The following is a 57,671-nucleotide window of genomic DNA, read 5'->3' as shown; positions in this document are numbered from 1 at the left end:
TCTGCTGCCTTATAGGCTGAGATAGACCCTGTGACAGCAAGTGTAATGTGTTTCATCATTTTGCATCCTCAATGTTTTTTAAAAAAGTAAGAATCATGTCAGCAATACCCTGCTTTGTTTCGGCCTGTATTTCTTTAGAAGTAGTTACAAGGTAAGCCTTGTGAGTATCTCCTGAGATTTCCGTCAGATCGTTAGCAACGATGGCATCCGCCTTATTTTTAAGAAGGCTTGCACGCGCCACCTCAAATAGCTCTTGCTTAGCAACGTCAACCAGTAGTTTGAAACCGATTAAGTGAATAGCTGGATTCCATTCTTTAATAGCGCTGATGACTTTCGGTGTCTTTTTCAGAAAAAGAACTTGGTAATCTGCTGAAGAAGAAATTTTGGTCTCCGCATTATGAGCAGATAGGAATTGCTTTAGATCTTTAGTTTCAGAGACTGTCTCAAAGTCAGTCATGTAAACCGGCGTGTAGTCAGAGACTGCCATGGCATGAACAATGGCATCATGGGTTTTGACCAATGGTTCAAGAGTCTCCGTTAAGGAAACGACGTTAGAAATCAGACGAACTGTTAACCGATCATGAGGTTGCGGTTTAAAAGCATGTTTGGTGGTCACAAAGGTGACGTCATGTCCCGCCTCTAAAAAGCGTTCAGCCATGACCTGCCCTAGACGGCCAGTCGCTTTATTAGTGATGTCACGAACGGAATCAATGGCTTCAGAAGTTCCACCAGATGTGATTATGATTTTCATAGCAGTATTTTATCCTATTTAGAGCCTTAAGTCCACTTTCTGAGAGGACTAGGTTATTTCTTTTTGGCTTTGAAGGCCCAGTACCAAGACAGACCTATGATGTGGGCCAAGTAAATCCCGCCAAGCATCCATTTGACCCAGATAGGAGGTGCTATCAACATACTAAGGCCAAAAACGATGGTCAAAGAAAGAAAGATATGTGATTTTTTACGATTAGAAACTTGACCATGGATGAAGGGTTTGACGATGTATTCGTCATAGTGTTTCGAACGGGTCAATTTGTTGTAAAATCTGTCGGATGATCTGGCAAAACAATAGGCTGCTATCATGTAAAAGACAGTTGTCGGTAATACTGGTAAGTAGAGACCTAAAGTACCTAGTGCAAATGTTAGCAGTCCTATAATGAGCAAGAATATTTTTTTCATAATTTGTCCTATTGATTATTTTTTTGTGAATAAATCAATAGTAGTAGTTTACCATATCTGTTAGAAAAACGAAACCGTTTGCTAACTTTAGTCATTTTGGAAAGTCCATTGTTAAAATCTGTAAGATAAATATTACACAATTGTCATAGAATGTCCTCTATTCGTCAAATCCCTTTGATATACTTTGAGATAGTGAGAATTATAGGATTTAAAAAGAATTGGAGATAAGAATGACTAAAGGAACGCAAAAATGGATGATGGCTGGGTTGGCTTTAACCGGTATGATTGCTGGTTTATTTGGCAATCCTTTTAGCGAGTCAAAAAACAATACCGTAGAAGCAGAGGGTCTAACAGGTGATGCCACTGTTAACTTTATTAATCTAGTGGGTGAGCGAGCTCGACAAATTGCGCAGGAACGTGATCTTTATGCGTCTGTTATGATAGCACAAGCTATTTTAGAATCCCATAGTGGTCAATCAGGTTTGGCTCTCGGCCCAAGCTACAATCTCTATGGCATCAAAGGTTCTTATTATGGCAATTCAGTGACCATGAAAACTTGGGAAGACGATGGTTTTGGGAATCCTTACTACATAGATGCACCATTTAGGGCCTACAATAGTTGGGCTGAATCCATGTATGATTATGCTAATTTATTAAGCAGTGACTTTTATGCGGGAGCCCGTAAATCCTATGCCCCTAACTATTGGGATGCGACAGCAGCCTTGACAGGTACTTATGCGACAGATACGTCTTATAATCTTAAATTAAACAGCATCATCGAAGCCTATGGTTTAACGGTTTATGATCAACCTGCTTATGGGTATCTTCCTGGAGCTGGCGAATCTGTTTGGAACAACTACCGGGGCCAGTACACTTCAGCTCAAACATTAGCTGAAGATCAAGCCTGGGCAACCTACATTAACTCTGGTTATGGCTATTGATAAAACTACAAAGCATTCGTTTGGATGCTTTTTGTCTTGTATTTTTAAGAAATTTTCTGAATACTCTTGACAGTATTGGCTTTGCGTGCTAAACTTATACACGTTAACAAACGATGAAAGGAGTTTTTACTATGAACACATTACTAAAAATAACTACAACAGTATTGGCATTAACTCCTTTAAAGATAAGCGATCAAGCCCTGTAAGTAAATGAAAACTATCTGTGTTTCTTTTGCCTAAAAAAGCCGAATCCTATCCTTTCTGGTGTCTTTTGCCATGAAAGGATAGGATTTTTTGTGTAAAAATCCTCGTGAGCTGGGTAAGGATTAGGAAAAGAGGAAAGCACATGGCTTATTTATTAGAAAAAGTAACCGATGGAGAATTATATGCCCGCGTGGTTTCTGAAACCAAGGGTGGCTATCAAGTAGGATTAATCGATGGCAGTCTACTAACAATTGACAAAAAACGACTAAAGGAATCCTATTATGTGGGAGATATTGTTAACATAGAAACGATATCTAAGGAGCAGACCATTTCAAATCTTGTAGAACGACATCGTATCGTTAAAAAAGCTAGAAATAAAACGGCTAAGGACGATCATTTTGCTAGTAAAGAGCAGATACTGGCTACAAATGTTGACCAGCTCATGATTCTTATAGCAGTTGATCAAAATCTATCGTTAGCAAAGTTGGAGCGCTACCTCATGGTATTTGGCCAGGAAGAATTAGCTATTCATGTTTTGCTGACCAAGTGTGACCTAAGCGACAGCTACAATGACTTTATCGCCCAAGTTAATGCCTTATACCCAGAGGTTCACATCCATCCGGTTAGTCTCTATCAGCCAGAGCAGCTTGAGGAGGTGCAGAACCTTCTTCCAAAAGAAGGGGTAACACTCTTGATTGGTAGTTCTGGGGCTGGTAAGACCAGTCTAATCAATAGCTTTCTAGGTGAAGAAGTATTTCAAACACAGGCTGTTCGCAAGGACAGCAAGGGAAAACACACCACGACAGCTAGTCTGATGATCCCTCTGCCACAAACCAAGGGATATCTGATTGATACACCTGGGTTTAAGGGAATTGACAGTAGAGACAGACTCTATCCAGAGCGTTTATTTGGTCATATTTATGAGATTGCAGAGGGTTGTAAATTTAGCAATTGCAAGCACGATACGGAGCCTGGCTGTGCTATCAAAGTAGCTTTAACTGGTGGAGAATTAGCGAACGAAATATGGCAGCGGTATTGCTATCATAGCCAGTCGCTAAGCATTTAAAAGGAGTATGTATGAAGGAAACTAAGTCGAGCCAGAGCATGTTAGCAGCGATCTGGACTTTCGTGAAAACTAACTGGATGACCTATAGTGTGGTAGCTGTTGGATTGACCATTTCTTATGGGCTTTTTGTCGTTCCGACCAAGATGACCCAGACTGTGATTAATCACATTAGCCAGGGAACATTGACTCGGGAGAATCTAATCACGGCTATCGCAACAGTTTTGACAGCTGGTATTGTAACCTATGTGGCTGACCATATCTGGGTTCGACTTCTGTTTGGCAAAGCAAGCACCTATCGCTTTGACTTGCGTCGTCGCCTGTTTGGTAAGCTGATTCAGATGCGGACGCCCTTTTATGAAAAATTCCGCTCAGGGGATATGCTGACACGCTTTACCAATGACACCAATGACTATTCCGAATTACTCGGTTTTGGGGTTATGAGTATTTTTTCGGCTCTGGGAACGATTTTCTTTGTCCTGCCAGCTATGGTTCTCATTTCCTGGCAGATTACCCTATTGGCCACGCTGCCTATTATCATCTTGGGCGTGTTGGTTTATCTGATCAGTGCCAAGCAAGAGATTGCTTCTGAGGAATCTCGGGAAGCCGTGGCACAACTGAGCAACGAAGTGTTAGAAGTGGTCGAGGGTATCCGAGTGACACGCGCCTACGGTAAAAAAGAGTTGGGGGCGAGACGCTTTCAAGAAAAAACAGCCAACTTGGTCAAGAAAAATGACAGGATTATGTTTTACCAGTCCGCCTATGGCCGGTTATCGCTCACCTTTTTAGGCATCAGTACAGCTTTTGTCGTCGGCTTTGGTGGACACTACATGACCCAGGGACAACTCCAGCTTGGAGACGTCGTGGCTCTGCAACTCTATTCCATCATGCTCATGGACCCTATGTGGGTGCTGTCGGATATGGTTCTGATTTATCAGATTGGGAAGGTTGCCTATGACAAGCTGACCGAATTGATGGAGACGACCGATGATATGGAAGAGGACGGTCAGCTCGCATTTAGTGAGTTGGACCGCATCCATTTTGAAGATTACAGTTTTACCTATTCAGGCAGCCAGCAGCCAGCGCTTGACCATATCACAGTGACCTTGGAAAAAGGTCAGACACTGGGGATTGTCGGCAAAACTGGTAGTGGGAAGACGACCTTGGTCAGACAATTATTACGTCAATATCCTGTGGGAACAGGCCAATACCTGGTCAATGATCGCCCGATTACCAACTACCGTCGAAGAGGTTTCGAAGATAAGCTGGGCTACGTGCCCCAAGAGCATATTTTGTTTTCCCGCAGTGTGGAAGACAATATCCGTTTTGGTCAGCCTGATTCCAAGACTGTCCAGATAATCGATGCTGTTGATGCTGCTGCCTTTTCTGATGATTTAGAACGTATGAGTGAAGGCCTTTCTACCATGGTTGGGGAAAAAGGAGTCTCCATCTCAGGTGGTCAAAAACAGAGGATTTCAATTGCCAGAGCCTTAATCAAAGAGCCAGAACTCTTGATTTTGGACGACTCGCTCTCAGCGGTTGATGCCAAAACAGAACGCCAAATCATCGAAAATATCCAGAAACTTCGTGCGGGCAAGACCAATGTGATTGTGACCCATCGCTTATCTGCGGTGCAACACGCGGACTGGGTAATTGTTTTAGACGAGGGGCGCGTGATAGAGGAAGGACGACCAGAAGAATTGGTCCGTCAAAACGGTTGGTATGCTGAGCAGTACCAACGCCAACAAAGTGAAGAAGGAGGTGCTTAAATTGAACATTGCCATTCGATTAGCATCGGAAATTAAGCATTTCTGGAAATTATTTGCCGTGGGCATGGTCCTCATGCTTGTTTCGGGGTTTATGATTCAGGGTGCACCGCTCATTGTCCAGGGCGTGATTGACAACCTGTTAACCCCAGTCTCCAAGGGAGCAAATCTGGATACAGGACGTCTCTTGAGCCAACTTGGTCTTTTTGTCGGTTTGACTGTTGTGGGCAATGCTATCAGTTATGCATCTGTAAGACTGCTCATGCATGTGGCTAACAAGGTCGGTGAAACCCTGCGAAATAGAGCTTACAACACCATGCAGGCTCTACCGATTTCTTATTTTGACGATAAACCCGCTGGTAAAATTTCAGCCCGCATCGTGAACGACACCGAGACGCTACGTAGTCAATTCTACGGGACGATGCTCTCTAACGTCATCATTAACCTGCTATGGGTCGTCATTATCTATGTGGTCTTGCTGTCTTTAAACCTTTGGCTTGGTCTTGTGCTGTTGCTTTTAATTCCCATATTTATCTATTGGCAAAAAGCATACAGCAAACAGACCGAGTCTGCCATGACTGATTTTTACGAGGCACAGAGTGAACTTAACAGCCAGGTCAATGAAGCTATGAATGGTGCTAGCATTATCCAGCTCTTCGGCCAAGAAGAGTCTATGACTGATCAGTTTGATGAAACCGCTCAGCGCATGCTAACGTCAGACTTAAAAATGACCAAGGTTGAGGCTACCATGTCCTGGACCTTAGTCGAGTTGTTTAAACGCCTCGTCTTAGCTTTAATTCTGGCGACCGTTGGCTACTATGTTATTGGTGGCCGTCTAGGGATTACAGCAGGCTTGATTTTCTCCTATGTCAATTATGTGGAACGTCTCTTTAACGCCCTGGGCATGTTGGTCAGACTATTGCCTAATATGCAGCGTTCTTTAGCGACTGGCAAACGGGTTTATGAGCTTTTAGACCAAGCGCTTGAAGCAGACAGTGAAGAAATATTAACAGTATCAGCTGGAAATGTTGTGTTTGAGAATGTTTCTTTTGCCTATAAGGATGCCAACTGGGTCTTAAAAAACATTAGCATTGAAGCTAAAAAAGGTGAGACCGTAGCCCTTGTTGGTCACACAGGATCAGGGAAAAGTTCCATCATGAACCTGCTTTTTCGCTTTTACGATCCTCAACACGGTCGCATCCTAATTGATGGTCAGGACATTGCCAGCTTTAACCGGGAGAGTGTCAGGGCCGATATGGGGATAGTCCTTCAGGACCCTTATCTCTTCACAGGGACTATTGCCAGCAATGTTGCTATGGATGATGCTGATATGCCAGAAGTGGTCATCAGAGAATCGCTCGAGAAGGTCGGAGCTAGCCCTATGCTAGAGCGTTTGGAACACGGAATTTACGAGCCTGTTGTTGAAAAAGGCAATGCCTTTTCGAGTGGTGAGCGGCAGTTGATTGCCTTTGCCAGAACCTTGGCTTCTGACCCTAAAATCCTCATCCTTGATGAAGCGACCTCGCACATTGATACCGAAACCGAAGAAGTGATTCAAAAAGCCATGGATGTGGTCAAGGAAGGGCGGACGACCTTTATCATCGCCCATCGGCTCTCTACCATTCAAACAGCTGATCAAATCCTCGTCCTACACGAAGGGGAGATTGTCGAACGTGGCAACCACCACGAACTCCTGGCTCTTGGCGGACGCTATGCTGATATGCACCGCCTGCAGCAACACGTTTCTGTTTAAAAATAGATGGTCACAACTTTTTATACTGAAATGATATGTCATGATAAAAGGTTTACCAAGCGATGACTTAGACTGACCAGCAAACTATAGTATATGTTAAATTAAGAGCAAATAGGGCCCTGAAAAGGGAAATCTAGTTGCTCTTTTTTAATCCATACGTTAAAACTGTAATTAGAGTGTTTGTTCGGATTATATTGTTTGTAAAAGGCTTTTTCTAATAAGTTCTAAATGAATTGAAAAATAAAATGGTATAATAGGGTCAAATGATTTTCAAAGGAGTTATCATGAAAACAGATATTGAAATTGCACAAAGCGTGACCTTAAAACCCATTACTGAAATTGCTAAAAAAGCCGAAATCAAGGAAGATGATTTGGAGCTTTATGGGAAGTACAAGGCGAAACTGTCTTTTGATGCGATTCAGGAAGCAGGAAAAGAAAACAAGGGCAAGTTAATCTTGGTGACAGCCATCAACCCAACACCAGCAGGTGAAGGTAAGTCTACAGTGACAATTGGCTTGGCCGATGCTTTGTCTCATGTCGGCAAAAAAACCATGATAGCCCTTCGTGAGCCTTCTCTTGGCCCTGTTATGGGGGTAAAGGGTGGTGCAGCAGGAGGTGGATTTGCTCAAGTCCTTCCTATGGAAGACATCAATCTTCATTTTACGGGAGATATGCACGCCATCACAACTGCCAATAACGCCTTATCTGCTCTTATTGATAATCATTTGCACCAAGGTAATGAACTCAATATCGACCCTCGTCGCATTCTATGGAAACGGGTTGTAGACCTCAATGACCGGGCTCTTCGTCAGGTGACAATTGGTCTTGGAAGTCCCCTTAATGGTATTCCACGTGAAGATGGTTTTGACATTACCGTTGCTAGTGAAATCATGGCTATTCTCTGCCTGGCGACCAGCCTTGAAAACCTCAAAGAACGTCTGGCAAGTATTGTGATTGGTTATCGTTATGACCGTACACCTGTCTATGTGCGCGACCTCAAGGTAGAAGGTGCGCTAGCACTTATCCTAAAAGATGCCTTGAAACCGAATTTGGTTCAAACCATTTATGGCACACCTGCTCTTGTTCACGGTGGTCCATTTGCTAATATTGCCCATGGTTGCAACTCGGTTCTTGCGACCACGACTGCTCTAGGATTAGCGGATTATGTGGTTACTGAAGCCGGTTTTGGGGCTGATCTAGGCGCAGAAAAATTCCTAGACATCAAAGTACCACAACTTCCAAAAACTCCTGATGCGGTTGTTATTGTCGCCACCATTCGTGCCCTTAAAATGCATGGTGGTATAGCTAAGACAGACTTAACGGATGAAAATGTAGAGGCATTAGAAGTTGGATTTGCAAACTTAGCCCGTCACGTTGCCAATATTCGCCAGTATGGCGTGCCAGTAGTAGTCGCCATCAATGAATTTGTTTCGGATACTGAAGCTGAAATCGAGACGCTTAAAGCACTTTGCGCGTCAATTGATGTTCCAGTTGCTTTGACGTCGGTATGGGCTAAAGGAGCAGAAGGTGGCGTCGCTTTAGCTGAAGCCTTGATTGAAACACTGGATACCAAGCCAAGCAACTATACCCGTCTTTACCAAGATGACGAGAGCATTGAAGCGAAAATAGAAGCCATCGTGACCAACATTTATGGTGGTAATAAGGTTATTTTTGAAAAGAAAGCTCAAACACAAATTGCTCAAATTGTTAAAAACGGTTGGGATAATTTGCCAATCTGTATGGCCAAAACCCAATATAGTTTTTCTGACGATCCAACCTTGCTTGGGGCTCCGGAAAACTTTGCCATTACTATTCGCGAGTTAGTGCCAAAACTAGGTGCAGGCTTTATTGTGGCTCTTACTGGGGATGTCATGACCATGCCTGGTCTGCCAAAAGCGCCAGCCGCCCTTAATATGGACGTAACCTCTGATGGCACAGCAGTAGGACTCTTCTAAAGCAAACCAAAAGACCTCTAACAATCTGTCAAAGGACTGTTGGAGGTCTCTTTTTAGGGTTTAAACAGTTCTTCATACTCTGCATAGCCTTCGGCTGTTAAGTCATCTTTAGCGATAAAACGCAAGGCCGCTGAGTTGATGCAGTAGCGCAAACCGCCTTGATCCACAGGACCATCGGAAAAAACATGCCCTAGATGGGAATCAGCCTCTTGGCTACGCACTTCGATACGGTGCATGCCGTAGCTATAGTCTGCCAGATTTTTAACCTTGGTAATCGGCTTTGTAAAGGCCGGCCAACCGCACCCAGCATCATACTTGTCCAGAGAGGAGAAGAGGGGCTCACCGCTCACGATATCGACATAGATCCCTTCCTCATAAAAATCATCGTACTCCCCGGTGAAGGGTGCTTCAGTTGCATTGTTCTGCGTGACCTCGTACTGGATATTTGTCAAACGCTCTTTTAAATTATCTTTAGATTCAGTCATAGAAAACCTCCTTTTCACCTATTATAGCGCAGAATATAAAATTGGTCAGAAATAAAATATGAAAGAGCTAAAAACATATGTGTCCCTAAGAAACAAAATCGTTGCAGAATTGGTGTTAATTTGCTACTATATAGTCATGCGATGAGCCGAATTTGGCAATAGCCATATTTGCGCATGGGAGGTCATTAACGCAGGAGCGGACCTTGATAGACTGTGTGAACCTTTCTATCTCACTATCTGAGTGCCCATAACCCCACTTTATTGTGGGGTCTTTTTTGTTATAAAAATGATATAATAGCAGTAACAAGAAAGGAGATTATCATGGATTTTTTAACCCAACCTTTTGAAGCAATCCGTGTCCTCACCCCTTTAGAAATGGTTATTCGGATAGTCTTAGCTGTTCTTTTAGGAGGAATAGTAGGAATGGAGCGGGGAATCAAGAATAAGGCAGCTGGCTTACGAACCTTTATTCTAGTGTCACTAGGTTCAGCAATTATCATGATGACCAATCAGTACATCCATCAAATCTATGGAGAAGGGGATCCCGTTCGAATGGGTGCTCAAGTCGTTAGTGGGATAGGTTTTCTAGGTGCCGGTACCATTATGGTTACCACGAAAAACCAAATTAAGGGCTTGACAACAGCTGCGAGCCTCTGGGGAGTAGCAGCCAATGGTATGGCAGTGGGTATCGGTGCCTATGAATTAGCAATTCTTGGAGGCGTTATGCTTTATCTCACTATGGAAGTGGTTATTCGACTGGACCTTTACATTCGAAATAAAAGTAAAATTATCGATATCTATGTTGAGATTGATAAAAAAACTCCTTTAGATACAATTCGTCAAAAACTATCTGAAAAAAATATCTCTATCCATAAAATGGAGTATATCACTGATAAAAATCCTCACGACAGTGTCTCTCCATTGATTGTAGGGATTCCCGTCACTGAAAAATACAGTTTTGAGGATCTGTGTGCACTTATTGAGAGTATCGAAGGCGTTATTTATACCGAAAGAGTTTGATATAATTAAATTTATGCAAAATATTAAATATAGTTAACACGTATTTTTGCATAATTTAAGTTATGTAAAATAAATTATTCTCATTTTAACTTATTTTAAGGTCTTTTAACTTAAGTGGCTTTATCTATAGGGAAAATTTCAACAAATGCGCTATATTTTTGATATAATAGGACTTATGGAAATTGAAAAAACAAATCGCATGAATGCGTTATTTGAGTTTTATGCTGCTTTGTTAACGGACAAACAAATGAACTATATTGAACTTTATTACGCAGACGACTACAGTTTAGTAGAAATTGCGGAAGAATTTAATGTTAGCCGACAAGCAGTATATGATAATATCAAACGTACGGAAAAGATTTTAGAAGACTACGAGAAGAAATTGCACATGTACTCTGACTACATTGTTAGAAGCCATATATTTGATGAATTTTTGGAGAAGTATCCGGAGGACACCTTTATCCAAGAGAAAATTTCCCTACTAGCTAGTATCGATAATAGAGATTAAGGAGAACTGGTAATACCATGGCATTTGAAAGTTTAACTGAACGTTTACAAAATGTATTTAAGGGCCTTCGCGGAAAGAAAAAGATTTCTGAAGCGGACGTCCAAGAGGTCACCAAAGAAATCCGATTAGCGCTTTTGGAGGCTGATGTTGCTCTTCCTGTCGTTAAAGAATTTGTGCGCAATATTCGTACGCGGGCACTTGGTCAAGAAGTTATTGACACCTTGAACCCTGCTCAACAGGTTGTTAAAATTGTCAATGAAGAGTTGACCGAAATTTTGGGGTCAGATACTGCAGAACTTATCAAATCTCCTAAGATTCCAACCATTATCATGATGGTCGGTCTTCAAGGGGCTGGTAAAACAACCTTTGCAGGGAAGCTAGCTAATAAACTGAAGAAAGACGAGAAAGCTCGTCCGATGATGATTGCAGCGGATATTTATCGTCCCGCCGCAATTGATCAGTTGAAAACACTTGGTCATCAAATCGATGTCCCAGTCTTTGAACTTGGTAATCAAGTGCCAGCCGTTGAGATTGTACGTCAAGGGTTAGAAGAAGCCCGCAAACATCATAACGATTATGTCCTTATCGATACAGCTGGTCGCCTTCAGATTGATGAAGTCTTGATGACTGAGCTTCGTGACGTTAAATCTTTAGCACAACCTAACGAAATCCTACTCGTTGTGGATGCCATGATTGGTCAAGAAGCTGCTAACGTTGCTCGCGAGTTCAATGAACAACTGGATATTACAGGTGTTGTCCTAACTAAGATCGATGGGGATACCCGTGGTGGTGCTGCGCTTTCAGTGCGTCAAATTACTGGGCAACCGATCAAGTATACGGGTACCGGTGAGAAAATCACAGATATTGAAACCTTCCACCCAGATCGTATGGCTAGCCGTATTTTGGGAATGGGTGACTTGTTAACCCTCATTGAGAAGGCGTCAGCAGATTATGATGAGAAGAAATCACTAGAGCTCGCTGAAAAAATGCGTGAAAACACTTTTGATTTCAATGACTTTATTTCGCAGTTAGACCAAGTTCAGAACATGGGACCTATGGAAGAATTACTGAAGATGATTCCTGGTATGGCTGGGAATCCGGCCCTCTCAAATCTCAAGGTAGATGAGAAGGAAATTGCTCGTAAGAAAGCCATTGTCCAATCGATGACTCCTGAAGAACGTGAAAATCCAGAGCTATTGACACCAAGCCGTCGCCGTCGTATCGCAACTGGTTCAGGAAATAGTTTCGTAGACGTCAACAAATTCATCAAAGATTTTAACCAAGCTAAAACCATGATGCAGGGTGTGATGAGTGGGGACATGTCTAAGATGATGCGTGACATGGGAATCAACCCGAACAATATGCCGAAAAACATGCCAAATATGCCTGATATGTCCGGCATGGATATGTCAGCTCTTGGTGGGATGCCAGGTATGCCAGATATGGGCAATATGGACATGAGTCAAATGTTTGGTGGAGGCCTTAAAGGTAAAATTGGTGCCTTTGCTGCAGAACAAAGCATGAAACGCATGGCTAATAAAATGAAAAAAGCGAAGAAGAAGCGCAAATAACAATTAAGCGGCTGGACACTATCTGCCAGTCGCTTTCGCTATTATTTACAAGGGGAGGATGTATTAAATGAGTAATAGTTTCTTTTTAATTCTTTTCACCTGCCTGCTTTATGCAATTATCCGGTATTTTTCATATATTACGAAAGATAGAGAGTCTCATGAGGATGGTGGACGACTTAATAATCTTTTTGTTGGACGTTTAATTTTTTGGCTAGGTGGTATTATCTTAACCTTCTTTATCTATGATATTTTTCGTATACAGCTATCTGTAGACCGCTTTTTCTTAATTAAGGGCCTGGCTTTTATCATCCTGACTATTCTTCTCCTTATTTTGGGGGAAGTTTTGGTCAAAAAACTCCACAAAAAACGGAAGAAATGACCAGATATTGGTATTCCAAAATAAGTGCTAACTAAAAGAAAACAGTCAATCTATTTATGATTGCTGTTTTCTTTTTACTAAGAATCACATTAATGGGATCTCTTATATATCAGCTACCTGTTATCCAAATTCTCAGTAAAGCAAACATTTTCTACTAATTAGCTATAATAGATATCTTATGTAACGTCTTTTCAATAATATCTAAATAAAATTAATATTTAAAAAACATTGAATTGTCTGACAAATTATGTTTTAATAATTAAGTAATCTTTTGTTACATACTTAGGAGGTATATTATATATGGAGAAGAAACAAATCTTTTCAATTCGGAAATACAAAGTCGGTACCTTATCTGTTCTCTTAGGTGCTTTCTTTTTACTGTCTGGTCATCAGCTTGTCAGCGCTGATGATTTATCAGAGGCTCAAGACTTAACAGTCATTTCTTATGACACGATAAGCAATTTACCGCCAGATAGTGAGACGACTATTGTGGGGTATCAGCAACAAGTCACTGATGAGGCTGGAACTAGTGAAACTATCGTCTCAGAAACGAGTGTAACTGAAGAGACAGACTCTCAGGTGGTAGTGGATCCACAAATTGACGTTGTACATTCTGATCTTACTGAGCCTCAGCCTTCGGAAGTTGAAGTGGATCACATTCGAAAAGAAGATAAGGTAGCCGCTTCTGAGGAGGAAGACACAGAAGTACCTACACCTTTAAATGATACTCCTCAAAATATCGATAGCAACACGATAATTTCTGTTCCATCTACATGGGAAAGTGGCTATAAAGGCGAGGGGATGGTTGTTGCCATCATCGATTCTGGATTAGATGTTGATCATGATGTGTTGCAAATTAGTGATGTCACCAAAGCCAAATACAAGTCTGAAGATGAGATGAAAGCTGCTATGGCTGAGAATGGCATTACTTATGGGAAATGGTACAATGATAAAGTTATCTTTGGCTATAACTATGTAGATGTCAACACTGAGTTAAAAGAGGCAGATAAGACTTCTCACGGAATGCATGTGACCGGTATTGCAGCTGGAAATCCTTCTCAGCCGGTTCGAGATGAACTGATCTATGGAGTTGCCCCAGAAGCACAGGTTATGTTTATGCGCGTCTTCTCTGATGTTCATAACCGTACAGGAGCAGCCCTTTACGTTCAAGCCATTAAAGATGCTGTTAAGCTTGGTGCAGACAGCATCAACCTTAGTCTAGGAAGCGCTACAGGGTCTCTAACTAATGTGGGAGACCAGGTAATTGCAGCTATTGAGATGGCTAGAAGGGCAGGCGTTTCTGTAGTGATTGCGGCTGGAAATGATGGAACGTTTGGTTCTGGTCATACCTTGCCTCTTGCCACTAACCCTGATTATGGCCTTGTAGGTAGTCCCTCTACCGCTCGTGATGCCATCTCAGTTGCTTCCTTCAACAATTCAACTGTTATAGGAGAAGTTGTTCAAATTATCGGTCTGGAGGACAATGAGGATCTCAATAATGGGAAAAGTTCCTTTACAAATCCAAATGTCAGCAAAGAAAAATTTGAACAAAATAAAGCCTATGAGTTAGTTTATGCTGGACTTGGTAAACCCGAAGATTTTGAAGGAAAAGACTTTTCTGGTAAGTTAGCACTCATCAAACGTGGTGAGTTTGACTTCACTGTTAAAGTGGCAAACGCAGCAGCAAGTGGAGCAGTAGGAGCTGTTATCTTTAATCATACAGCCGGAGAGAGCAATGTCAATATGTCTATTGCAGAAGCTGGACGTGCCATTCCTGCCATCTTTATTCCAGCTGAGTTTGGAGAAGCTCTGGTTGCTAATCCTGATTTAAAACTGATGTTCAAAGGGGAGTTAGATAAATCAGCCAACCCTAGAGCAGGTGAATTCTCAGATTTTTCCAGTTGGGGACTGACAGCTGATGGCGAATTAAAACCTGATATTTCAGCTCCAGGTGGTGGAATATACGCATCGATAAACGATAACGAATACGACATGATGAGCGGAACTAGTATGGCAGCTCCGCATGTCGCAGGTGCGGTAGTCCTTGTCAAACAATACCTCAAGGAAGCCTATCCAGAAAAAACCAATGCTGAGTTGGAAGCTTTGGTGAAGCATCTTATCATGAGCACAGCAACTCCTCATATTAATTCGCTCACAAGAGCTTACACGTCTCCTCGTCAACAAGGAGCAGGACTCTTGGACACAAAAGCAGCTATTTCAACAGGTCTTTATGCCACAGGTAAGGACGATTACAGTAGTATCACACTTGGGAATGTTGATGAGACCTTTAGCTTTGACGTCATCGTTCACAACATTACAAATGAAGCCAAAACTCTAAACTATCAAACTCATGTCAATACCGATTATGTTGAAAAAGGCTTAATCACTCTTTATCCATTGGAGCTTGGTACTATTTCTGGCGAAAAAACGATCACAGTTGCCCCGAATAGCAGTACAACAGTCCAAATCACAGTTGATACAAAAATGTATACTGAAGCCTTAACGCAAATGATGCCAAACGGTTACTATCTTGAAGGTTTTGTCCGCTTTGTTGATCCAGTTGACGGTGCTGATGTTATTAGTATTCCTTATGTCGGGTTCAAAGGAGAGTTCCAAAATCTAGATATCTTAGAAGAACCTGTTTATGATTTGATTTCGGATGGAAAAGGCGGGGTTTATTTTGCCCCCAAAACTGATCTAATTGTTCCAGGATATGAAAACTATACTGGACTAGTAACTAATAGTTCTGAAGTTGTTTATTCAAATGGTGATGCCAGAAACAGTTTAGGTATTAAACTGCTTGGTTCCTTTACCAATGAAAATGATCAATTCGTATTAGAAGTCGATGAGTCAGGAACACCTTATTTAGCTATTTCGCCAAATGGCGATGGTAATCAAGATGTTTTGGCATTTAAAGGCGTCTTCTTACGTAATTATAATAACCTAGTTGCAAGTGTTTTCCATGCAGAGGATATTAACCTTGAAACTCCTCTATGGACAAGTAGACCAACAGGCGGGATCAAGAATTACTTTAGCGGAGTTCCGCAAAATCCAAAATCTACCATCGTTGTTCCGACCGAATGGGCAGGTGAGGATCAGGATGGCAAGCCATTGGAAGATGGTTTCTATAAATATGTTCTGACCTATTATCCAGATGTTATCGGCGCTGAACAGCAAACCATGATTTTCGACGTTATTGTTGATCGCCAGTCACCAGAAATCACAACAGCAACCTATGATGACACCAGCTTTGTATTTACGCCACGTAACCCAATCGTTTATGGTCCTTCGCCAATCGTGCGAGACCAGGTATTCTACTTGGCAAAAGATGAAAATGGCAACACAAGCATTACTGAACAGGATCCTATAACCGGTCAGGTTGTTATTCGCGATAATAGAGTTTATATTGCTAAAAATGCTGACGGCTCCTTTACTTTACCGTTAGACTTAGCAGATTTATCTGAATTTTATTATACGGTTGAGGATTTTGCGGGAAATCTTGTGTCCGCTAAAGTCGAAAACTTAGTTGCTATCGGTAACGATTTGGGGCTCGTTGAGGTCAACGTTATTAATGAAGAAACAGGCCGTCCAACTGGTATTACCTATTCTTTCTCTGTCAAAGATGCCGATGGCAATCTTGTGACTGACTTGCCTCGCAACGGCGATGCTAAAAATGTTCTAAAACTACCATTTGGAACCTATAGCTTTGAAATTTTCTTGTACGACACAGAAAGATCAGTTATGACCGGTCAGGAAGTTGTTGTTGTTACCTTAACAGAAGAAGCCAGCCTTCAGCGAGCCAATTTCTATGTCAAACTCTTACCAAAAGAAGCAATGACCGTAGTCTTTGACCAAGTTGCCCCAGATGGAACAACAGTTACTTTGACTAATGAAAAGGGATTAACCATGACCTTACCGGCTGCTAGATACAACAGGCAAGCCTTTGGTAAGGATATACCGATCGGTACATATACTTTAGATATTACATTACCAGAGGGTTATGAAATTCTTGAAGACCTCAATACCATTGTTGTTGATGTTTTAGAAGATCAGCAAAATGTTACCAAGTTGACCTTGATTGATAAGAGGGCTCTGATTGCTGCTAAACTTGATAATCTAGCACTAAACCCACTTTACTACAATGCTCGTCCTGAGCTAAAACAGGCTTATGACGAGGCCTTAAAGCAAGCTGAACAGGTTATGATGGCAAAACATGACCAAGCAACTGTCAATCAGGCAGCTGAAGCTTTATCAGCAGCTAAAGAGGCACTTGACGGTAAGGTGACAGACAAAACGGCCTTAGCAGAACTCGTTAATGTTTCAGTTCAACTTGTTGATTCCGCTGATGTACTATACAAAAATGCTACTGAGTCAATTAAGGTAGACTTTGAGCAAAACTTAGAACTGGCTAAAGAAACCTTGACCAAAGAACATGCCACACAAGCTGAAGTCGATGCCATTTTGGAACGCTTGGAAGGATCCAAAAATCAATTAGATGGGAAAGCTGAGGAAAAACCTCAAAACATTTTGATGACCATCTTTGGATTTTTCAAGAAAATTATTAAAGGTTTTTTCCCAATCTGGGGAAGACCTTAACAAAAATTGGTAAGACAATCTAAAAAACTGGGACCTTAATTAGTCCCGGTTTTTTAGTTTTCCTTGTAATTACGTTCAAGACATGGAGAAGAAATCAATTACAATAAATCCAGTTTTGACTTGAATAAAGTCCATTTTTATAGAATATTAGTTGAAATTTTTTTTAGTAAAACTAAAAATTTATGAACAATTGAGACAACGTGGTCTAAACCCTTGATAATACTGAGATAGAAGAATAAAGTACATTCTCTAAAAAATGTACTTTATTTTTGTTTTGTATATTATTTTAAACTCTAATAAAGTACAGTATTGGATGAGGAGATTGTGGTTTGGTTGGAGATTCAATTGTACAAAATAATATCGAAAATGGCGGTGAGGTAATAGGCTCAATTGTACATTTTGTATTATTGACAAGGTAGAGAATATAGCAGTGTTAGTGGTATAATAAAAGTAAAATGATTTTCAGGAGGAATAGATGAGATCGCATACAGTTATTCTAGGAGCAGGTGCTACTATTGCAGCAATTCCAAATGGTGATAAAAACGGAAAAAGTTCTTCAGTAATGAATGGATTGATAAAAAAGCTAAATTTAGAAGAACTCCTTGCAGATGTAGAATTACAGACAGAGAGTGAGAATTTGGAAGATATTTATTCAGAACTATATGAAAGAGAAGAGTGTACTGAGGTGGTTAAAGAGTTAGAAGAAAGACTCTATGCTTACTTTGCCTCACTAGAGTTACCTGATGAGCCAACTATATATGATTTTTTGATACTAAGTTTAACCAATAAGGATTGTATAGCAACATTTAATTGGGATCCCTTACTAATTCAAGCCTATGTCCGCTGTTCAAAAATCACTCAGAACTTGCCTCAAATTCTTTGTTTACACGGTAATGGTGGCGTTGGTTTTTGTGAAGAACACATTGAATTTGGAATAATAGATTGGCGTTGCCCCAATTGTCTTAATAGATTTGAACCAACTAAATTATTATATCCTGTAAAAAATAAAAACTACTCTTCAGATAAATACATTGATTGGTGTTGGAGAGCATTAGATTTCTTTATTGATAACTCATATATGTTGACTGTTTTTGGGTACAGTGCACCTAAAAGTGACCTGGAAGCAGTAAATTTAATGAAAAAAGCATGGAGAACTATTGAAGAAAGACAACTTGAAGAAGTTTCAGTAATAGATGTTATTGATGAAGAATCTATGCTAAATACCTGGAAAGATTTCATTCATACTCATCATTATAGATATTCCAACTCATTTTTTGATTCTTACTTAGCCAAATTTCCAAGAAGAACTTGTGAAACTGTATTTGCCACATTTTCTTTAAACGTTCCTTCTGATGGAAGTAAAGGGTTTAAAGAGAACTTTAATTGGGAGAATATCAAAGAGTACATAGCGGATATGCTTGTTGAAGAAATGGAACATGATGGGAAATCATCTCTAAAATCTAAATATTTAATTTGGGGAAAATAATGAAGTATAAAAATCCAATTGATAGTAAAATACTAGAAATATCAGTTAAGTTTGATTTAGCGTATGAGAGTAGAGATATTGAGGAAATTAAAAGACTTATTGATTTTGGGAAGAAAGTTGAAAATGGAATTGATGAACTTTCAAAAATTCAATTGTTTTATTCTATAGGTACAGCTTTTGGAAATATATTTGAATTAAGTGAAGGTTCAATTTTCAATTATGATTCCGAATATATTATTCAGCAAATTTATTATTTTAGAAAAGCCATTTCAATTTCAAATAAGATAGAAATAGCTCCTGAAAATATGGCTTTTATACATCCTATACTTTGTTCATTATATACAAATTATGGTAATTTACTTGATGCATGTGGTAGAAAACAATTAGCCATCGAAATGTATAGAAAAGCGATGAAGATTAACCCTGAATTTACAATGGCTAGTGGCAATTTAGCTATCTCTCTGGACAATTATCGTTACTTTGTAAATGAGACTGAACAATTTCACTTTGTTAAGGAGATAAAGAGTCTATTAGAGAATGTCTTATTCATTGTCGATCCAAATAGATTTAGTATGGCTGAGGAAAGATTTTTAAAGCTTTATGAAAGTTATTCTGCTTTTGATGTTTCTAGAGAATGCACATGTAAAGATTATGAATACAACTCCATATCTCAAGATTATCGTCATTGGTGCCACAAGAATCTTCTTTATCTAAATCCTCTTAATGATTTACAGTCAAATGAAGTACATAGATACGATGACAACCTATTACTTCCTAATTTATTAGGGAATTCTAAAGAGGACCCAACAAGACACTTCTCCATGTTTAATCAGATAAAGCAAGAATATATTTATGCTCGTTATCTTTGTTTCAATAGTTTAGAAGTAGATGAAGTCCATTTCGCAGATGAAAATGTAAGCCTAATTGACTGCCTTGATTACACACAATATTCTGTTAGAATTGAGGGATTAAAAACAGCTTTTAAAACTCTATATTCATTATTGGATAAAGTAGCGTTGTTACTAAATGAATATTTCTCAATTGGAATTTCAATAAGGAACGTTAATTTTCACAGTATTTGGAATAGGTCTAATGTTTTGAAAGATCTTTTAAACAAGAATATTGGTTTACTATCAATTTATTGGATTACTAAAGACTTTGATTATGAAAGTGATTCTATGACTGCAAATCCAGACTCAAAAAAATTAAAAAAGATTAGAAATTATTTGGAGCATAGATTCACTAATGTAACTTTAGATTTTTATTATGAAGAAAAAAACAGTACGGAAAGTAGACTATTCTTGACAGAAAAAGAGTTGAGAAGATCTACAATAGATTTACTTCATCTTACTCGGGAAGTTATTTTCTCTCTAAAAAATGTTATTCAAATCCACGAATATCAAAAGAAAGAGCTACTTGGAGATAATGCTATTACATTGCCAATATCTTTAAGAGAATTTGATTTAGAGGATAAATTATAGATAATAATACTAATAGAGAGGGGGAATAATGGATAACAGAACCACCTTGGAGCTCATGATTTTTTAGATATAAAATGTGGAATAACAATGAAATAGAGAATCTTGGATCCCGAACATCTATATAAATTGGCAATAAAGAAGAGGATGTTGTTCGAGAAAAGAGGAAGAGTGCCATGTTCAATCTGTAAAGGATTAAGGCGGAAAAGAGAGCACTATGCTCAATATAAAAAATAAAGTAAGCTAGGAATTCAGCTTACTTTTTGCTTGCAAGAATTTTGTAGGGGGCAACAAGTGAAAATCACTATAAAATTCAAATGTACATTTTTCCAAAATCGACTTTAAAAAATTTTTTAGTTTTCCTTTTTAAAGCATAAAAGGTAAAATTATTTTTTAGTTATTCTTGTAGTGTGTATATATTTACCTCTGACATCTTTCCGAAAAACTATAATTTTCTTGAAAAATAGATAAGGGTGTGGTATACTACTGTTATAGAAAAACATGGAGAAAAACGAATGAAACGTGAATTGTTACTGGAAAAAATTGATCAACTTAAGGAAGGGATGCCTTGGTTTGTCCTGGATTATTACCAATCCAAGCTAGCTGTGCCTTATTCTTTTACAACCTTATACGAATACCTTAAGGAATACGATCGTTTTTTTATCTGGTTGATGGACTCTGGTATTGTTGATGTTGCTGACATGTCGAAAATTGAGCTTTCTACACTAGAAAACCTGACCAAAAAAGATATGGAATCTTTTATCCTTTATCTGCGTGAACGGCCATTACTCAATGCTAACACGACCAAACAAGGTGTCTCTCAGACAACGATAAATCGCACCTTGTCTGCCTTGTCCAGTCTCTACAAGTACTTGACCGAGGAGGTTGAAAATGAGCATGGTGAGCCTTATTTTTACCGTAATGTCATGAAAAAGGTCTCTACCAAGAAGAAAAAAGAAACCCTTGCTGCTAGAGCTGAGAACATCAAGCAAAAACTTTTTTTAGGCGATGAAACCCAAGGATTCTTGGATTACATTGAAACTGAGTACCCAGATCAGCTTTCTCCTCGGGCTCTATCGTCTTTTAATAAGAATAAGGAGCGAGATTTAGCCATTATTGCACTACTTTTGGCTTCTGGTGTCCGTCTATCTGAAGCTGTCAATCTCGATCTTAAAGATTTAAACCTTAAGATGATGCTGATTGAGGTGACCCGTAAGGGAGGAAAACGCGATTCAGTTAACGTCGCTGGCTTTGCAAAACCTTACTTAGAAAACTATTTGGCTATCCGCAACAAACGCTATAAGACCGAGAAAACAGATATTGCTCTATTTCTAACGGAATACCGCGGCTTGCCTAATCGAATTGATGCGTCTTCGATTGAAAAAATGGTCGCCAAATACTCCGAAAACTTTAAAATTCGGGTGACCCCTCATAAGTTGAGACATACCTTAGCTACAAGACTTTATGATGCCACTAAATCTCAAGTCTTAGTCAGTCATCAACTGGGCCATGCTAACACTCAAGTCACTGACCTCTATACTCATATTGTTAATGATGAACAAAAAAATGCTCTGGATCAATTATAATCCAGAGCGTTTTTACATAATTTAAAATATGTAAAAAAATTATTCGGTCATTTCTTGAATCTCATTAGTTTGCCCACTAGATCCGAGACCATTGTCAACAGGAACTTCTGGAATTATGGTAGAACTAGCCCAAACACCATTACTAATACCCACATACACATGATAATTCATGGCAATTGGAACTTCGTAATCACTTTGTTCTACTACTGTTCCACGGGGTTCAGCAGAGTTAACCCAATACGTCTCATAGGTCACTTCTGCTCCTCTAGACTGGTATTCGTCGAAGAAGTATTTAGCTAACTCACTAGACTTCTTGCCACGAATGTCTTTTAAATAGGGAGTTCCTTGAGAGTAGATGACTAAAATGTTTTTGCTTTCCTTTTCTGCTAATTGTTTGCCAGCTTCAATACTTTGTGAAATGAGGCTTCCATACCTTAGGTTCGGATTAAACTGATATTGCACGGTGACCGTTAACCCATTGGCATTGGCTGCTGCCTCAGGCGTTAAGGTAGCAAAGTCCGGTACTGTTATGCCTTTGCCAACAGAAAGGAAGATCTCAATGGTATCTTTTTTAGCAACCTTTTCTTGTGGCGCAGTTGATTGTGAAATCACTTGTCCAGCGGCTATGCTATCACTTGCTTGATCTGTATAGGTTAACTTAATCTCATTTTTTTTAGCCCAGCTTTCCACTTCTGATTTTTCCTTGCCGGTGAAATCGGGGACTTCAATGTTTTTTTCGAGGTTCTCTTTTCCTCTTGAATAGATTAGAGTAGCTTTATCCCCACGTTTATAATCTTGTTCAGTGACATCCGATGAGTTAATATCAAAACGAATCAGACGATTGGCTTCAATCGTGTCACTGTATTCTTTTTTTAAGATGATGTTTTCAGCCCTATGTTCAGTAATCCATGCTTCTGCTTCTTTGGCTGATAAAGTGTCAAAATTAGGAAGCTTAAGAACTTCTTCTGGATCTGCTCCCTTGGAAACAACCAAGCCTATTGTACTTCCTTTACGGATTTGTTTTTTAGCTTTAGCACTCTGAGAGATGATGTAATTGACCTCTTGTTCGAGGTTAAATTCTTGTGTCATATCAAAAGTGACATTGTTCTTAATACCCCATTCACGGGCTTCTGAGATAGATTTTCCTTCAAAATTGGGAATAGCTACATGCGTCAGTTTGAAGCCAAGAAAAGCCAATAATAAGGTAGCCATTATGGCACTGAGAATTAGCAGGCGTTTTTTCTTAACTTGTTTGCTATTGTAGCTGGGATCAACTTCATACAAATCATCCGTTTCATACCGTTGCCCTCTTGAGAGATGCTTTTGACTCCGAGGGCTAGGCTCCATTTCTGCTGTTTCTTCTTCTTCGTGATCTTCAAACAGTTTGGCCTCGTATGGAGGTCGGCTACTACGTCCAGAAGGTAGCTGTGTTTTGAAAGAATCTGGTTTAGTTGTAATGGAATCTGAAACAGAAGGAGTTGAAGAAACGGGCTCTGTTAAGGGTACTTTGGTGGAGACTTGGGAATCCTTACTTTCAGTTCGGTCTTTTTCCAGTAGGTCATCGTAATTCTTACCAGAAAATTTGGATAAAAAATCATTGCTCATACGGGGCTAAACGTCCTTTATGTAAGTATAAAATCTGATCGCTCTCTTTCGCAATCTCATTAGCGTGGGTCACGACGATGACACATTTCCCATGCTCATGTGCCAGTTTTTTAAAGATGGCTACAATTTCTGCTTCCATTTCTTCATCCAAGTTTCCTGTTGGCTCATCCGCAAGAATAATATCGACATTCGTTGCCAAAGCGCGTGCGATAGCAACACGCTGTTGCTCACCACCAGATAGTTGATTGATTAAGCGATCTGCCTTAAGCTTATCAAGTCCGATATAATCTAGGAGATTATAAGCCACTTCTTTCTGATCCTTAGGCAACTCATTATGTGTAATGGCCATTGGCACTAGGACATTCTCAACAGCAGTCATATAAGGGATGAGATTATACTGTTGGAAAATTATCCCAACATTATCACGCCTAAACTGGTGATAACCTAGTTCTTTGATATCTCTTCCTCGATAGAGAACTTGGCCTCCTTTGGGCTCTTCTAGCGCACTAATCAGGGAAAGGAAGGTCGTCTTCCCAGAGCCTGATTGCCCTAAAATGGTATAGAAAACACCTTTTTCAAATTGAGCAGTGGTTTCTTTTAAAATCGTTCGACGTTGTTCTCCGTCTTGATAGAAATAATTGACGTTTTTGGTTTCTAAAATAGCCATAGGTGCCTCCTTTACATCATGATTTTTTTAGGATTGAGTCGCAAAATATAAGCCAGTGGCGCTAAAGTAGCTAAAAGAGTTGTCCCTAAGCCGACACCATACATCAAGAGAATATAAAGTGGACTCAGAGTCACCTTATAGGCTGCTACGACATCGTCCGTGGTAAAGTTATGGGTGCCTAAGGTCATTGGGTTATAGTAATAGCCACTATCCATACTCATTTGGTTTTCCAGTTGGTTTTGGATCAGGCTACCAGATAACCCGTTCGCAATCAGATTACCGGTAAGGACAGCTAAAGTAATAGCCACAAAAGCAATCAGGAGAACTTCCACTAAGATTTGGGCAAAGACCTTGGTTTTATCTTCTCCAAAGGAGAGATAGATACCAAGTTCGTGCTTGCGGTCGCGTAAGAAGAGCAAAACTACAAGGGTAATAATTAAGATAGCAGCTAAAATCGCAACAATAAGGACATAACCAGCTAATTTAGACATGGATTGGACTGGACCTGCAATAGTGTCGTATTGGTCTGAGGAAGCCATAATGGTGTAATACTTTGGAAGCAAGCCCTGATTCTCTTCTTTAAATTTGTCAACATCTTCAGGTTTATTGAGAACGTAGACTGGAGTATAGTACTCTGAATCATTAATACCGACTTCTTCACCGTAAAGATTAGCATAAAATTCCCGAGAAGATTGGTTAACCTCACTAGCAACTTTATTGGGTGTATAAATAGTATTATTGGCCATTTGCTCCATAAAGGCCTTATTCATCTTGTCCATATCCCCTTGTGATTGATTTTGAGAGTCATCACCGGTGGCATTAGAATCTGTTTTAGGAACTTCAAAGATTCCGACAATGTCGAACTCAAAATCCCCAAGATTGGATGCCTGAATGTTAGGAGTTCCTTCTTCAGTCATTCCTCCATTAAAATCAACCCCATAACTGGTTAGCGTTAGGCGATCTCCTACCTTGAGGTTGTTGGGCTCAGCAATAGCTTTAGAAATCAAGACAACTTTTGCACCAGAGTCTACTTCATCTTGCGTTAAAACACGGCCATCGACTAAGTTAATTTTCTTTTCTTCAATATCAAGTATCTTAGGGTACTGGACACCTTTAAGGCTAAAGGCATGATACTCTTCACCTCCTCCAGTCATATACATACCTTGGTCAGATTGTTCTTTCAGATAGTCTGGAATAAAATATTCTAAGCTCTCTGATCCCAAGGAAGCTCCAGTATTATAATCATAATACTTAACGAAAGAAGACTGACCGACCTGTTCAATGATTTCTGGCGTTAATTCATTTTCGACCATAAAATTTTCATCTTTAGCATATTCCTTTTCAAGCGCCTTGTAATCAAGATCAATAGATGCAGTTGCCCCCATATTGTACTTGATTTTTTCTTCTACACTATTGCTGGCTTGCTGAATCGAAATAGCACCTGCAATAACATTGGAAATAATAAAAATAATCGCAAAGAGCAAAAGAGATTTTCCTTTACGTCTGGTCACGCTAAGCCAAGCACGTTTTAAAAAGTTCATAATACATCCTCCTGATTGATAAAGTGTAGAAAGCGTTTTCTTCTACTTATATTATAGCCGAATCATGATTATGATTCAAGTTAATAATGAGAATTTTCATACTATTCAAATGATTTTTGAGAAAAACATTTTTGAAACCAGTAATGATCAAATGGATTTTTCTTGGCTTAATCATTTGCTTGCCCAGGGGGTATCCAAGCAATTTGATGAATTTCAGATTGTTGAAGTTTAATTTGTTCTTTACTCACTTGAGGGATTTTGGCCATATAATAATGCATGATAGACTTGATATCTGGCCTGACCTCATATCCTAAGTGGTTAAATGCTAAGCCCTTTAATCCTAGTTCTTCTGCTACTTCCCTAGCAATCCCTTTTTCAGGCGTTTCTCCTGTCAGGATCGAGCCACCAGTAAAGAGGACCCAAACACCTGGATTGGTTTCCTTTTTCCAGGAACGTTGCTGCACAAGGAAGTTGCCCTCAATGTCTCTTAAAAAAGCATTCACACAGACATGATACTGGCCTTCTTTCAGAAGCAAGACATCTTCTCTGGCGATTTTTTCACCAGTCAAGTGATGCTGGTCGTCGTAAATGTCCCAGATTTCCATCAGGTTCTCCATTCTTGATAGGTAATGCCTGCTAATGCTTGCTGAACAGCTATTTTACGATCGTCAATCATCTGTTCAGGTAATTGGTCTAGGCTAAACCAACCGAGGCCTGCATTTTTATAGTTTTCCATAACACGAGGCTGACCGGTAAACCGAGCAACTGTAAAATAGAGATAGAGGTAAGGAAACTGATCCTGTTGACCTGTTCGATGGACAGTGTGAATCAACTGCAGGTCTTCTGGACTGACCTGAATACCAAGTTCTTCTTGGCACTCACGGATAAGAGCTTCTGTCGCGGTTTCGTTGGGGTCAAGGTGTCCAGTACCAGCTAGATCCCAATAACCATCCATATAACCGGTATTTTGGCGTTGATGAAGTAAGAGTTGTCCCTGTTCATTTTGGATGATAGGAAAGACAGCGGCATAGAGTTTAAAGTGTGTTGAGGTCATTTGGATTCCTTTTGGGTGTAATGGTAACGGTCGTGCCTTGGTCTATTTCACTTTCAATAGCTACTGCTAGCTCCAGTTCCGTCAGAATAAGCTTAGTCATATAAAGACCAAGACCAGTGGATTTATGGTGTTGATGGCCATTAAAGCCTGTAAAACCCTCCTCAAAGAGTCTAGGGAGATCCTCGGGCAAAATCCCCAGTCCCTGATCGCTTATTTTCAGGTTTCCAGCATCAATTGTAATGGCTATCTTACCCCCCGGTCGACTATACTTAATCGCATTGTCAACGATTTGACTAATAGCAAAGGTCAGCCATTTACGATCTGAGTTAAGCGACCATTCGCCTGAGATATCGACAGATAAGTCCTTACTCAAACATTGTATCCTGTAGTCTTTGATAATAGATGAGACCAGTGCTTTGACAGATAAGCTTTCAAAGCGGTAATCATCTGTTTTTTCCTGAAATTTGAGATAGTTCAAGAGCATGGTCAGGTAGTGATCAATCGACTGTACTTGATTAGCGACGTCCTGAGGTGCAAGACGCTCCGTCTGCACCATGAGATCAAGGCTAGCCAGAGGCACCTTGATTTGATGAGACCACATCTTGATTAAACTGGTTAGTTGCGTCCTTTCTTGACGTAAGCTGTCTTGTTGATTTTTTGAATGACTGACGCTCTCTTCTAAGGCATCAAGATGAGCTTGAACTAAGGGGGAGCTGGTTTGAGAAGCTTTGACAGACTTGTGGTCAGAGAGAAGGCTCATCTTTTGCACAAACTGCCAATACAGAACAGCTATTGCTATCACATAAATAGTAAGCGTGAAGACAAGGGCGTTGCTAAAAGTAGCAACTGGTAGTCTGTAAAGCCAAAAGGTTATGCCTAGGATTAACACTAATATCGGATAAAGTAATAACCAGAGGCGGTATTCTTTGAGAAATTTTCCAATCATTGCACTAAGAATCCTACCCCTCTAATGGTATGAATACGGTCAAAATCCAGCTGGCGAAGCTTTTTCCTCAGCCTGGTCATATTGACATTGAGCGTGTTTTGGTCGATGAAGTCTTCATTCTCCCACAGTTTTTCCAGCAACTTTTCTTTGGTGACCAGCTGGCCTTGTTTAGATAAAAGGCTATGAAGAATTTTATTCTCCGTGGGGGTTAGGCTAATTTTATCAAGGCCTCTCCTTAGTTCACCATCGGCAGATAGGCAGTAATCCTCAAAGACAAGGTCTGTCGAGGCAAAATCTTGCGTTCGTCTAAGGAGAGCTGAAATTTTAGCCTCCAAAATAGACAAGGAAAAGGGCTTGGCGATAAAATCATCTGCCCCCATATTGAGTGCCATAATCGCATTCATCTCTTCATTAGCACTGGAAATGAAAATAAGGGGAATATTAGACTTCTTACGGAGTTCGGTCGTCCAGTAATAACCATTGAAGTAAGGAAGAGTGATGTCCATGAGGACCACATCAGCTCCTGCTTCTGTGATTTCCTGCTGAACAGCTCTGAAATTTGTCACGCCAATCACCTGATAACGGTCTTTAAAGTAAGTTTTGAGCGATTGAACGATGGACAGATCATCCTCCACCACAAAAATCGTTTTCATATCTTTCATAAGTCTATTTTACAAAAATAAAGGTTCTGACGCCAGCGCTGACCTAGCGTTCAATAATCTTATAGTAAGTTCTGCTGGTCACCCGGTAAACAAGGTAATAGAGCAAAATGAACACTAGGATAAAGAGGCTCGCAGTTGGCCACACAATGCTGTCTGCGAAGACGCCCGTGTCGTTTAATAAACGAATTAACAAGGGCATAGCAAAGCCAATATGAATGACAGCTAAACCGAGAGGGGCAAAGAAAATGAGAAGAATTTGGTTGCTAATCGTTTTTCTGACCATTTTCTTGCTCATGCCGATTTCCTGCAAGACCTTGTAGGCTTTTCGGTCTTCATGGCCTTCTGAAATTTGCTTGTAATACATAATCAAACAAGCACCCATGAGGAAGCTAAAGCCGATAATCACTCCAATAAAGAGGAAGGGGCCGGTGAAATCAAGTTTGTTTTGGTACTCCTCCTGCTTATAGCTCGCCCAGAAAAACGGTGATTGTGCTTGATAATCACGGTTGTCACTTTTATCTGCTATCTTTTGGTACTGTTCATCTGTTACCCGACCAAGCAAACTATAAAAGAAGAAGCCATAATAATCAGGATTACTGGCATAAACTTCTGAAACAAACTCCTCTGTCTGGTGCGCAATCATTTGCTCCATGAGCGCTTGGTCATCAGGCAGAATGATAATGGCCTGATGGCCTGGATAGCTCAAATTTCGTAATGGAAGATCTGGCTGTTCGGCTAGTGGAATAACATCATAAACACTGCCATCAAATAAGGTCATCTGTGACGTTTTGAGGTTGGTGTGATAAGTCGTATGGTAATAGCCAATTTGCCCATCAGCTAATGATAAGGCAGGGTTACCTGACTTATCATAATCTACTAGACTGATAAAATAGATAGAGGTAGCATTAACATAATAATCACTATTGGAAAAGATATCAATCAACGAAAAATTTTCCGTATTTTCGAGGTTTTGGTACGTTTGGTAATAAAGAAGACCATCAAAGTCGGCTAATTCTGCTCCAATCTCGGTCACTAAATCAGTTGCAACCTCTTCTGCCTTGGTTCTATCCCTCAAAGACCAAATATCTAAGTAAATATTTTTCCCGTTAGGATAAGCTCTTTCGAGGCTATCGTTGATGCTTAGAAAAATAGAAGCCGTCGCGATGACTGTTGCCATGACCATACTGGCAAGAACTGTGATATTGGCTAGACCAAAGGCGTTTTGCTTCATGCGATAGAGCATGTTAGCTGTTGGAATGAAGTGTTTTTTCTTGTAAAAATAGGTCTTGTTGTTTTTACGTTTTCGTAACAGCCAAGTCAGGAAACTGATGAAAAAGAGATAGGTGCCAAAGATGACAGATAAAACAGCTAAAAAGCTATAGAGGATATATTCTTGCGTAAACGGTATCTTATCGTTAAGGGAGAAAGCGTAGGAAGCTATGATCATCAACACACCTAGGAAACCTATCAAGGCATTACTTTTTGGCTCTTTTTCAGGGGTTTTATTGGACCTGAGCAATTCCAAAGAAGAAAGTTTATGGATTTTAAGCCAAGAGATTACAAGTAAACTGATAAAAATCCCTGTGAAGAAAAACCAGGTCCCACGGTAGCCGGCTGCCGTCAGTCCAATTTCAAAATTATCAATCTCGATCATATTGACCAAAATCAGATAGAGAAACTTGGCCAAAACTGTTGCTAAAAGGCTTCCGATTAGCATGATCACTGTAAAAACTATAAATAATTCCAAAATAGCCACAATAGCAATACGCTTGCGGTTCATCCCGATGACGCTATATAAGCCAAACTCCTTGCTCCGCTGCTTCATCAAGAAGTTATGACTGTAGTGAACGATGATAAGGGCAAAAATAGCAATGGTCCAAAAGGCAAATTTAAGAATGGTTGGAGTCGTACGTCTATCTTGGATATCAGGTGCTAACCATATCATGTTGATGGTGTTAAGTAAGATAAAAAGTGTTGTACTGGAAAGAATAAAGGGCAGGTAAGCCTGATAAGCCTTTTTGAGGTTGCCCAAAGCCAGTTTAAGGTAAAGCATCCTAGTCACCTCCTAGCAAACTTGTCATGGTTAGTGAGATGGTTTTATAGAAATCTGAGGACGACTGGTCGCCACGGTACAACTGATGGAAAATACGTCCATCCTTGATAAAGAGAACACGACCAGCATGGCTGGCTGCCATCGGGGAATGGGTCACCATGAGAATGGTCTGACCTGACTGATTGATATCTTCAAAAATACGCATCAAGTCTTCAGAATTACGGTAATCAAGAGCTGCTGTAGGCTCGTCAGCCAAGATTAATTGCGGTTTGGTGATGAGGGCGCGTGCGATGGCAACCCGTTGTTGCTGACCACCTGATAGCTCATAGGGACGTTGATTGAGGAGTTCAGTCAGCCCCAAATTGTCTGCTAAGGCTGGCAAGCGCTGCTCCATTTCCGTAATAGGCAGATCACTTAAAACTAATGGTAAAAAGATGTTATCTCTGATATTGAGCGTATCCAAGAGGTTGAAATCCTGAAAGACAAAACCGAGATTCTTCAAACGAAAATCAGCCATATCACTTTCTTTGATATGGGTCAGGTCTTTGCCGTTTAAGATAACGGCACCTGACGTGGGCTGATCTAAGGTAGCCAGGATATTGAGAAGCGTTGTCTTACCAGAGCCTGATTCGCCCATGATGGCGACAAACTCGCCCTTTTCCACCTGGAAATGGACATCTTGCAGAGCTCTGACTTCTGCTTTTGACCCACGTGTCCGAAAAACACGCTGCAAATGTTTGGCGTATAAAAACATAGGGACCTCCTATTTCTTAGCTTAATTGTAACAAAAGTTAGTTGATGTAGCTAGATTTTTCTTATTTCTAGTATACCGATTATAACTGATGTTTCCCCTTACACCTTAAGACGGATTTCTTACAAATTTGTAAGCTTAAAACGGATGCTCTGAATCATCTTGTGCAACATTAGCCGTTTTAGAGGAGCGTATTTTAAGAGCAGGTGACTGAGAAAATGAGTCGCAACAAGTGTCATAAGACTGACCACGATTCCCTTTTCCCATTTTTTTAAGTCACTATTTGCCAACCAGAGAAAAGATAATTCTATAAAGATAGGGTGGAAATAATAATAGTATTTACTGTAGTATTTCAAGGTTTGCCACTGCTTCTCTCGGAAAAGGTCTGTCCTCCAAGCCCAATTGACCAAGAAAAAGGTGAACGGAAGGAGAGAAAAAATAAAATTTTTATCATAACCTTGGTGCTGGAAGATGATAAAGCTTTCGGCTAGCAATAAACCAAAGGCTAATACAAATTTCAAGAAAGGCTGTCTGGCCAAAAATGGTGCCTGACGATTGTCATAAAGACTTTGCCCGATTAAGATGAAGATAGGGACATAAAAAAGGCCGTTGCGACTGGTGAAGAAAATCTGGGAATAGTTATCGTAAAGCTTTACAAAAAATGTCCCTGATAAGTAAGCAGAATAAGTTTCTATAGCACCAAAGAGATAGAGCAAGAGAAAGCATGCCCAAAGCCCTTTTTGAGGTAAGAGTTTGCGAAGGCTGTGATAAAAGAAGAAACCAAACAAGATAGCTGGAAAATACCACAAGTGGTAACATGTCCCTGTATAAAACAGCGAGGCCAAAATGCCTATAGGTAGATATATACCTGGATAATTTGACTGCTGATAATACCATACTGCATAGGGTAAATAAAGCAAGGACAAGCCTAAGTAGCTGCACAACCATTTTTTAGAGGTTATCTTCAACTGCTCCGGCTTCCTAGCAAGCCAAAAACTGGCACTAACAATGAAAAAAGGAACAGCCATGCGGCTAAAGATACTTTTTTGAACAAAATGTAATCCGTCATTAGGAAAAATCTGTTGAGCATGTAAGAGGATGACTAATACAGCAAAGACATATTGTAGCAAACTAAACATGGAAAAGTTAATCTTAATTTCTTTAGTCATTCTGGGCTCCTCCTTCAATTCTAATTTATCCTAATCTAGCAAGACATGCCCTTACATCTCTAGACGGATTTCTTACAAATTTGTAAGACTTTAGGGGAGTTAGCATATCTTTTGTGGTATACTAAAGGAAGAACAAAGGGAGGTGTAAAGAGATGGCAAAACCTAAGTTTGGGAAATTAGCAGGACGGGCATTTAAGGTATTAAATGCCACCCTTTCTGTTATTCCAGATACTGTCGAAATTGCTGGTAAAATCACTGATAAGGCTGCTCCAATTGTTGACAAGGCTCTAGACCGCCGTCATGAAGCCAAAACAGCTCTGATTCAAATCCCAAACGTGATTGATATGCCGATCCATTCTGCCCAAAGCTATCTTGAAAGCATTGGTTTTTCTGTTCATGTCCTTCCAGCCAAGGCACATAAAAAGTTTGCCAAGTCTGAAATAGACGAGGTCGTAGCCATGAGTCCCAAGTCGGGTAAGTTCAAGGCTGGCCATCTGGTGAAACTTTATTATCTGACCCCGGAAACACTCGAAGCGAGTATGGGGTTAGGAGACAGCATAGTTTTACCAACGGATCTCAAGGGTACTGATATAGACGAGGCCGAACGAATCCTAACTGAACAAGGCTTCACGGTCATTCGACGTATTATCGCACCAAGAGCAGAACTTGGCGATAAAAATGCCAATCAAGTCATCGAAACCTATCCCAAACAAACTTTCTTGACAAAAAATGTCCGCCCTGGTACTATCATTCGCCTTGACTATCTTGATGGACACAATATGGCTTTGAGTCGCAAACTTCTTTCTGAGCGCCAGGCTAAACAAAAAGAGACCCTAGCCAATCTAAATGAATTGGTTAAGTACCCTCAGAAGCTTCTCAAAACTAAAAAATAAACAGTACTCTCATTTCAAACGACTGTTCAGGTCATATTAACAAAAGAAAAACACCAGAAGAATCTGCATAGACAGGTCTCTCCTGGTGTTTTAACGTTAATGTGATTTCCTTAGCCACGCATGACGGAATAACCTGAGAAGTCCCAGACTTCTGTCGCTAACCCTTCATAGAATTCAGATTCGTGGCAGACCATCAGAATGCTTCCCTTATATTCTTTCAGGGCACGTTTTAGTTCATCCTTGGCATCAACATCTAAGTGGTTAGTTGGCTCATCCAGAATCAGGACATTGCTTTCCTTATTTTGAAGTTTACAGAGGCGAACTTTCGCTTGCTCACCTCCACTGAGCACTCGGACATTGCTCTCGATATGTTTGGTCGTCAGGCCACATTTAGCCAGGGCTGCGCGCACTTCAGCCTGATTCATGTACGGGAAGGTATCCCAAATCTCATCTAGGCAGGATTTGTCAACATCGCTGGACATTTCTTGTTCGAAGTAGCCGATTTCTAAAAATTCACCCCGTTCGACCTCACCCTCAAGAGGGGCAATAAGTCCGAGAAGACTTTTGAGAAGAGTCGTTTTTCCAATACCGTTTGAGCCAGTAATGGCAATCTTTTGGCCTCGTTGCATCTCCAGATTCATCGGCTTGGTCAAAGGATTATCATAGCCAATAACCAAATTTTCTGTCTTAAAGATGTAACGCCCAGGAGTTCTGGCCACTAAGAAATTGAATTCTGGTTTAGGACGCTCTTGTACCAACTCAATCATTTCCATCTTATCCAGCTTCTTCTGACGAGACATGGCCATGTTACGGGTAGCGACGCGCGCTTTGTTCCGTGCCACAAAGTCCTTGAGGTCCGCAATTTCTTTTTGTTGACGGTTATAGGCAGCTTCAATCTGGGCCTTCTTCATGGCATAAACTTCTTGGAACTTGTCATAATCGCCCACATAGCGATTGAGTTGCTGATTGTCCATGTGGTAAATCAGGTTGATGACACTATTTAAAAAAGGAATATCATGGGATATTAGAATAAAGGCATTTTCATAGTCGTTGAGGTAGCGGCGAAGCCATTCAATATGCTCAGTATCGAGGTAGTTAGTCGGCTCATCTAGGAGCAAGATGTCAGGTTTTTCTAGAAGAAGTTTGGCTAATAAAATCTTAGTCCGTTGGCCACCAGATAGCTCGTTGACATCACTATCCAAGCCAAAAGCAGTAATTCCAAGGGCGCGTGCTACTTCTTCTACCTTGGTATCAACGATATAAAAGTCATGAGATTCTAGAAGGTCTTGTAGTTCACCAGTCTCTTCCATCAACTCTGCCATTTTATCCTCATCTGCTTCAGCCATTTCCATGTAGGCTTCCCCCAGACGGGTTTCATATTCATAAAGATAGGCAAAAGCGCTGCGAAGAACGTCTCGAATGGTCATGCCTGGTTCTAACACTGTGTGCTGGTCCAAGTAACCAACTCGCACCCGCTTGCTCCATTCAACCTTGCCTTCATCAGGCTGGAGTTTTCCAGTGATGATGTTCATGAAAGTTGATTTTCCTTCACCATTAGCACCAATCAATCCGATATGCTCCCCTTTTAGCAGACGGAAAGACACATCATTAAAAATAGCGCGTTCCCCAAAACCGTGGGTTAAATGTTCAACGTTTAAAATACTCATTTGAAAGTCCTATATTGTCAGTTATTGGTCTATAAGGTAATCGAAACCCATTGACACACTTCCCCTATTTTACCTTATTTTTCACTGTTTGTCACGGAGGGACAGATGGTTTTCAAATGGCTAAAGTAACTTTCCTTCTTGCAAATCTATGCCTCTTTGGTATAATGAATTAAAAAGCGAGGAAACAGATATGCCAGTGCCTGTTAAGGCTATTACAAACCTAGCCAAAATTATTATTCCTTTTGTCAAAAAAAGGATGACTAAAGATCATAATGCCAAAGAGCAACATCTGTTTCTCGGAGATCTGACTGGGATGCGACTTTCCGATGCTATTGCTCATGTCGAAAGAATTGGTTTTATTCCTCAACTGTTGCTCGTTCAGCCAGATAAAAAGTGGCTAAAATCCAGCATTAATGACGTTTTGGAGATGCAGCCAAAATCAGGACATTACCCTCCAGAGACCCTTGTAAAACTGTATTACATGGATGAAAATATCAGGGAGCAGTGCGATGAGCAGGTGGATTTGCCTGTCCTAAAAGGCTTAACCCTTGAGGCAGCTAAAGAATTGCTGGAAAGCAAGGGATTTAAGGTTAACCCTGAACTTGCAGCACCGCACAAAGATTATGCAGAGGCCAATGTTCGTTGTGTGGTTGACTTTGAACCCAAACCTGCTCTATTTACGACCTCTCTCAAACGTGGGACCACCATCACCCTTTACTATACGACGCAGACGACTATTGCTAAAAGTCAGCAACTATTGCAGGAAGAGATGAGCAAACAAGGTACTATGATTGATGGTGGCGGTCAGAACATGGTAGACAGACTCAATGAATTCTTTAATAAATTTGGTAAAAAATAAAAGATGGCCTGTAACTTTCATTCAGTCACTAGTCATCTTTTTAAATATTCAGAAACAGGTAGCTCTTAGTTATCCGCCATCACAAAGATTAAAACAATGTAAATAGCAATGGCACTACCACCCAAGAGGGCACCCACAATAAAACCGAGCCTGACATTATCTGATTTCATTCCAAAATACTCAGCTAAACCACCACAAACACCAGCAATTTTATAGTCCGTTTTGGATACGACTAATTTTTTATTCATGAAATACCTCCATATTGTTTTAAAATGCTTGCATCTAGCTTTCCTTATGGTCTGTTTTCGTTTGGTTCAGCCAGGCATAGGCAATACCAATGAAAACACCCGCACCAAGCCAGTTTCCAAAGAAGACAACGACCCATTGACGCAGGACATTGATGATATTAAATGCATCTACTTGACTGCGGGCATTGTTAAAGGCTAGAAGCATAAATGAAGCAAAGTTTGCGACCAAATGTTCATTGATGAGGAAAACGAACATAAAAATAGCAGACACTACGATGAAAAATTTAGCAACCTCTTCCTTAAGAACCATATAACCAAGAATCGCAATGTTAACAAACATGTTAGCAGTAATACCTTCAGTAAAGTTTGACCAGTCAGATTTTCCAAGCTTAATGTTTACAGCTGTTACCACAAAACTATCGTCTTTTAAGGTCATAAATGAGAAGGACTGGTTGAAGAGATAGGCGAGGATGAGGGCACCGACAAAATTAAAGAAAGTACAATAAAGTAAAATTTTAGTTGTTTTCGCCCAACTTATTTTTTTATAGTAAGAACCGACAGTTAAGTACATCATGTTAGACGTTGCTAGTTCTCCGTTAAAAATCAAGACAAAGCAAAGACCGATCGCAAAGATAAAAGTAAAGACAAAACGGGCTAAGGCTGGAAATTGAGCTGAAATAACGTCAGCACCAATAATTCCCACTGCTGTTGACATCGTGAGATAGGCTCCCGCAAACATTGAACGCAGAGCGTAACGCCCTAAGCTTTCATCAAATAGGGCTTCCTTTTTGTTGCAAGCAGCTGTGATTTTTTCTTCAAAAAATGACATAATTATTCCTTCTACTTCTAGTTTCATTAGAAAAGAGATGAGTGACTGCTCACCTCTTCAAGAGAAATATGATTAGTTTTCAGATGCACCTGATATGGCATCTGTCACAGCAGCATCATTAGCCTCTTCAGAAGCTCCAGATGTTGCATCTGCACCATGAGGTGCAGGCTTGGCGTTAGGGATAACAGGAGCAGGAGTCCCCCCCACTAAACGATGTCCAGTAGCTTCTAAATACCAATCCAACCATGGTTTGAAGTTAAAGATGATTTCATTGATACCAGCGTAGGAACCATCTGGGTAATACATGGCTTGATAGTTATGGGTGTTGATAATTTCTGGTGGTGTTCCAGGAACAATGGTACGGACATATTCTTGATTACCATTACGAAGCGTTCCGATAACCCATTCCACGTTCTTCATACGAGCTGGCGGAAGAGTACCATGAATGGTTCGCATCCGACTACCGACCTGCTCTTTGACACGCTTACCAAGCATAGTCGACGCTTCTTGATGCTTATTATTATAGTACAAGAATTGGTTGTTATCATCCGCAAAGGTTAATTCAAATGGCATGGCATTAAGGAACATATCCAATTGATCAACCGTTAAAAGACCATTGCTCAATTTTACATAGGTATTACCTTCAACAGCGTTTACCTGTTTTGACGCTTTTTCCAACCAATCTGGATCATCAGGATCGATTCCTCGAACAGTTGTTGCGATAGGTTGTGTACAATCTAAGTCTTCTGGTGCAATAGGTTTTGGTTTTTTCAAAGCAGATACCACATCAACATATTTCATAAAGTTATCCAAGCAAGTTTCAAGGAAGTTAATCGTACCTTCATTGGTGATATCACCATTGAGGTCAAAAGCTTCTTTCGCTTTACCAAGAAGGAATTCGTTTCCTGGAAGGGTGTAGGCATTGACACCTGGTGCCTCCAAGATTTTACGTAAGTGGACTTGCGCACGAGAAGTTCCTTGATCATAGTAAGACGCCCCAACAATCATGACTGGCTTGTTTTCAAGGGGATGAATCTTGTAAGATAACCACTCTAATGTGCTCTTTAAGGCTGGTGTGATGGTATAATTGTGCTCAGGTGTAGCAATAATGACACCATCCGCACGTGTAATTTTATTGTATAGGTAACGAATGGCAAAGCTATCCGTTTGATCCTCGTCTTGGTTGAACATTGGGACATCTTTGATTTCCAACAATTCAATTTCGCATTTAACTTTAAAATGGCGCTGCATAAATTGCAAGAGCATGCGGTTGTATGATTGTTCAGCATTTGAGCCGACGATTGCAACAAATTTCATCTCAGTTTCTCCTTTGTGAACGTGGTTAGTAAGCAATTTGATTTCTCTGAAATTACTAACGCGACACTACTTCTAATCTAAAGATTCCCAATCAAAGTTTTCGGCTTCTTTACGTAACAAATCTTTGGCATTAGACAGTTTCTCAGTCATTTTAACAAAAAGACGAAAATCGTCAAAGATAGCATCTAATTTCTGACTAGTTTCAATATCATTCAAATCACCTTCTGAGTTAAAAGCTTGAAGAGAATGAGACAAAAGAAACTCGTCTGGTAAAACCGTTGCTTTTAATTCTGGAGCATTTAAGATTTGACGCAACTGTAATTGAGCACGTGAAGAGCCTAATGTTCCATAAGAAGCGCCAGTAATCATGACAGGTTTATTTGCCATTGGGTAAACTCCATAGGATACCCATGCTAGTGCATTCATCAAAACAGCTGGAATAGAATGGTCGTATTCAGGCGTACCAATAATGACACCATCAGCTTCTTCTAATTTTTCAACGAGTTCTTTCACATTATCAGGAAGAACACGGTCTGCTGGTTTGTCAAAAATCGGCAATTCTTTGATTTCGACTAATTCGATCTCAGCCTTATCAGCAAAGCGTTTTTGCATGTACTGAAGTAACTGACGGTTTGTTGACTTGGCAGAATTTGTACCGACAATTCCAATGAGTTTCATAGATAGTCCCCTTAATTTTTTTATACTTATATGATAACGCATTCACATTGTCTTGTCAAGGTTAACTAAATCATTTTCCGATTTGTCAACTATTTTGCTTGCCTGTTTTTTCACAATGTTTTTCTTGATTCCCTGTCCTCTATGCTTTTAGCTTAAAAACTTTGTGAAATGAGTTTAAAAATTTTTTTAATTTTCCGTTGAAATTAATTTTGTTAAATAGATATTGATGTAGAATTACTTCTTACATCTTGAGAATAAAAATAAACTCGAGATACTTCTATCACAAGTTTATTTTAGTGTTTATAGTAAGAATACTTTAGAGAAACCACTCCTTTAAATGTTAAGGTATGTCTCTAAGTCATTGAGTGCTCGTTCTGCAATGGCTTCATAGCGTGCTTTCTTATCACGAATCCGAGGGCCTTCAAGCTCCTTGATAATACCAAAATTGACATTCATGGGTTGGAAATGCTTGCTCTCTGTATGCGTAACGTAATAAGGCAGACTACCAATAGCTGTTGTTTCAGGGAAGAAGATAGGTTCTTCGCCATTGAAGAGGCGCGCAGCATTGATACCGGCGACAAGACCGCTTGCTGCAGACTCGACATAGCCCTCAACACCTGTCATTTGTCCCGCAAAGAAGAGATTGCTTTGTTTTTTAGATTGGAAGGCTTGGTTGAGAAGGTTTGGTGAATCCATATAGGAATTGCGGTGCATCACACCGTAACGGACAAATTCTGCATTCTCAAGGCCTGGAATCATCTGAAAAACACGTTTTTGCTCGCCCCATTTGAGATGGGTTTGGAAACCAACCATGTTGTAAAGAGATCCTGCAGCATTGTCCTGACGAAGTTGAACGACAGCGTAAGGCGTTTTAAAGTCACCATCTCGTGGTCCTTCAAAGTCCTCAGGGTATTCCAGTCCGACTGGCTTCATCGGACCATAGAGCATGGTTTTAATACCGCGCTTGGCCATAACTTCGATCGGCATACAACCTTCGAAGTATTTTTCTTTTTCAAAGGAATTCAGCGGTGCTTCTTCTGCTGTGGTCAAGGCTTCATGGAAAGCCATGAATTCTTCCTTGGTCATCGGACAGTTGAGATAAGCAGCTTCGCCCTTATCATAACGGGACTTTAGATAAACCTTGCTCATATCGATAGTATTGACATCAATAATCGGCGCTGCCGCATCGTAGAAATAAAAACCGTCGCCATCGTTGAAGGCATGAATTTTAGCGGCCAAGGCATCTGACGTCAGAGGACCTGTTGCGATAACGGTAATGACATCGGTTGGCAACTCTGTGATTTCTGCACGAATAACTTCGATCAGTGGGTGATTATGAATTTCAGCTGTCACAGCTTCTGCGTAACCTTCGCGGTCCACTGCCATTGCTCCACCTGCTGGCACTCGGTGGGCTTCACCGTTTCGAAGGATGATCGAGTCCAAGCGGCGCATTTCTTCTTTCAGCAGACCAACGGCGTTGGTTAAGCTATCACCACGGAAAGAATTGGAACAAACTAACTCCGCAAAATTGTCTGTCTTGTGTTGAGGTGTCGGTTTGACCCCACGCATTTCGTACAACTTCACGGGAATGCCACGTTTGGCAATTTGGTAAGCTGCTTCAGAACCGGCAAGACCAGCTCCAATCACACTGATATAAGATTGAGACATGCACTAATACCTCTTTGCTAGGAAACCCTAGCTCAAATCTTTCTATTCTTCTTGAGAAAGCAGGGAGGTTGGAACAGAAATGCTAGCCTTCTGATGGTTTTGCAATCAGTTATACTAGACACAGGGTTGGGTGTAACACCCTTTGGCTATGCTTGTTTTAGCGTTACCCCTGCACAGATCATTAGGTGCTTCAGCAGCAACGAGCCGATTACTGAGTGGCCTCTAATTCACTGATTTCATCACCTTTTACAGCCCTGTGGAGCTAGAATGATAAAAGCGAATCTCGCTGGTTATCAATTTTGTCTAACTCCCAATAATTTCTTGAAGATTAATTTTGATACTTCCTGATTATACCAAAAAAGTCGCCGTCTTGCGACTACGACTTCTTTATACCTAGTTGACCCGATTTTGTGTTGTCCCTGTTTTTACAATATCAAGGGTTGCATTTAAAGCGCCTTCGACTAAATTTTTCACAGCTTCATCAGTAAAGTAAGCCACATGCGGTGTATAAATCACTTTAGGATGATGGATTAAGGCTTCAAAGGTTTGGTCTTCGAGCGGTTGATCTGTCCAATCTTTGGGGATATAAGGAGCTTCAAACTCATAAGTATCGATGCCTGCTCCTGCCAATAGTCCAAGATCCAAAGCCTCTAAAAGGTCCTCTGTGTTGATCAGTGCACCTCTGGCTGTATTGATTAAAATAGCATCTGGTTTAAGACGTTCAAACATGGCTTTGTCAAAAAGATGGTGGGTTTCAGGACTTGGTGGCATATGGAGTGAAATCACATCTGCCTCCTCAACTGCCTCAATAATGGAGTCTTTGTATTCAATGATGTCCTCCATCTGTTCTGAAGGGTAAAGGTCGTAACCAACAACACGACAGCCAACGCTTTTAAACATTTTCGCAGTAGCTTGTCCGATACGACCAGTTCCTAGGATAGCAACCGTCATTTGACCTAAAACTCGTCCACAAATCACATTTTCCCAGCGGAAATTATGCGCTTCAATCCGAAGCCGAATATCCTCTGTTTTACGAATCAATTGCAAAGCAAGGGTCAAAGCGAACTCAGCGATAGATTCCGGAGAATAGCTAGGAACATTGGTAATAATGATGTCGTTGGCACTGGCTAAAGCCATATTGTACATGTCCGTACCCGCCCCGCGCTGAGCAATCTGTTTGATGCCCAGCTGATTGAAGGCAGGATAAAGCTCGGGATCCAATTGACCGATTTGCAAATTGATAATCCCATCAATGCCTGCTAAACCAGGTACTTCATCCTTTGTTAAAAGGTGAGGGGTTGTTACAATATCGACATTTTGCGCTTTCCCCCAATTGACAGCGATTTGTCTTTCTTCAGGAGTGGCATTAAACATTTTAAATTTCATAACAATTATCGTTTTCTTTCTTTTAGATAATGAAACATAGCCAAGACGCTATTAAGACGGATAGAATACTAAACAAAGACCCGATTAAGTAATATTCAGCAAAGGCTGGGTCTTCCGAAATTTTATTGTAACGGGCAATGGATTTGGCTGTAAAGACTAGACCGATTGAGGCAAACTGGCCGAAAATAATGCAAATTCCCATGACAATCCGTTCTAGATTTCCAATCGTCGCTCCTGCTCCTTGCATCGTGACATGCTCGTCCTTTTTCTGGCCGATTTGACCGTTTTTCCATACCACCTTTGCTGGTTGGTATTTGCTAAAATATACCCTGAAGGCCACATTAGCAGGTTTGGTGATCATTAAGAAAAACAGGACTAAACGAAGGCCATCTGTCCAAGAGAGGAAGAGGTTAGCTACGCTTATCTCAGCGCTAAGAACATGCCAAGTGACACTAAAAAGAATAGCGATATGAAGCAATTGATCCAAGGTAAAGGTCAAGCTGTCAGAAAGTTTGAGCAATTTTTTGACATAAGGCTTCAAAAAATCAATGAGCGCGTGGCTAATAAAAACAAGGAGCAATTGCCCATAGAGAGAGGGAACAACGCTACCAACGACTAGCAAAGGCCAGAAAACATGACCTAGATGCTTAGTCAGAAATTTTTTATCCTTCTCTTTTTGATCCGCCATGGATTGATTCTGTAAATGATAATCTGATAGAAAATGGCAGCTCAATAGCGCAACGAAGACAGGGTGTTGGAGAATTTCAGTTACTAGAAGCATTAACAGTCTCCTTCTCTATTTCTAATTAGTTCTTGAAGGGCTAAGCGAGACCTCCAGTAAACTTTGAGGCCACTGCTTTTGAGACGTTTGCTAAAAGCACTTTCGTGCAGACCCAGTTCGTCTGCCAAAACGTTTTGTTCAAACGATTCCTGATAAATCCCGCGCTCTAACAATGCCTTGAAAATCTCTTCTTGACTCGAACGCCAGCTGGCTTTGATGTAGTCAGAAGACGCTATCAGAGCGTTACCGATCTGATTATCCTTCTCATCCCCAAAATCTATGGCTATTGTGGTGTTGCCATAATCATTTTTGGTATGGACGGTTTCGATAGCGGCTCTAGCACGCCAATAAGCAGGACCATCGGCACCGATACTCTGCTGAGGATCAATGGCTGTCACGATGTCACCAATACCTAGACCGAAACGAATCGCGTAGGGCGATAGAGCCACAGTCAACTCATCAATCAGTTGAAAAATAGGACAAGTCAATTGAAAAAGACCTTGAAACTCATCTCCAAGGGTTATACTCATGAGAGAGACCAGATGCTCCTTATATTTCTCGTTTAGAACCGTTAAGGTTTCTTTGAGGCGTCTTTGAATGTCATAGCGGTCATCTATTTCCTTGGACTTTACAAAATCACCGATAAGAGCTAAATACATCATCACTTTCTCCTTTTACACTTTCTATTATACAGGCATTTTTTAAAAATATCCATTAAAACGGAAAGAAATTAAAATCGCCATTATAACGGAAAGTACCCAATGGCGATTTTGCTTATTTCACGATAATTTCTTTGTAATCACATTCGGCATCAGAACATAAGACCTGTTTGCCGCCACCACGGACAGCTTTTTCAACAAGGAAGTGTCCCGATTTCGGACAAGACCGTCCCACAGGTTTATCCCAAGAGGTAAAGTCGCAGGCTGGATAGCGGTCACAACCATAGAAGACGCGGTTGCGTTTGCTCTTACGCTCAATCACTTGACCTTGACCACAGGTTGGGCAGACCACACCAATCTCTTTGGTGATCTGCTTGGTATTGCGACAGTCAGGGAAATTGCTGCAGGCATAGAATTTACCAAATCGACCGAGTTTGATGACCATAGGATGACCGCACTCATCACAGTCAAATCCCGCTGGTTCATCCTTAATTTGGATCTTCTCCATTTCAGCTTCAGCCTTGGTTAGTTCCTTCGAAAACGGTTGGTAGAATTCATCGATGACTTTTTGCCATTGCTCCTTACCAATTTCAACATCATCAAGCTTCTGCTCCATCTCAGCCGTAAAGGTAATGTTCACAATATCTGGGAAGAATTCCGCAATCAGTTGGTTGACGATTTCACCTAACTCCGTTGGTTCAAAGCGTTTAGCAGCCAGCTTGACATAATAGCGGCGCTGAATGGTTTCAAGGGTAGGTGCGTAGGTAGAAGGTCGTCCAACACCGTTTTCTTCGAGCGCTTTAATCAGGGTTGCTTCTGAAAAGCGGGCTGGTGGTTGGGTGAAATGCTGCTCTGGTTTGGTATTGATCCGTTTTACGATATCACCAACTGCCATTTCGGGCAACATCTTGTCTTTATCGTTATCATTGTAGACGGCCAAATACCCATTAAACTTGACCTGACTCCCATTTGCAGTAAACGTCACGCCATTTTGCGAAAGGCTAACCTTCATGGTATCAAAAACAGCTGCGGTCATCTGACTGGCTACAAAGCGATTCCAGATGAGGGTGTAGAGTTTAAGTTGATCCTTATCCAGGTACTTAGCGATACTTTCTGGTGTTTGAAAAACGTTTGACGGACGAATGGCCTCGTGGGCATCTTGAGCGCCACCAGCATTTTTGACACGGCTACCGTGCTTGGAATAATTGGCCCCAAAACGCTCTGTGATAAAGCTTGCTGCTTCGCCTTGCGCCACAGGGCTGATACGGGTCGAGTCTGTACGCATATAGGTAATCAGACCCTGACTGCCACTACCGAGGTTAATCCCCTCATAAAGCTGCTGGGCAACCATCATGGTTTTACGGGTTCTAAAATTAATCTTGTTAGCCGCATCCATCTGTAGCGTAGAGGTTGTATAAGGCAATGGTGCATTGCGGCGACGCTCTTTCTTCTCAACCTGATCAACCGTAAACTCATCAGAAGTCAAACGAGCTAGAACTTCTTTGACCAGATCATTGCTTTCCAGTTTAAGTTTTTTACCGTCTACCCCGTGAAAATTAGCTTGGAAAGACTTGGTTCCCTTTTTAAAGGTGGCATCAATAGTCCAGTATTCTTCTGGCTTGAAGGCCTTAATCTCATTTTCCCGATCAATGATTAGTTTAAGGGCAACAGATTGCACCCGACCAGCAGAAAGACCTTTTTTGACCTTTTTCCAGAGAATAGGAGAGATAGAGTAGCCCACGATCCGGTCAAGCACCCGGCGAGCTTGTTGGGCATCGACCAAGTCTTGGTCAATGGACCGAGGCTCTTTAAAGGCACTTTTGACCGCATCTTTCGTGATTTCATTGAAGACCACTCGGTTTTTATCGTCAAGATCGAGCTTGAGGATATGAGCCAAATGCCAAGAAATGGCTTCTCCTTCTCTATCCGGGTCACTGGCGAGATAGACTTTACTAGCTTTTTTCGCCTCTTTTTTCAAGTCATTAATCAATGGTCCTTTACCACGGATATTGATATACTCTGGCTCATAATTGTTCTCAAAATCGATGGACATCGATGACTTTTTCAGGTCACGGATATGGCCAACAGAAGCCACAACCTTGTAGTTGCGGCCTAAATATTTCTCGATCGTTTTCGCCTTGGCAGGTGACTCCACGATGACAAGGTTTTTCTTTGGCGAGCCTTTACTCGTCTTTTTCTTAGTTGTTTTTGCTTTGGTTGCAGTTGTCAAGTTCTTATCCCTTTTCTTAGTAAACTCCAATAGATAGTAAACTATTTTTAAAAGTGTGTCAAGGATTTTCTTTTTTTCTTCTATATAATACATCTAAAGGATCACAAAAAGAACCACGCCATGCGTGGTCCCTTCTTAAATGCTATCCCCGTTCCAGATAGAATTTTTAACAATGACATAGTTAACGGTTGTCAAGCTTTCTAAATCACGACCACCAGCGTAGGAAATCGAAGACTGCAAATCTTGTTGCATTTCGGTTAAGGTATCAAAGATGCTGCCCTTGGTTGGCATCAGGATTTTCTTACCTTCAACGTTCTTGTATTCGCCTTTTTGGAATTGTGAGGCAGAGCCGTAATATTCTTTAAACTCTTTGCCATCAACTTCAATTGTTTCGCCTGGGCTCTCATTGTGGCTGGCAAAGAGGGAACCAATCATAACCATGCTAGCACCAAAGCGAACAGACTTGGCAATGTCTCCATGCGTGCGGATCCCACCGTCGGCAATGATTGGTTTACGCGCAGCTTTGGCACAAAGACGAAGGGCAGCTAGTTGCCAACCACCTGTACCAAAGCCGGTCTTCACTTTAGTGATACAAACCTTACCAGGACCGATGCCGACCTTAGTTGCATCAGCGCCAGCATTTTCCAATTCACGAACCGCTTCAGGTGTCCCGACATTCCCTGCAATGACAAAGGTTTCTGGTAATTCTGCTTTAATGTGCTTGATCATGTTAATGACCGAGTCAGAATGGCCGTGAGCGATATCAATAGTGATAAATTCAGGGGCATCGTCTTTCAGAGAAGTCACAAAGTCATACTCATAGTCCTTAACACCTACGGAGATGGAGGCGATCAAACCTTGAGCGTGCATTTTAGCAATAAAAGGCTTGCGACCCTCTTCATCAAAGCGGTGCATGATGTAAAAATAACCATTTTTAGCTAGCTCTTCTGCTAGCTCTTCATTTAAAATGGTTTGCATGTTTGCTGGAACAACTGGTAGCTTGAAGGTGTGGCCACCAAATACCACAGATGTATCCGCCTCAGAACGGCTTTTAACGATACATTTATTAGGGATTAGTTGGATATCTTCATAGTCAAAAACGGGTGAATCGTAGTTCATTTACTCTACCTCAATTCATTTAATGACCTACCTATGCCTTATGAAATTGGCATCGCTACGTGTTTTCCACGCTTCCATTCTTTATTTTAACGCAAACGTCCGTTATTTAAAATTAAAGAAGGAAAAATAAAAACAAACATTCGTTATAAACGAACATTTGTTTAGTTGCTGTTTTTTTGAAGTCTGGTTACTTCTTCTTCTGTAAGAAGGCGGAAATCACCCTCCTCAAGTGATGGATCTAAGGTTAAGCTGCCCATTCGAAGGCGCTTCAGGTGGGTAACCTTATTGCCAAGGGCTAAAAACATGCGTTTCACCTGATGGAATTTACCCTCCTGAATCGTCAGATGAACCAAATGATCGGACAAAATCGTCAATTCTGCTGGCAGACATTGGTAGTCATCATCCAGAGTCACACCTGTCTTCATCGCTGCAATGGCTTCTGGGAGGCAGGTTTTTTCCAAGGTCACTTCATAACACTTATCGACGTGCTTTTTAGGCGACAAGAGATTATGATTGAGCTGACCGTCATTGGTCAAGAGCAATAACCCAACAGTATCCTTATCTAATCGACCGACAGGTGTCACGCGCTGGTAGCGATCAGGCAAAAGGTCAAGAACTGTTCGCTCACGCGCATCTTCTGTTGCTGAGATGACACCAGCTGGTTTGTTGAGCATGATGTAGTCAAATGCTGTATAGACAAGCTCTTGACCATCCAAGCAGACACTGTCTTTCTCAGGATCGATTTTCATATCCGACTTTTTAGCCACTTGCCCATTAACTGTTAACCGTTTGGCCTTGACCATGGCCTTGGCCTGACTGCGGGAACCAGCCCCAACAGCCACAATAAATTTATCTAACCTCAAGATGGTTACCTTTCTAACGACTGCTTTATAAATCTTCAAAATGATACAATTGCGGATATTGGTCACATTCTGGATTTTTGGGGTGGCAAATGGCACGTCCAAAATAAATCATAGCCTGATGAGCTGGCAACCATAATTCTGGTGGTAAGACATCCATGACACGCTTTTCGATTTCAAGCGGTGTAGCCGATTGCTTAACAATCTGGTGGTGCTTGCAAATACGGGACACATGGGTATCAACAGCGAAGGCTGGAATGCCAAAGCCAACAGACATGACGACATTAGCTGTTTTCCTCCCGATACCAGGCAAACTCTCCAACTCTTCTCGGGTCTGAGGGACAACACCATTAAATCGCTCAATTAACTGAACAGAAAGCTCATGCATAAACTTGGCCTTGTTACGGTATAGCCCAAGTTTAGCAATATAAGGCGCAATGTCAGATGGTGTTGCTGCTGCCGCCGCTTGAGGAGTTGGAAAGCGTTCAAATAAGGCAGGGGTTGCTTTATTGACTGCTGCATCGGTCGTTTGGGCTGACAGCATGACCGCGATCAACAACTCATAATGGTTTTTAAAATCCAGACTAGGTTGCGCATCTGGAAAAAGGGCGATAATCTCTTCAATGACGTGGCGGGCTTTTTTCTTTGATAAAACCATGGAAACTCCTTCATAGCATTGGTGGTTCTTATTATACCATAAGCTAGTACGGGATAAGAAACCATTGATTTATCCCTGATAAAAACTCGGCATGATCGTATCAAAATTCTGGTACCAAGCCAGCACCGCTTCTGCTCTTGTAAGCATGGTTTTTACTTGTTCATCGCCAAAAGGTACAGCCCAAGGAATGGAGCCAATCACGTCAGTCGCCATGTAGAGCCCCATTAGACCCCAAAAATTTTCTGGGATTTCTTTTCCCTTAAAATAACCATGGATAAACCCTGTCGCAAACTCTTCTGAAAGTTGGGCATTCCATATCATGCGATTGAATTCTTCAATGGGGTCGCCAATTTCTAAGCTGCCAAAGTCAATAATGACCAGTTCTTTAGACGTTTTTTTGATCATCAAATTACCCACATGGTAGTCTCCGTGACACAAGCTTTGCGGGCGATTGTCAAGCAAATGTTTATTGTTCATAATGAAATCAATGAAGACATCGCCATCTGGAAACAACTCCTTGACCTGGTTGAAAGCCTCTATTTTTCGGTCAATTTTAGCCTTATAGTGTCTTGCCCAATCAGGTCGTTCTTCATCAATAGAAATATCATGGATAATCGTTAACATCTGACCTGCTTGAACGCCATATTGATACAGTTCTTGGGAAGTTAGTCTATCTGCAACATCCCTAAAGTCTTCTCCATCAATCCAGTCGTATAGGCTAAGAATGTGATTTTTTTCAAATGCAACATCTAACAGCTGAGCTCGTTTGAGTGTTTTGCAGGATAGATCGCTCAGGTATTTCAGCTCTAATTGTTTGCGTTCTGTAAAAGATAGAGGGGATACCTTTAAGAAATAGGCTTTATCATCAACTAGCTTGTACTTCTTTTCTGGAGAATAGCCTTTGTTGATTTCTTGCTGATTTGACAGGTCTATTTTGGACAATGAGGACATAATTCCCTTTCTAGACGTTTAGCTTTAGGCTGTTAAGCTGAGTTTTTAGATAATCAACCAAATCGTCTTGGGTCGAATGATGGATAATATACTGTATAACATCTTCTTTAGAAAGAATTTTTGTTAAAAAGTCAGTGTCCAGTTTCTTCATTACATCAATCAGATGATATTTTGAGAGTGCATTGAACTGCTTAACGCGGTTGCTTTCGTTTCTTTTTGCAGCATCTTCTGGGTAGCCTATACCAAAATCGCCATCAAATAATTTCTCTAGGGTATATTCAAGATTGAGCTCACCTAGCCAACCAAAACCTAATCCAAGCGACAGACTAGCCACATTACCATCGTTTATTCTTCCAAACAAATAGGCATCTTGAGGAGTTTGGATAAAACCTGATAAGGTCCCTGGCAACGTATTACAAGCCATGTTCATTCCTTGTCCAGAAGAACAGCCTGTGATGATAAAATCTACGACATCACTATTGAGTAACAGAGCAATTAAAAAAGCGATTTCTGTGTACGAATAGTTAGTAGTGTCTGATGGAAGTACTCCAAAGTTTAATACCTCGTAATCATATTTTCTAACGACTTTTTTAGTTGTTTCATAGAGCAAACTATTCTTTTCAGCTTGTGTGGAAGCTTGAATGACGGCTATTTTCATACGATTCTCCCTATTACTTCTTATTCAGCCCCATATTTACGATAGGCTGTTCCAATGGATCTAAAATCCAACTGCTCATAAAAGTCATCTTCAAAGGACGATAAATCCATACGAAGTCCCGGATGCGTTTGAAAGATAGCTTCGATGAGCATTTGCCCAACGCCTCGTCGACGTCTATTCTGAGCAACAACGATTTCACAAAGATAAATGCTTAAGACATGATCTGTAATGTATCTTACAAATCCACACACCTCACCCTTATCTTCTACAATGATCCAGTAGGAATTGTCCACTAATCGTTCAATCATTTCAGTGGTATAGGTTTTCCACCCTTCTTGACTGTATAGCTGATAAATCGGTTCTAAATCTTGTACTTCAATACTTCTAGTAATCATGATTACCCCTGTATCTATTTGTTTTCTTCAGGTTCATGCATCTCAACCTCTTTGGCATCCACGATTTCAACATCCTTTGTTTCGATGTTATAGACTGCTGTGTAGAAAAATGAGTGATAGATGACATAATCACTTCCGCCGTAATAGATTTTTGAATAGGCAAAACGAGGCACTTGATTTTGGTGTTTCACACCAAGGTAATCGGCATAAACGAGGACAGCGATTATGGACACAAAAGCTGAGAATGAAATCAAGATCCTTTTCCAAAATGATTTTACAGCAAGGGCAAAAGCAAGACCAATAGAGATAAAAAATGTTCCAATGACAGAGTAAACGCTCCCCCAGCTGCTCTCAGTTGGCATCATGGCTAGAAAGGCGATGATTAAGAAAAACCAAATAAGGTAAAGCCATACCCAACTGTTTTTCGTATTCTATGACGATAGTTCTTTTTAGCATGATCGGCATAGGCTGCTACTTTTTCAAGTGTCGCGTCAAGTTCATTTTGTTTCATCTCGCTTTCCCTTTCTCCATCAATGAGCTCGTTAATTTCTATTTTATAAAAATGTGCAATCTCAATCAGCAATCCCAAATCAGGCATATTGACCCCATTTTCCCAACGAGATACTGTCCGATTCGATACAGCAAATTGTTCTGCGAGTTGTTCCTGGGTCAACCCTTTTTCTAGTCTTAGTTCTCTCAGAAAAAGACCTATTTTTTCTTGGTTCATGATGCCTCCTTTCCCACTCAGTCTAACAAACTCTATTTACAAAACAAGGACAAAAAGCGAGAAAAGCCTTGTTTTTCAACTAGACAATTGGTGTCTGGTGAGTGAATATGCTATTTTCCCCATTATACCACAAAAGACAAGGCCTCTAAACCTTGTCTTTTACAGGTCATTTAACACTATTCTCCGTCTCAATCCAGAAGCAATGCTTTAACTGCATCCATTTGATGCGTTCGAACAACTAGGTGAATAGTATTTCCTAGGTACAAGACCGTTTGTCCATGGACGATTTCTGAGCGTCCGTGATTGATTTGCCCTGTGATGAGGACACCTTCTGGGAGATTCAGGTCGCAGACACGCTGGCCTGCAATTTTCTCAGAAACGGGAATTTCAATGTAAGTGGCCTTAGAAGTTTCATTGGCATGCTCTGGAAGCATGCGCTCTAGCATCGCTTCGTAAATAGGTGCGCCCTTGAGAAGATCCATCACGATATAGGCCGAAAGGGTAACCAGTCCAAGTGGCATAAGCTGGCGCATATCCCCAACCATCTCTGTCACAAGGATAATACCTGTTAGGGGGGCTTTTGATATTGCCCCAAAATAGCCTGCCATCCCAATGACAATGAATAGCGGCAAGTCAGCTGAAGTCACTATGCCAACTTGTTCAAAAATAGACCCAATCAGTAAGCCTAAAAGGGATCCTAAAGCTAGGATTGGCAAGAAAATACCACCAGGCAAGCCAGAGCCATAGCTAAGCATACTAAGAACAAAACGGATGACAAAAAGCAAAAGAAGGGCCCAGAATCCAAAGTTAGCATGGGGAAGGTGCATAATCAGCTCATGCCCACCTCCCAATAGTTCTGGCAGAAAATAACCGACAGGAAGGATAAGGGCAAATGGCAACAAGGGATACCATTTGACGGGCAGTCGTAAAAACTTACCAAGGTTTTCATAAACATTTGGCATAGCTAAAATCACACGTTCGTAGTGATACCCAGCTACCCCTAAAATGATTCCTGCGAGGATTAATAACCAGTATTGACTGAGTTTTAAGGCAGGAATAGCCATCGGAAGTTGCAAAATCGGCGTTAAACCAAACATCCAAAGAGACACTGCATTGGCAACAAGACTTGCCGTTAAGGTTGTAATCCAGACTAAGCGCGAAAAGTGACGGTAGACTTCTTCTACCACAAAAAGGAGGCCTGCAATGGGAGCGTTGAAAGCTGCTGATAATCCTGCAGCTGCTCCACTGGCGATGAGTACTCGTGTTTCCATAGGAGACAATTTAAGGTAGCGGGCTAATCCCTTACCAGTCATAGCTCCTAGTTGAATCGAGGGGCCTTCCCGACCCAACATGAGACCGCTAGAGATGGCTAAGACACCGCCGATAAATTTTCGCCACAAAATATTCCACCAATTGGAATCCATTAGACCCTTGAGCTCACCCTCAACCTGAGGAATTCCTGAACCTTTGACAGCACTTTCGCCTTTCGTCAGATAGGCTAGAACGCCAGTTAAGATGATATATCCTGTGACAATAGCAAAAAGCACGAACAGATTTTGTCGTGCTAATGCATAGAGATGAACGACCCAGTCAAACCCTTGATGAATAAAGAGTCTAAACAAACTGACTACTAGTCCAACCACGACACCTACGAAGATTCCTCTTAGGACAGATACTATGATAGAACGTGAGACATATTGAAATTCTTGTTTTGTTTCTTCCATTTTTAAATTATTTCCGATACATTTTGAACTGCAGGTAGAGGTCATTGTAATCCCCCAGTAATTCCTTACCAAGGTTATCGTAGACTTCAAGATTATCTAGGGTTTCGCCACTTGGGTAAAAGGCCTGATCCTCACGGGTTTCCTCATCTAACATGTCTTTTGCGACATTGTTAGGTGTTGAATAGCCAACATACTCTGCATTTCGTAGAGCATTCTCGGGTCGCAACATAAAGTTAATGAAGGCGTGAGCCCCCTCGATGTTTTTAGCCGTCTTTGGAATCACGATGTTGTCAAACCAGAGGTTGCTCCCTTTTGACGGTACAACGTAAACCAAGTTTTCGTTACCATCAAGCATCTCGCTGGCTTCCCCAGAGAAGCTAACGGCGACAGCAGCTTCTTCTTGAATCATATAGCCCTTAATCTCATCAGCAACAATCGCTTTGATGTTTGGCGTGAGGTCGTAGAGCTTATCAGCTGCCTCTTGGAGTTGAGCAGGATCATCTGAGTTGAGGCTGTAACCAAGGGTTTGGAGACCAATCCCCATCCCTTCGCGGGCACCATCAATCAGCATGATCTTGTTGCGGTATTCCTCCTTCCAGAGGTCTTCCCACTCCAGCGGTTCTTCTTCGACCATGCTAGTATTGTAGATAATCCCTAAAGTCCCCCAGAAGTAAGGAATGGAATATTTATTGTTGGGGTCAAAGGATTGATCAACAAATTCTTCGCCCAGATTTTCCATGCCTGTGATTTGGCTGTGGTCAATGGGCAAGAGCATGTCTTCTTCGATCATCTTAGAAATCATGTATTCAGAAGGTACAGCAATATCATATGTGGTACCACCTTGTTTGATCTTGGTGTACATGGACTCGTTAGAATCAAAGGTCTGATAATCGACCTGGATGCCTGTTTCGGCAGTGAATTCATCGAGGAGGTCAGGATCAATATAATCCCCCCAGTTGTAAATAACCAGCTTACCAGTGCTACCAGAATCTTTTTGAGCCGTCATGGCAGCACTAATTCCCCAAAGGATAAGAATAATAGCTAAAATACCAGCAAAAAAGGATACAAATCGACGCATTAGGCTTCCTCCTTCTCACGTGAAATAAAGTAATAGCCGATGACTAATACGATTGAAAACAGGAAGACCAGAGCAGATAAAGCATTGATTTCAAGAGAAATCCCTTGGCGTGCCCGTGAGTATATCTCAACAGAGAGCGTCGAAAAACCATTACCAGTGACAAAGAAGGTCACTGCAAAGTCATCCAAGGAATAGGTAAAGGCCATGAAATAGCCTGCAATAATCGCTGGTGTCAAATAGGGCAGCATGATTTCTTGAAACATCTGGCGGTGACTAGCTCCCAAATCATAGGCTGCTGAAATCATGTCTGCATTCATCTCTTTGAGGCGTGGCAAGACCATCAAGACCACAATCGGGATGGAAAAAGCCACGTGACTCAGCAAAACAGAGACAAAGCCTAACTGAAACCCAATCATGGTAAAGAGAATGAGGAAAGCCGCACCAATCATGACATCGGGCGCTACCATCAAGATGTTATTGGCAGATAAGAAACCGTCACGTAGTTTACGTTTGGCCTGATAGATGTAGATAGCACCAAAGGTCCCAATCGCTGTAGCGATCAGGGAACTCAGGAAAGCTAAAAGAAAAGTTTGAGCTACAATCACCATCAAACGGCTATCGCCAAAGACAGCCTGGAAATGTTCCCAAGTAAAACCTTGGAAACCATTCATATCCCCACCGCTATTAAATGCATAGTAGATCAAATAAAAAATTGGCAGGTAAAGAATGAGAAAAACAAGGGCTAAATAAAGGTTGGCAAATTTTTTCATCGGTCAGCCCTCTCTTTCGTCGCCCACATGATCAGGAGCATGGTCAGAATCAGAACAACACCAATGGTTGACCCCATCCCCCAGTTTTGGGTGGTGAGGAAATGTTGTTCAATGGCTGTACCCAGCGTAATCACACGGTTGCCACCTATCAAGCGTGTCAGCATAAACAGACTAAGTGACGGGATAAAGACCGCCTGAATCCCAGAGCGCACCCCATTCATGGACAAGGGAAAAATCACCTTGGTAAAGGTCTGCCAGTTATTGGCACCTAAGTCACGACTAGCTGAAATCAGATTTGGATCCATGTCATCAAGTACATTAAAAATCGGCAGAATCATAAAGGGAATCTCAATATAGGCTGCAACAAAGATAAAGGCAAAGTCTGTAAAGAGAATCTGCTGAGGGGCAATGCCCATGAAACCAAGGAAGCTGTTGACAGCTCCGCTATTACCAAAAATCCCGATAAAGGCATAGGCCTTGAGCAAGAGGTTGACCCAGGTCGGTAAGATAATGAGCATGAGCCAGAGTTGCTTGTGCTTGAGTTTGGTTAAGAAATAAGCCGTCGGATAGGCAATCAAGAGTGTGACTGCTGTAATAATAGCTGCGTAGAGGACTGAGTTAAGGCTCATCTTGAGATAGGTCGCATTGGGTGACGTAAAATAAGTCTTATAGTTCTCCAAGGTAAAGTTATCATGAATGTCAAAGAAGGACTGCCATACGATCAAAGCTAGTGGGATAAAGACAAAAAGCGCCAACCACAGCCAGTAAGGTACAGATAGCCAATTAGAGGTTTTCTTCATCGCGTTCCTCCTCGATGGCATTGATCAACCCTTCTTCTGGCTCTTCTACTTCCACGTACTCTTCGATACGGGCATCGAACTCTTCTTCTGTCTCGTTGAGACGCATGATGTGGATGTCTTCCGGTTCAAAATCAAGACCGATAACCTCTCCCACAATAGCCTTGCGGGTCGAGTGAATCATCCATTCGTTGCCAAGTTCGTCATAGGCGATAATTTCATAATGGACGCCACGGAAGAGTTGGGTATCAACTTTTACTTGGAGTTTGCCTTCCTCCGGTAGCGTAATGCGCAAGTCCTCTGGTCGGATCACCACTTCAATCGATTCATTTGGTTTCATCCCACCATCAACCGCTTCAAAGCGTTTGCCATTGAACTCTACCAAGTAGTCTTCAATCATGACACCTGGCAAGATATTAGATTCACCAATAAAGGTTGCGACAAAGTGGTTAATCGGTTCATCGTAAATGTCCACCGGTGTTCCCGATTGGACAATTTCCCCTTCGTTCATGACAAAAATCCAGTCCGACATGGCCAGAGCTTCTTCCTGGTCATGAGTGACAAAGACAAAGGTGATGCCCAAGTCTTGCTGCAATTCCCTTAGTTCGTATTGCATCTCTGTCCGAAGTTTTAAGTCAAGAGCTGATAAGGGCTCATCAAGTAGAACAACGCGTGGACGGTTGATAATGGCACGTGCAATGGCCACACGTTGGCGTTGACCGCCTGACAGTTTTTGAATCGACCGCTTTTCATACCCATCAAGACGGACCATTTTGAGAGCTTCCTTGACTCGTTTTTCAATCTCAGACTTATCCACTTTTTGGAGTTTTAAGGCAAAAGCCACATTTTCAAAAACATTCATATGTGGAAAGAGGGCGTAAGATTGGAATACCGTATGGACGTCGCGTTTGTTGGTCGGCACATCGTTAATGCGCTTGCCATCTAGATAGACATCCCCTGATGAGGCATCTAAAAGCCCTGCAATGATGTTTAGGATTGTAGATTTACCAGATCCTGAAGCACCCAGTAAGGTATAGAATTTCCCTTCTTCTAGCTCAAAATTAATATTTTTTAAGACGACAGTTCCATTGTCTTCATAGACTTTAGACACATCCTTAAATGCGATAATCGGTTGTTTTTCAGCCAAGGACTGATCCTCCTTTTTCATATCTCCAACGGCCATCATGACTCTCCAATGATTCGAACTTCGCGTTCTAGGGTCACACCAAATTTTTCCTTAACAGTAGCAATCACATGAGCAATCAACTCTTCATAATCTGAAGCAGTCCCGTTATCCACATTGATCATAAAACCAGCATGTTTTTCAGAGACTTCAATACCACCAATACGGTACCCTTTGAGCCCAGCTTCCATAATGAGCTGACCCGCAAAATGACCATGAGGTCGTTTGAAAACAGACCCACAAGACGGATAATCCAAGGGTTGTTTAAGCTCACGGAGATGCGTTAATCGTGCCATTTCCTGTTTGATAACGTCATAGACACCCGGCTTAAGAGCAAATTTAGCAGAAATAACGATGGCACCGGTGTCTTGAACTACCGAGTGGCGATAACCAAACATCATGTCACGGCCATCAACCGTAATGATCTCCCCTTGTTTGGTTAATAATTGAGCAGAAACCAAAATAGCTGAAATCTCACCGCCGTATGCTCCGGCATTCATGTAGACAGCGCCTCCGACAGACCCCGGGATGCCACAGGCAAATTCAAAGCCCGTCAATGAATGATAGAGGGCTACTCGAGTCGTATGGATTAAATTGGCACCAGCTTCTGCTTCTATGGTATAACCATTAACCGTAATGGTGTTAAGCTTGTCAAACATAATGACAAAGCCACGAATACCTCTGTCTCTAACAATAATATTGCTGGCATTACCTAAAACAATCCAAGGAATCTCCTGCTCATTTGCGTACCGGACAATTTTAGCAAGTTCAATTTTGTTCTTTGGAAAGAAAAGAACATCAGCCTCTCCCCCAACTTTTGTGTATGTATAATATTTTAGGGGTTCATTTAGTTTAAAGTCAATTTCTGTAAAAAAAGACTGTAAATAATCGTAATTTAACATGATAGATCTTTCATCGAAAATTTGGCACAAGCCTTTACTATTATACCACGAAATCATTAATAATTCGAGTTAGATAGTTAGCAACAGCATAGATTATCATTCGAAAGTGATAATGTCCTAGTTAGGTCGAAGGTAAAAATGTCCCATCTGTTATTCTAGTATCATGCAAAGGATAGACTTAACCATGACAGAAACAAGAAAATACCAGACCATTAAGGC

At 41.0% G+C, this 57,671-nt stretch carries 51 protein-coding genes and 1 pseudogene (1 of these 52 running past the window's edge); 14 read left to right on the top strand and 38 right to left on the bottom strand.

What is annotated here, in order from left to right:
* The 3 genes in view from coaC to ACVRYP_RS09480 are tightly spaced (at most 53 nt apart) and all read right to left on the bottom strand, a layout consistent with a single transcriptional unit that may run on beyond the window.
* Window positions 1–59, bottom strand: the 5' portion of a protein-coding gene (gene coaC / locus ACVRYP_RS09490; protein ID WP_447468475.1) for a phosphopantothenoylcysteine decarboxylase. Its footprint begins 496 nt before the window's first position; only the first 59 of its 555 coding nucleotides appear in the window; the start codon lies at window positions 57–59; its stop codon lies off the left edge, out of view.
* The gene (locus tag ACVRYP_RS09485; protein ID WP_447468474.1) at window positions 56–751 is read right to left on the bottom strand and encodes a phosphopantothenate--cysteine ligase; all 696 of its coding nucleotides are present in this window, start codon (window positions 749–751) and stop codon (window positions 56–58) included. The genes coaC and ACVRYP_RS09485 overlap by 4 nt, the downstream gene beginning before the upstream one ends.
* 53 nt (window positions 752–804) lie before the next feature.
* A complete protein-coding gene (locus tag ACVRYP_RS09480) occupies window positions 805–1,176 on the bottom strand; it encodes a YbaN family protein (protein WP_447468473.1) in 372 nt (123 codons plus the stop codon).
* A gap of 230 nt (window positions 1,177–1,406) precedes the next feature.
* Here ACVRYP_RS09480 and ACVRYP_RS09475 point away from each other — a divergent pair, with 230 nt between their 5' ends.
* The 5 genes from ACVRYP_RS09475 (at window position 1,407) to ACVRYP_RS09455 (ending at window position 8,858) form a co-directional block, all read left to right on the top strand.
* A complete protein-coding gene (locus tag ACVRYP_RS09475; RefSeq protein WP_447468472.1) occupies window positions 1,407–2,117 on the top strand; it encodes a glucosaminidase domain-containing protein in 711 nt (236 codons plus the stop codon).
* A gap of 346 nt (window positions 2,118–2,463) precedes the next feature.
* Complete coding sequence (rsgA, locus tag ACVRYP_RS09470) at window positions 2,464–3,387, top strand: ribosome small subunit-dependent GTPase A (protein WP_447468471.1); 924 nt, start codon at window positions 2,464–2,466, stop codon at window positions 3,385–3,387.
* Between the two features lie 38 nt (window positions 3,388–3,425).
* On the top strand, window positions 3,426–5,153 hold the full coding sequence (locus ACVRYP_RS09465; RefSeq protein ID WP_447468482.1) for an ABC transporter ATP-binding protein: 1,728 nt from the start codon (window positions 3,426–3,428) through the stop codon (window positions 5,151–5,153).
* 1 nt (window position 5,154) lies between these two features.
* Window positions 5,155–6,903, top strand: a complete 1,749-nt coding sequence (locus ACVRYP_RS09460) for an ABC transporter ATP-binding protein (protein WP_447468470.1) — start codon at window positions 5,155–5,157, stop codon at window positions 6,901–6,903.
* A gap of 284 nt (window positions 6,904–7,187) precedes the next feature.
* Window positions 7,188–8,858, top strand: a complete 1,671-nt coding sequence (locus ACVRYP_RS09455) for a formate--tetrahydrofolate ligase (protein WP_447468469.1) — start codon at window positions 7,188–7,190, stop codon at window positions 8,856–8,858.
* A 53-nt stretch (window positions 8,859–8,911) separates the two neighbouring features.
* On the opposite strand, the gene msrB is transcribed toward ACVRYP_RS09455, so the two are convergent.
* Complete coding sequence (msrB, locus tag ACVRYP_RS09450) at window positions 8,912–9,343, bottom strand: peptide-methionine (R)-S-oxide reductase MsrB (protein ID WP_447468468.1); 432 nt, start codon at window positions 9,341–9,343, stop codon at window positions 8,912–8,914.
* Window positions 9,344–9,664: 321 nt separating this feature from the next.
* Here msrB and ACVRYP_RS09445 point away from each other — a divergent pair, with 321 nt between their 5' ends.
* From ACVRYP_RS09445 to xerS, 7 genes and pseudogenes are all read left to right on the top strand, one after another.
* Window positions 9,665–10,363 carry an MgtC/SapB family protein gene (locus ACVRYP_RS09445; protein WP_447468467.1) on the top strand — a complete coding sequence of 233 codons (699 nt, stop codon included), beginning with the start codon at window positions 9,665–9,667 and terminating at the stop codon, window positions 10,361–10,363.
* A 175-nt stretch (window positions 10,364–10,538) separates the two neighbouring features.
* A complete protein-coding gene (locus tag ACVRYP_RS09440) occupies window positions 10,539–10,871 on the top strand; it encodes a putative DNA-binding protein (protein ID WP_447468481.1) in 333 nt (110 codons plus the stop codon).
* A gap of 17 nt (window positions 10,872–10,888) precedes the next feature.
* Window positions 10,889–12,442, top strand: a complete 1,554-nt coding sequence (gene ffh / locus ACVRYP_RS09435; RefSeq protein ID WP_447468466.1) for a signal recognition particle protein — start codon at window positions 10,889–10,891, stop codon at window positions 12,440–12,442.
* Between the two features lie 679 nt (window positions 12,443–13,121).
* Window positions 13,122–17,265: pseudogene (locus ACVRYP_RS09430) on the top strand (S8 family serine peptidase); the annotation flags it as partial.
* A 627-nt stretch (window positions 17,266–17,892) separates the two neighbouring features.
* Window positions 17,893–18,903 carry a hypothetical protein gene (locus ACVRYP_RS09425; RefSeq protein WP_447468465.1) on the top strand — a complete coding sequence of 337 codons (1,011 nt, stop codon included), beginning with the start codon at window positions 17,893–17,895 and terminating at the stop codon, window positions 18,901–18,903.
* Entirely contained in the window at window positions 18,903–20,384 is a 1,482-nt protein-coding gene (locus ACVRYP_RS09420) for an LA2681 family HEPN domain-containing protein (protein ID WP_447468464.1), read from the top strand. The genes ACVRYP_RS09425 and ACVRYP_RS09420 overlap by 1 nt, the downstream gene beginning before the upstream one ends.
* Window positions 20,385–20,896: 512 nt before the next feature.
* Window positions 20,897–21,967 (top strand): tyrosine recombinase XerS, encoded by a 1,071-nt coding sequence (xerS, locus tag ACVRYP_RS09415; protein WP_447468463.1) that lies wholly within the window; start codon window positions 20,897–20,899, stop codon window positions 21,965–21,967.
* A 39-nt stretch (window positions 21,968–22,006) separates the two neighbouring features.
* Here the strand turns inward: xerS and ACVRYP_RS09410 are convergent, their stop codons facing one another.
* From ACVRYP_RS09410 to ACVRYP_RS09365, 10 genes are all read right to left on the bottom strand, one after another.
* Window positions 22,007–23,572 carry a PASTA domain-containing protein gene (locus ACVRYP_RS09410; RefSeq protein ID WP_447468462.1) on the bottom strand — a complete coding sequence of 522 codons (1,566 nt, stop codon included), beginning with the start codon at window positions 23,570–23,572 and terminating at the stop codon, window positions 22,007–22,009.
* Complete coding sequence (locus ACVRYP_RS09405; protein WP_447468461.1) at window positions 23,562–24,239, bottom strand: ABC transporter ATP-binding protein; 678 nt, start codon at window positions 24,237–24,239, stop codon at window positions 23,562–23,564. Before ACVRYP_RS09405 ends, ACVRYP_RS09410 begins: the two co-directional genes overlap by 11 nt.
* An 11-nt stretch (window positions 24,240–24,250) precedes the next feature.
* Window positions 24,251–25,780, bottom strand: a complete 1,530-nt coding sequence (locus ACVRYP_RS09400) for an ABC transporter permease (RefSeq protein ID WP_447468460.1) — start codon at window positions 25,778–25,780, stop codon at window positions 24,251–24,253.
* Between the two features lie 167 nt (window positions 25,781–25,947).
* Window positions 25,948–26,385, bottom strand: coding sequence for an NUDIX domain-containing protein (locus ACVRYP_RS09395; RefSeq protein ID WP_447468459.1), 438 nt, complete (start codon window positions 26,383–26,385; stop codon window positions 25,948–25,950).
* Window positions 26,385–26,834 (bottom strand): NUDIX hydrolase, encoded by a 450-nt coding sequence (locus tag ACVRYP_RS09390; protein ID WP_447468458.1) that lies wholly within the window; start codon window positions 26,832–26,834, stop codon window positions 26,385–26,387. Before ACVRYP_RS09390 ends, ACVRYP_RS09395 begins: the two co-directional genes overlap by 1 nt.
* Window positions 26,815–27,780 (bottom strand): sensor histidine kinase, encoded by a 966-nt coding sequence (locus ACVRYP_RS09385; protein WP_447468457.1) that lies wholly within the window; start codon window positions 27,778–27,780, stop codon window positions 26,815–26,817. The genes ACVRYP_RS09390 and ACVRYP_RS09385 overlap by 20 nt, the downstream gene beginning before the upstream one ends.
* Complete coding sequence (locus tag ACVRYP_RS09380; protein ID WP_447468456.1) at window positions 27,777–28,442, bottom strand: response regulator transcription factor; 666 nt, start codon at window positions 28,440–28,442, stop codon at window positions 27,777–27,779. The genes ACVRYP_RS09385 and ACVRYP_RS09380 overlap by 4 nt, the downstream gene beginning before the upstream one ends.
* Before the next feature lie 43 nt (window positions 28,443–28,485).
* Window positions 28,486–30,495: an FtsX-like permease family protein gene (locus ACVRYP_RS09375; RefSeq protein WP_447468455.1), complete on the bottom strand. Its 2,010-nt coding sequence runs from the start codon at window positions 30,493–30,495 to the stop codon at window positions 28,486–28,488.
* Window position 30,496: 1 nt separating this feature from the next.
* Complete coding sequence (locus ACVRYP_RS09370) at window positions 30,497–31,249, bottom strand: ABC transporter ATP-binding protein (RefSeq protein WP_307121014.1); 753 nt, start codon at window positions 31,247–31,249, stop codon at window positions 30,497–30,499.
* A 119-nt stretch (window positions 31,250–31,368) separates the two neighbouring features.
* Window positions 31,369–32,415 carry an acyltransferase family protein gene (locus ACVRYP_RS09365; RefSeq protein ID WP_447468454.1) on the bottom strand — a complete coding sequence of 349 codons (1,047 nt, stop codon included), beginning with the start codon at window positions 32,413–32,415 and terminating at the stop codon, window positions 31,369–31,371.
* A gap of 152 nt (window positions 32,416–32,567) precedes the next feature.
* Here ACVRYP_RS09365 and ACVRYP_RS09360 point away from each other — a divergent pair, with 152 nt between their 5' ends.
* Window positions 32,568–33,308 carry a PASTA domain-containing protein gene (locus ACVRYP_RS09360; RefSeq protein WP_447468453.1) on the top strand — a complete coding sequence of 247 codons (741 nt, stop codon included), beginning with the start codon at window positions 32,568–32,570 and terminating at the stop codon, window positions 33,306–33,308.
* A 110-nt stretch (window positions 33,309–33,418) separates the two neighbouring features.
* Here the strand turns inward: ACVRYP_RS09360 and ACVRYP_RS09355 are convergent, their stop codons facing one another.
* Window positions 33,419–34,975, bottom strand: a complete 1,557-nt coding sequence (locus ACVRYP_RS09355; protein ID WP_447468452.1) for an ABC-F family ATP-binding cassette domain-containing protein — start codon at window positions 34,973–34,975, stop codon at window positions 33,419–33,421.
* A 190-nt stretch (window positions 34,976–35,165) separates the two neighbouring features.
* Between ACVRYP_RS09355 and ACVRYP_RS09350 the strand changes: the two genes are divergently transcribed.
* The gene (locus tag ACVRYP_RS09350) at window positions 35,166–35,834 is read left to right on the top strand and encodes a PASTA domain-containing protein (protein WP_447468451.1); all 669 of its coding nucleotides are present in this window, start codon (window positions 35,166–35,168) and stop codon (window positions 35,832–35,834) included.
* Window positions 35,835–35,899: 65 nt separating this feature from the next.
* Here the strand turns inward: ACVRYP_RS09350 and ACVRYP_RS09345 are convergent, their stop codons facing one another.
* The 23 genes from ACVRYP_RS09345 to murB form a co-directional block, all read right to left on the bottom strand.
* Window positions 35,900–36,082 carry a PspC domain-containing protein gene (locus ACVRYP_RS09345; protein ID WP_447468450.1) on the bottom strand — a complete coding sequence of 61 codons (183 nt, stop codon included), beginning with the start codon at window positions 36,080–36,082 and terminating at the stop codon, window positions 35,900–35,902.
* Window positions 36,083–36,116: 34 nt separating this feature from the next.
* The gene (locus ACVRYP_RS09340) at window positions 36,117–36,911 is read right to left on the bottom strand and encodes a formate/nitrite transporter family protein (protein WP_447468449.1); all 795 of its coding nucleotides are present in this window, start codon (window positions 36,909–36,911) and stop codon (window positions 36,117–36,119) included.
* A gap of 72 nt (window positions 36,912–36,983) precedes the next feature.
* The gene (locus ACVRYP_RS09335) at window positions 36,984–38,228 is read right to left on the bottom strand and encodes an NAD(P)H-dependent oxidoreductase (RefSeq protein WP_447468448.1); all 1,245 of its coding nucleotides are present in this window, start codon (window positions 38,226–38,228) and stop codon (window positions 36,984–36,986) included.
* Window positions 38,229–38,300: 72 nt separating this feature from the next.
* Window positions 38,301–38,906: an NADPH-dependent FMN reductase gene (locus tag ACVRYP_RS09330; protein ID WP_447468447.1), complete on the bottom strand. Its 606-nt coding sequence runs from the start codon at window positions 38,904–38,906 to the stop codon at window positions 38,301–38,303.
* Window positions 38,907–39,239: 333 nt separating this feature from the next.
* Entirely contained in the window at window positions 39,240–40,574 is a 1,335-nt protein-coding gene (gene trmFO / locus ACVRYP_RS09325; protein ID WP_447468446.1) for a methylenetetrahydrofolate--tRNA-(uracil(54)-C(5))-methyltransferase (FADH(2)-oxidizing) TrmFO, read from the bottom strand.
* Window positions 40,575–40,967: 393 nt separating this feature from the next.
* Entirely contained in the window at window positions 40,968–41,960 is a 993-nt protein-coding gene (locus ACVRYP_RS09320; protein WP_447468445.1) for a D-2-hydroxyacid dehydrogenase, read from the bottom strand.
* A 22-nt stretch (window positions 41,961–41,982) separates the two neighbouring features.
* A complete protein-coding gene (locus tag ACVRYP_RS09315; protein WP_447468444.1) occupies window positions 41,983–42,741 on the bottom strand; it encodes a DUF3307 domain-containing protein in 759 nt (252 codons plus the stop codon).
* Window positions 42,741–43,403: a SatD family protein gene (locus ACVRYP_RS09310; RefSeq protein WP_447468443.1), complete on the bottom strand. Its 663-nt coding sequence runs from the start codon at window positions 43,401–43,403 to the stop codon at window positions 42,741–42,743. Before ACVRYP_RS09310 ends, ACVRYP_RS09315 begins: the two co-directional genes overlap by 1 nt.
* A gap of 112 nt (window positions 43,404–43,515) precedes the next feature.
* A complete protein-coding gene (topA, locus tag ACVRYP_RS09305; protein ID WP_447468442.1) occupies window positions 43,516–45,630 on the bottom strand; it encodes a type I DNA topoisomerase in 2,115 nt (704 codons plus the stop codon).
* 135 nt (window positions 45,631–45,765) lie between these two features.
* Window positions 45,766–46,749 (bottom strand): GMP reductase, encoded by a 984-nt coding sequence (guaC, locus tag ACVRYP_RS09300; protein WP_447468441.1) that lies wholly within the window; start codon window positions 46,747–46,749, stop codon window positions 45,766–45,768.
* A gap of 161 nt (window positions 46,750–46,910) precedes the next feature.
* Complete coding sequence (locus tag ACVRYP_RS09295; protein WP_447468440.1) at window positions 46,911–47,612, bottom strand: pseudouridine synthase; 702 nt, start codon at window positions 47,610–47,612, stop codon at window positions 46,911–46,913.
* A gap of 25 nt (window positions 47,613–47,637) precedes the next feature.
* The gene (gene nth, locus ACVRYP_RS09290; protein ID WP_447468439.1) at window positions 47,638–48,267 is read right to left on the bottom strand and encodes an endonuclease III; all 630 of its coding nucleotides are present in this window, start codon (window positions 48,265–48,267) and stop codon (window positions 47,638–47,640) included.
* Between the two features lie 69 nt (window positions 48,268–48,336).
* Window positions 48,337–49,218, bottom strand: a complete 882-nt coding sequence (locus ACVRYP_RS09285) for an aminoglycoside phosphotransferase family protein (RefSeq protein ID WP_447468438.1) — start codon at window positions 49,216–49,218, stop codon at window positions 48,337–48,339.
* A gap of 10 nt (window positions 49,219–49,228) precedes the next feature.
* Window positions 49,229–49,876, bottom strand: coding sequence for an RpiB/LacA/LacB family sugar-phosphate isomerase (locus tag ACVRYP_RS09280; protein ID WP_447468437.1), 648 nt, complete (start codon window positions 49,874–49,876; stop codon window positions 49,229–49,231).
* A 20-nt stretch (window positions 49,877–49,896) separates the two neighbouring features.
* On the bottom strand, window positions 49,897–50,271 hold the full coding sequence (locus ACVRYP_RS09275) for a GNAT family N-acetyltransferase (RefSeq protein ID WP_447468436.1): 375 nt from the start codon (window positions 50,269–50,271) through the stop codon (window positions 49,897–49,899).
* A 14-nt stretch (window positions 50,272–50,285) separates the two neighbouring features.
* Window positions 50,286–50,525 (bottom strand): hypothetical protein, encoded by a 240-nt coding sequence (locus tag ACVRYP_RS09270; protein WP_447468435.1) that lies wholly within the window; start codon window positions 50,523–50,525, stop codon window positions 50,286–50,288.
* A gap of 128 nt (window positions 50,526–50,653) precedes the next feature.
* On the bottom strand, window positions 50,654–50,998 hold the full coding sequence (relB, locus tag ACVRYP_RS09265) for a type II toxin-antitoxin system RelB family anti-toxin (protein ID WP_447468434.1): 345 nt from the start codon (window positions 50,996–50,998) through the stop codon (window positions 50,654–50,656).
* A 188-nt stretch (window positions 50,999–51,186) separates the two neighbouring features.
* On the bottom strand, window positions 51,187–52,722 hold the full coding sequence (locus tag ACVRYP_RS09260) for a chloride channel protein (protein ID WP_447468433.1): 1,536 nt from the start codon (window positions 52,720–52,722) through the stop codon (window positions 51,187–51,189).
* Between the two features lie 7 nt (window positions 52,723–52,729).
* A complete protein-coding gene (locus tag ACVRYP_RS09255; RefSeq protein ID WP_447468432.1) occupies window positions 52,730–53,800 on the bottom strand; it encodes an ABC transporter substrate-binding protein in 1,071 nt (356 codons plus the stop codon).
* Window positions 53,800–54,570, bottom strand: coding sequence for an ABC transporter permease (locus tag ACVRYP_RS09250; protein ID WP_447468431.1), 771 nt, complete (start codon window positions 54,568–54,570; stop codon window positions 53,800–53,802). The genes ACVRYP_RS09255 and ACVRYP_RS09250 overlap by 1 nt, the downstream gene beginning before the upstream one ends.
* A complete protein-coding gene (locus tag ACVRYP_RS09245) occupies window positions 54,567–55,370 on the bottom strand; it encodes an ABC transporter permease (RefSeq protein ID WP_447468430.1) in 804 nt (267 codons plus the stop codon). The genes ACVRYP_RS09250 and ACVRYP_RS09245 overlap by 4 nt, the downstream gene beginning before the upstream one ends.
* Window positions 55,354–56,535 (bottom strand): ABC transporter ATP-binding protein, encoded by a 1,182-nt coding sequence (locus ACVRYP_RS09240; RefSeq protein ID WP_447468480.1) that lies wholly within the window; start codon window positions 56,533–56,535, stop codon window positions 55,354–55,356. The genes ACVRYP_RS09245 and ACVRYP_RS09240 overlap by 17 nt, the downstream gene beginning before the upstream one ends.
* Before the next feature lie 14 nt (window positions 56,536–56,549).
* On the bottom strand, window positions 56,550–57,452 hold the full coding sequence (murB, locus tag ACVRYP_RS09235; protein ID WP_447468429.1) for a UDP-N-acetylmuramate dehydrogenase: 903 nt from the start codon (window positions 57,450–57,452) through the stop codon (window positions 56,550–56,552).
* Window positions 57,453–57,671: the final 219 nt, after the last annotated feature.

It is taken from the genome of Streptococcus rifensis (genome assembly GCF_053203525.1).
This window is presented reverse-complemented; position numbering and strand designations above follow the sequence as displayed.

Bases quoted from the DNA above. Each gene is read 5' to 3' on its own strand.
- ACVRYP_RS09485 (WP_447468474.1), bottom strand. From the start codon at position 751: ATGAAAATCATAATCACATCTGGTGGAACTTCTGAAGCCATTGATTCC.
- ACVRYP_RS09480 (WP_447468473.1), bottom strand. From the start codon at position 1,176: ATGAAAAAAATATTCTTGCTCATTATAGGACTGCTAACATTTGCACTA.
- ACVRYP_RS09475 (WP_447468472.1), top strand. From the start codon at position 1,407: ATGACTAAAGGAACGCAAAAATGGATGATGGCTGGGTTGGCTTTAACC.
- rsgA (WP_447468471.1), top strand. From the start codon at position 2,464: ATGGCTTATTTATTAGAAAAAGTAACCGATGGAGAATTATATGCCCGC.
- ACVRYP_RS09465 (WP_447468482.1), top strand. From the start codon at position 3,426: ATGTTAGCAGCGATCTGGACTTTCGTGAAAACTAACTGGATGACCTAT.
- ACVRYP_RS09455 (WP_447468469.1), top strand. From the start codon at position 7,188: ATGAAAACAGATATTGAAATTGCACAAAGCGTGACCTTAAAACCCATT.
- msrB (WP_447468468.1), bottom strand. From the start codon at position 9,343: ATGACTGAATCTAAAGATAATTTAAAAGAGCGTTTGACAAATATCCAG.
- ACVRYP_RS09445 (WP_447468467.1), top strand. From the start codon at position 9,665: ATGGATTTTTTAACCCAACCTTTTGAAGCAATCCGTGTCCTCACCCCT.
- ACVRYP_RS09440 (WP_447468481.1), top strand. From the start codon at position 10,539: ATGGAAATTGAAAAAACAAATCGCATGAATGCGTTATTTGAGTTTTAT.
- ffh (WP_447468466.1), top strand. From the start codon at position 10,889: ATGGCATTTGAAAGTTTAACTGAACGTTTACAAAATGTATTTAAGGGC.
- ACVRYP_RS09425 (WP_447468465.1), top strand. From the start codon at position 17,893: ATGAGATCGCATACAGTTATTCTAGGAGCAGGTGCTACTATTGCAGCA.
- ACVRYP_RS09420 (WP_447468464.1), top strand. From the start codon at position 18,903: ATGAAGTATAAAAATCCAATTGATAGTAAAATACTAGAAATATCAGTT.
- xerS (WP_447468463.1), top strand. From the start codon at position 20,897: ATGAAACGTGAATTGTTACTGGAAAAAATTGATCAACTTAAGGAAGGG.
- ACVRYP_RS09410 (WP_447468462.1), bottom strand. From the start codon at position 23,572: ATGAGCAATGATTTTTTATCCAAATTTTCTGGTAAGAATTACGATGAC.
- ACVRYP_RS09405 (WP_447468461.1), bottom strand. From the start codon at position 24,239: ATGGCTATTTTAGAAACCAAAAACGTCAATTATTTCTATCAAGACGGA.
- ACVRYP_RS09400 (WP_447468460.1), bottom strand. From the start codon at position 25,780: ATGAACTTTTTAAAACGTGCTTGGCTTAGCGTGACCAGACGTAAAGGA.
- ACVRYP_RS09395 (WP_447468459.1), bottom strand. From the start codon at position 26,385: ATGGAAATCTGGGACATTTACGACGACCAGCATCACTTGACTGGTGAA.
- ACVRYP_RS09390 (WP_447468458.1), bottom strand. From the start codon at position 26,834: ATGACCTCAACACACTTTAAACTCTATGCCGCTGTCTTTCCTATCATC.
- ACVRYP_RS09385 (WP_447468457.1), bottom strand. From the start codon at position 27,780: ATGATTGGAAAATTTCTCAAAGAATACCGCCTCTGGTTATTACTTTAT.
- ACVRYP_RS09380 (WP_447468456.1), bottom strand. From the start codon at position 28,442: ATGAAAGATATGAAAACGATTTTTGTGGTGGAGGATGATCTGTCCATC.
- ACVRYP_RS09375 (WP_447468455.1), bottom strand. From the start codon at position 30,495: ATGCTTTACCTTAAACTGGCTTTGGGCAACCTCAAAAAGGCTTATCAG.
- ACVRYP_RS09370 (WP_307121014.1), bottom strand. From the start codon at position 31,249: ATGTTTTTATACGCCAAACATTTGCAGCGTGTTTTTCGGACACGTGGG.
- ACVRYP_RS09365 (WP_447468454.1), bottom strand. From the start codon at position 32,415: ATGACTAAAGAAATTAAGATTAACTTTTCCATGTTTAGTTTGCTACAA.
- ACVRYP_RS09360 (WP_447468453.1), top strand. From the start codon at position 32,568: ATGGCAAAACCTAAGTTTGGGAAATTAGCAGGACGGGCATTTAAGGTA.
- ACVRYP_RS09355 (WP_447468452.1), bottom strand. From the start codon at position 34,975: ATGAGTATTTTAAACGTTGAACATTTAACCCACGGTTTTGGGGAACGC.
- ACVRYP_RS09350 (WP_447468451.1), top strand. From the start codon at position 35,166: ATGCCAGTGCCTGTTAAGGCTATTACAAACCTAGCCAAAATTATTATT.
- ACVRYP_RS09345 (WP_447468450.1), bottom strand. From the start codon at position 36,082: ATGAATAAAAAATTAGTCGTATCCAAAACGGACTATAAAATTGCTGGT.
- ACVRYP_RS09340 (WP_447468449.1), bottom strand. From the start codon at position 36,911: ATGTCATTTTTTGAAGAAAAAATCACAGCTGCTTGCAACAAAAAGGAA.
- ACVRYP_RS09335 (WP_447468448.1), bottom strand. From the start codon at position 38,228: ATGAAATTTGTTGCAATCGTCGGCTCAAATGCTGAACAATCATACAAC.
- ACVRYP_RS09330 (WP_447468447.1), bottom strand. From the start codon at position 38,906: ATGAAACTCATTGGAATTGTCGGTACAAATTCTGCCAAGTCAACAAAC.
- trmFO (WP_447468446.1), bottom strand. From the start codon at position 40,574: ATGTCTCAATCTTATATCAGTGTGATTGGAGCTGGTCTTGCCGGTTCT.
- ACVRYP_RS09320 (WP_447468445.1), bottom strand. From the start codon at position 41,960: ATGAAATTTAAAATGTTTAATGCCACTCCTGAAGAAAGACAAATCGCT.
- ACVRYP_RS09315 (WP_447468444.1), bottom strand. From the start codon at position 42,741: ATGCTTCTAGTAACTGAAATTCTCCAACACCCTGTCTTCGTTGCGCTA.
- ACVRYP_RS09310 (WP_447468443.1), bottom strand. From the start codon at position 43,403: ATGATGTATTTAGCTCTTATCGGTGATTTTGTAAAGTCCAAGGAAATA.
- guaC (WP_447468441.1), bottom strand. From the start codon at position 46,749: ATGAACTACGATTCACCCGTTTTTGACTATGAAGATATCCAACTAATC.
- nth (WP_447468439.1), bottom strand. From the start codon at position 48,267: ATGGTTTTATCAAAGAAAAAAGCCCGCCACGTCATTGAAGAGATTATC.
- ACVRYP_RS09285 (WP_447468438.1), bottom strand. From the start codon at position 49,218: ATGTCCTCATTGTCCAAAATAGACCTGTCAAATCAGCAAGAAATCAAC.
- ACVRYP_RS09280 (WP_447468437.1), bottom strand. From the start codon at position 49,876: ATGAAAATAGCCGTCATTCAAGCTTCCACACAAGCTGAAAAGAATAGT.
- ACVRYP_RS09275 (WP_447468436.1), bottom strand. From the start codon at position 50,271: ATGATTACTAGAAGTATTGAAGTACAAGATTTAGAACCGATTTATCAG.
- relB (WP_447468434.1), bottom strand. From the start codon at position 50,998: ATGAACCAAGAAAAAATAGGTCTTTTTCTGAGAGAACTAAGACTAGAA.
- ACVRYP_RS09260 (WP_447468433.1), bottom strand. From the start codon at position 52,722: ATGGAAGAAACAAAACAAGAATTTCAATATGTCTCACGTTCTATCATA.
- ACVRYP_RS09255 (WP_447468432.1), bottom strand. From the start codon at position 53,800: ATGCGTCGATTTGTATCCTTTTTTGCTGGTATTTTAGCTATTATTCTT.
- ACVRYP_RS09250 (WP_447468431.1), bottom strand. From the start codon at position 54,570: ATGAAAAAATTTGCCAACCTTTATTTAGCCCTTGTTTTTCTCATTCTT.
- ACVRYP_RS09245 (WP_447468430.1), bottom strand. From the start codon at position 55,370: ATGAAGAAAACCTCTAATTGGCTATCTGTACCTTACTGGCTGTGGTTG.
- ACVRYP_RS09240 (WP_447468480.1), bottom strand. From the start codon at position 56,535: ATGAAAAAGGAGGATCAGTCCTTGGCTGAAAAACAACCGATTATCGCA.
- murB (WP_447468429.1), bottom strand. From the start codon at position 57,452: ATGTTAAATTACGATTATTTACAGTCTTTTTTTACAGAAATTGACTTT.